Origin of the sequence: Tolypothrix sp. VBCCA 56010, from assembly GCF_050875635.1 — a bacterium.
Taxonomy (GTDB): domain Bacteria; phylum Cyanobacteriota; class Cyanobacteriia; order Cyanobacteriales; family Nostocaceae; genus Hassallia.
Genome location: NZ_JBPAOH010000006.1, coordinates 57672 through 113728, shown reverse-complemented (window position 1 = coordinate 113728; position 56057 = coordinate 57672). Strand labels below are relative to the sequence as shown.

General features: G+C 42.2%; 50 protein-coding genes and 1 tRNA gene (1 of these 51 only partly in view). 27 read left to right on the top strand and 24 right to left on the bottom strand.

What is annotated here, in order from left to right:
- Window positions 1-195: 195 nt before the first annotated feature.
- The 4 genes from AABK37_RS03790 to AABK37_RS03775 all read right to left on the bottom strand — a co-directional run bounded on the left by AABK37_RS03790 (window position 196) and on the right by AABK37_RS03775 (window position 4499).
- A complete protein-coding gene (locus AABK37_RS03790) occupies window positions 196-642 on the bottom strand; it encodes an acyl-CoA thioesterase (RefSeq protein ID WP_432550266.1) in 447 nt (148 codons plus the stop codon).
- A 123-nt stretch (window positions 643-765) separates the two neighbouring features.
- Window positions 766-1833 (bottom strand): T3SS effector HopA1 family protein, encoded by a 1068-nt coding sequence (locus tag AABK37_RS03785; RefSeq protein ID WP_432550265.1) that lies wholly within the window; start codon window positions 1831-1833, stop codon window positions 766-768.
- 63 nt (window positions 1834-1896) lie between these two features.
- Window positions 1897-3132: a phosphotransferase family protein gene (locus AABK37_RS03780; RefSeq protein WP_432550264.1), complete on the bottom strand. Its 1236-nt coding sequence runs from the start codon at window positions 3130-3132 to the stop codon at window positions 1897-1899.
- Window positions 3133-4169: 1037 nt separating this feature from the next.
- A complete protein-coding gene (locus AABK37_RS03775; RefSeq protein WP_432550263.1) occupies window positions 4170-4499 on the bottom strand; it encodes a TMEM14 family protein in 330 nt (109 codons plus the stop codon).
- Window positions 4500-4602: 103 nt separating this feature from the next.
- Here AABK37_RS03775 and AABK37_RS03770 point away from each other — a divergent pair, with 103 nt between their 5' ends.
- The 5 genes from AABK37_RS03770 (at window position 4603) to AABK37_RS03750 (ending at window position 11890) form a co-directional block, all read left to right on the top strand.
- Entirely contained in the window at window positions 4603-5937 is a 1335-nt protein-coding gene (locus AABK37_RS03770) for an ATP-binding protein (RefSeq protein ID WP_432550262.1), read from the top strand.
- Window positions 5938-6054: 117 nt separating this feature from the next.
- Window positions 6055-7323, top strand: coding sequence for a tellurite resistance TerB C-terminal domain-containing protein (locus AABK37_RS03765; RefSeq protein WP_432550261.1), 1269 nt, complete (start codon window positions 6055-6057; stop codon window positions 7321-7323).
- A 350-nt stretch (window positions 7324-7673) separates the two neighbouring features.
- Window positions 7674-8996, top strand: a complete 1323-nt coding sequence (locus AABK37_RS03760; protein ID WP_432550260.1) for an ATP-binding protein — start codon at window positions 7674-7676, stop codon at window positions 8994-8996.
- 23 nt (window positions 8997-9019) lie between these two features.
- A complete protein-coding gene (locus AABK37_RS03755; protein ID WP_432550259.1) occupies window positions 9020-11293 on the top strand; it encodes a DEAD/DEAH box helicase in 2274 nt (757 codons plus the stop codon).
- A 99-nt stretch (window positions 11294-11392) separates the two neighbouring features.
- Window positions 11393-11890, top strand: coding sequence for a pentapeptide repeat-containing protein (locus AABK37_RS03750; protein ID WP_432550258.1), 498 nt, complete (start codon window positions 11393-11395; stop codon window positions 11888-11890).
- A 216-nt stretch (window positions 11891-12106) separates the two neighbouring features.
- Here AABK37_RS03750 and AABK37_RS03745 read toward each other — a convergent pair.
- The 3 genes from AABK37_RS03745 to hisF all read right to left on the bottom strand — a co-directional run bounded on the left by AABK37_RS03745 (window position 12107) and on the right by hisF (window position 13344).
- A tRNA-Ala gene (locus tag AABK37_RS03745) sits at window positions 12107-12179 on the bottom strand.
- Window positions 12180-12279: 100 nt separating this feature from the next.
- Entirely contained in the window at window positions 12280-12471 is a 192-nt protein-coding gene (locus tag AABK37_RS03740; RefSeq protein ID WP_039742583.1) for a hypothetical protein, read from the bottom strand.
- 102 nt (window positions 12472-12573) lie between these two features.
- Entirely contained in the window at window positions 12574-13344 is a 771-nt protein-coding gene (hisF, locus tag AABK37_RS03735) for an imidazole glycerol phosphate synthase subunit HisF (RefSeq protein ID WP_432550257.1), read from the bottom strand.
- A gap of 154 nt (window positions 13345-13498) precedes the next feature.
- Between hisF and ruvB the strand changes: the two genes are divergently transcribed.
- The 7 genes from ruvB to AABK37_RS03700 all read left to right on the top strand — a co-directional run bounded on the left by ruvB (window position 13499) and on the right by AABK37_RS03700 (window position 20540).
- On the top strand, window positions 13499-14587 hold the full coding sequence (ruvB, locus tag AABK37_RS03730) for a Holliday junction branch migration DNA helicase RuvB (RefSeq protein ID WP_432550256.1): 1089 nt from the start codon (window positions 13499-13501) through the stop codon (window positions 14585-14587).
- On the top strand, window positions 14565-14723 hold the full coding sequence (locus AABK37_RS03725) for a hypothetical protein (protein WP_432550255.1): 159 nt from the start codon (window positions 14565-14567) through the stop codon (window positions 14721-14723). The genes ruvB and AABK37_RS03725 overlap by 23 nt, the downstream gene beginning before the upstream one ends.
- A 23-nt stretch (window positions 14724-14746) precedes the next feature.
- On the top strand, window positions 14747-15553 hold the full coding sequence (locus tag AABK37_RS03720; RefSeq protein ID WP_432550254.1) for a tetratricopeptide repeat protein: 807 nt from the start codon (window positions 14747-14749) through the stop codon (window positions 15551-15553).
- 175 nt (window positions 15554-15728) lie between these two features.
- Window positions 15729-17000, top strand: a complete 1272-nt coding sequence (locus tag AABK37_RS03715) for a glycosyltransferase (protein ID WP_432550271.1) — start codon at window positions 15729-15731, stop codon at window positions 16998-17000.
- A 110-nt stretch (window positions 17001-17110) separates the two neighbouring features.
- A complete protein-coding gene (locus AABK37_RS03710; protein ID WP_432550253.1) occupies window positions 17111-18415 on the top strand; it encodes a glycosyltransferase in 1305 nt (434 codons plus the stop codon).
- A gap of 42 nt (window positions 18416-18457) precedes the next feature.
- On the top strand, window positions 18458-19705 hold the full coding sequence (locus tag AABK37_RS03705) for an alpha-1,2-fucosyltransferase (protein ID WP_432550252.1): 1248 nt from the start codon (window positions 18458-18460) through the stop codon (window positions 19703-19705).
- 67 nt (window positions 19706-19772) lie between these two features.
- On the top strand, window positions 19773-20540 hold the full coding sequence (locus AABK37_RS03700; protein ID WP_432550251.1) for an FkbM family methyltransferase: 768 nt from the start codon (window positions 19773-19775) through the stop codon (window positions 20538-20540).
- 175 nt (window positions 20541-20715) lie between these two features.
- On the opposite strand, the gene AABK37_RS03695 is transcribed toward AABK37_RS03700, so the two are convergent.
- From AABK37_RS03695 to AABK37_RS03680, 4 genes are all read right to left on the bottom strand, one after another.
- The gene (locus tag AABK37_RS03695; RefSeq protein ID WP_432550250.1) at window positions 20716-22104 is read right to left on the bottom strand and encodes a cytochrome P450; all 1389 of its coding nucleotides are present in this window, start codon (window positions 22102-22104) and stop codon (window positions 20716-20718) included.
- 67 nt (window positions 22105-22171) lie between these two features.
- Window positions 22172-23629 (bottom strand): alpha-amylase, encoded by a 1458-nt coding sequence (locus tag AABK37_RS03690; protein WP_432550249.1) that lies wholly within the window; start codon window positions 23627-23629, stop codon window positions 22172-22174.
- An 88-nt stretch (window positions 23630-23717) separates the two neighbouring features.
- Complete coding sequence (locus AABK37_RS03685; protein ID WP_432550248.1) at window positions 23718-24506, bottom strand: TIGR01548 family HAD-type hydrolase; 789 nt, start codon at window positions 24504-24506, stop codon at window positions 23718-23720.
- 45 nt (window positions 24507-24551) lie between these two features.
- Window positions 24552-25022 (bottom strand): DUF29 domain-containing protein, encoded by a 471-nt coding sequence (locus tag AABK37_RS03680; RefSeq protein ID WP_432550247.1) that lies wholly within the window; start codon window positions 25020-25022, stop codon window positions 24552-24554.
- 170 nt (window positions 25023-25192) lie between these two features.
- On the opposite strand from AABK37_RS03680, the gene AABK37_RS03675 reads away from it, so the two are divergent.
- Complete coding sequence (locus tag AABK37_RS03675) at window positions 25193-25492, top strand: 30S ribosomal protein PSRP-3 (RefSeq protein ID WP_432550246.1); 300 nt, start codon at window positions 25193-25195, stop codon at window positions 25490-25492.
- 177 nt (window positions 25493-25669) lie between these two features.
- Here the strand turns inward: AABK37_RS03675 and AABK37_RS03670 are convergent, their stop codons facing one another.
- The 4 genes from AABK37_RS03670 to atpD all read right to left on the bottom strand — a co-directional run bounded on the left by AABK37_RS03670 (window position 25670) and on the right by atpD (window position 32062).
- Window positions 25670-27418: a protein kinase domain-containing protein gene (locus AABK37_RS03670; protein WP_432550270.1), complete on the bottom strand. Its 1749-nt coding sequence runs from the start codon at window positions 27416-27418 to the stop codon at window positions 25670-25672.
- Between the two features lie 176 nt (window positions 27419-27594).
- Window positions 27595-29685, bottom strand: a complete 2091-nt coding sequence (locus AABK37_RS03665; protein ID WP_432550245.1) for an SPFH domain-containing protein — start codon at window positions 29683-29685, stop codon at window positions 27595-27597.
- A gap of 328 nt (window positions 29686-30013) precedes the next feature.
- Window positions 30014-30427, bottom strand: coding sequence for an ATP synthase F1 subunit epsilon (gene atpC, locus AABK37_RS03660; RefSeq protein ID WP_432550269.1), 414 nt, complete (start codon window positions 30425-30427; stop codon window positions 30014-30016).
- A 186-nt stretch (window positions 30428-30613) separates the two neighbouring features.
- Complete coding sequence (gene atpD, locus AABK37_RS03655; RefSeq protein ID WP_432550244.1) at window positions 30614-32062, bottom strand: F0F1 ATP synthase subunit beta; 1449 nt, start codon at window positions 32060-32062, stop codon at window positions 30614-30616.
- A gap of 149 nt (window positions 32063-32211) precedes the next feature.
- Between atpD and AABK37_RS03650 the strand changes: the two genes are divergently transcribed.
- Both AABK37_RS03650 and AABK37_RS03645 read left to right on the top strand, forming a co-directional pair.
- Window positions 32212-32478, top strand: a complete 267-nt coding sequence (locus AABK37_RS03650; RefSeq protein ID WP_432550243.1) for a hypothetical protein — start codon at window positions 32212-32214, stop codon at window positions 32476-32478.
- A gap of 259 nt (window positions 32479-32737) precedes the next feature.
- Window positions 32738-33559, top strand: coding sequence for a SirB1 family protein (locus AABK37_RS03645; RefSeq protein WP_432550242.1), 822 nt, complete (start codon window positions 32738-32740; stop codon window positions 33557-33559).
- A 174-nt stretch (window positions 33560-33733) separates the two neighbouring features.
- On the opposite strand, the gene AABK37_RS03640 is transcribed toward AABK37_RS03645, so the two are convergent.
- A complete protein-coding gene (locus tag AABK37_RS03640; RefSeq protein WP_432550241.1) occupies window positions 33734-34189 on the bottom strand; it encodes an SRPBCC family protein in 456 nt (151 codons plus the stop codon).
- Window positions 34190-34536: 347 nt separating this feature from the next.
- Here AABK37_RS03640 and AABK37_RS03635 point away from each other — a divergent pair, with 347 nt between their 5' ends.
- From AABK37_RS03635 to AABK37_RS03625, 3 genes are all read left to right on the top strand, one after another.
- The gene (locus tag AABK37_RS03635) at window positions 34537-36177 is read left to right on the top strand and encodes a mechanosensitive ion channel (RefSeq protein ID WP_432550240.1); all 1641 of its coding nucleotides are present in this window, start codon (window positions 34537-34539) and stop codon (window positions 36175-36177) included.
- A gap of 128 nt (window positions 36178-36305) precedes the next feature.
- On the top strand, window positions 36306-36593 hold the full coding sequence (locus tag AABK37_RS03630; protein WP_432550239.1) for a hypothetical protein: 288 nt from the start codon (window positions 36306-36308) through the stop codon (window positions 36591-36593).
- 289 nt (window positions 36594-36882) lie between these two features.
- Window positions 36883-38376, top strand: a complete 1494-nt coding sequence (locus tag AABK37_RS03625; protein WP_432550238.1) for a multicopper oxidase family protein — start codon at window positions 36883-36885, stop codon at window positions 38374-38376.
- Here the strand turns inward: AABK37_RS03625 and AABK37_RS03620 are convergent.
- Both AABK37_RS03620 and AABK37_RS03615 read right to left on the bottom strand, forming a co-directional pair.
- Window positions 38371-38541 carry a hypothetical protein gene (locus tag AABK37_RS03620; RefSeq protein ID WP_432550237.1) on the bottom strand — a complete coding sequence of 57 codons (171 nt, stop codon included), beginning with the start codon at window positions 38539-38541 and terminating at the stop codon, window positions 38371-38373. The genes AABK37_RS03625 and AABK37_RS03620 overlap by 6 nt on opposite strands.
- Before the next feature lie 11 nt (window positions 38542-38552).
- Entirely contained in the window at window positions 38553-40016 is a 1464-nt protein-coding gene (locus AABK37_RS03615; protein ID WP_432550236.1) for a GTP-binding protein, read from the bottom strand.
- A 466-nt stretch (window positions 40017-40482) separates the two neighbouring features.
- Here AABK37_RS03615 and AABK37_RS03610 point away from each other — a divergent pair, with 466 nt between their 5' ends.
- The gene (locus AABK37_RS03610; RefSeq protein ID WP_432550235.1) at window positions 40483-41955 is read left to right on the top strand and encodes a TldD/PmbA family protein; all 1473 of its coding nucleotides are present in this window, start codon (window positions 40483-40485) and stop codon (window positions 41953-41955) included.
- 105 nt (window positions 41956-42060) lie between these two features.
- On the top strand, window positions 42061-43401 hold the full coding sequence (locus AABK37_RS03605; protein ID WP_432550234.1) for a TldD/PmbA family protein: 1341 nt from the start codon (window positions 42061-42063) through the stop codon (window positions 43399-43401).
- A gap of 88 nt (window positions 43402-43489) precedes the next feature.
- On the opposite strand, the gene AABK37_RS03600 is transcribed toward AABK37_RS03605, so the two are convergent.
- The 3 genes from AABK37_RS03600 to clpS all read right to left on the bottom strand — a co-directional run bounded on the left by AABK37_RS03600 (window position 43490) and on the right by clpS (window position 45442).
- On the bottom strand, window positions 43490-43930 hold the full coding sequence (locus AABK37_RS03600) for a pentapeptide repeat-containing protein (RefSeq protein WP_432550233.1): 441 nt from the start codon (window positions 43928-43930) through the stop codon (window positions 43490-43492).
- Between the two features lie 373 nt (window positions 43931-44303).
- A complete protein-coding gene (locus tag AABK37_RS03595) occupies window positions 44304-45140 on the bottom strand; it encodes a CPBP family intramembrane glutamic endopeptidase (protein WP_432550232.1) in 837 nt (278 codons plus the stop codon).
- A gap of 20 nt (window positions 45141-45160) precedes the next feature.
- Complete coding sequence (gene clpS / locus AABK37_RS03590) at window positions 45161-45442, bottom strand: ATP-dependent Clp protease adapter ClpS (RefSeq protein ID WP_432550231.1); 282 nt, start codon at window positions 45440-45442, stop codon at window positions 45161-45163.
- A gap of 266 nt (window positions 45443-45708) precedes the next feature.
- Here clpS and AABK37_RS03585 point away from each other — a divergent pair, with 266 nt between their 5' ends.
- Window positions 45709-46068 carry a hypothetical protein gene (locus tag AABK37_RS03585; protein ID WP_432550230.1) on the top strand — a complete coding sequence of 120 codons (360 nt, stop codon included), beginning with the start codon at window positions 45709-45711 and terminating at the stop codon, window positions 46066-46068.
- A 276-nt stretch (window positions 46069-46344) separates the two neighbouring features.
- Here the strand turns inward: AABK37_RS03585 and AABK37_RS03580 are convergent, their stop codons facing one another.
- Window positions 46345-46539, bottom strand: a complete 195-nt coding sequence (locus tag AABK37_RS03580; protein WP_432550229.1) for a hypothetical protein — start codon at window positions 46537-46539, stop codon at window positions 46345-46347.
- A gap of 455 nt (window positions 46540-46994) precedes the next feature.
- Here AABK37_RS03580 and AABK37_RS03575 point away from each other — a divergent pair, with 455 nt between their 5' ends.
- The 5 genes from AABK37_RS03575 (at window position 46995) to AABK37_RS03555 (ending at window position 53992) form a co-directional block, all read left to right on the top strand.
- Complete coding sequence (locus AABK37_RS03575; RefSeq protein ID WP_432550228.1) at window positions 46995-47324, top strand: STAS domain-containing protein; 330 nt, start codon at window positions 46995-46997, stop codon at window positions 47322-47324.
- Window positions 47325-47898: 574 nt separating this feature from the next.
- Window positions 47899-50616, top strand: a complete 2718-nt coding sequence (locus tag AABK37_RS03570; RefSeq protein ID WP_432550227.1) for a TIGR03960 family B12-binding radical SAM protein — start codon at window positions 47899-47901, stop codon at window positions 50614-50616.
- Window positions 50617-50700: 84 nt separating this feature from the next.
- Window positions 50701-50826: a hypothetical protein gene (locus tag AABK37_RS03565; protein WP_432550226.1), complete on the top strand. Its 126-nt coding sequence runs from the start codon at window positions 50701-50703 to the stop codon at window positions 50824-50826.
- A gap of 346 nt (window positions 50827-51172) precedes the next feature.
- On the top strand, window positions 51173-53305 hold the full coding sequence (locus AABK37_RS03560; protein ID WP_432550225.1) for an Rne/Rng family ribonuclease: 2133 nt from the start codon (window positions 51173-51175) through the stop codon (window positions 53303-53305).
- Window positions 53306-53320: 15 nt separating this feature from the next.
- Complete coding sequence (locus AABK37_RS03555) at window positions 53321-53992, top strand: ribonuclease HII (RefSeq protein WP_432550224.1); 672 nt, start codon at window positions 53321-53323, stop codon at window positions 53990-53992.
- 138 nt (window positions 53993-54130) lie between these two features.
- Here the strand turns inward: AABK37_RS03555 and AABK37_RS03550 are convergent, their stop codons facing one another.
- Window positions 54131-54718: a DUF1997 domain-containing protein gene (locus tag AABK37_RS03550; RefSeq protein WP_432550223.1), complete on the bottom strand. Its 588-nt coding sequence runs from the start codon at window positions 54716-54718 to the stop codon at window positions 54131-54133.
- A gap of 251 nt (window positions 54719-54969) precedes the next feature.
- Window positions 54970-55599: a Uma2 family endonuclease gene (locus AABK37_RS03545; protein ID WP_432550222.1), complete on the bottom strand. Its 630-nt coding sequence runs from the start codon at window positions 55597-55599 to the stop codon at window positions 54970-54972.
- A gap of 99 nt (window positions 55600-55698) precedes the next feature.
- Here AABK37_RS03545 and pheA point away from each other — a divergent pair, with 99 nt between their 5' ends.
- Window positions 55699-56057, top strand: partial view of a prephenate dehydratase gene (gene pheA, locus AABK37_RS03540; RefSeq protein WP_432550221.1) — the 5' portion only. The gene runs 514 nt beyond the window's last position; 359 of the gene's 873 nt are visible here — the first part of the coding sequence; the start codon lies at window positions 55699-55701; its stop codon lies off the right edge, out of view.

Below are 56057 nucleotides of genomic sequence, written 5' to 3'. Positions count from 1 at the left end.
GAAGTTGCGGTTGCACTACTCGCAACCGCCAATTTGTGATTGGCGATCGCATGAATCAGCAGGTGCATAGCACTTGGATTCCCATAACCCGCAACTTGGGTTATTACACCAGAGGTGATTGCTTCTCTCACCTCTTATGACTTCATTCTTGAAGCTTTATTTAGCGCTGCTTCATAAAGAATTGGTATAACCCCCTCACATAGCCTCTCTAGACCTTCTTCTCTCTGCGCTCTCAGCGTCTCTGCGGTTCGTTTCCAACCATCGCATCAGCTCACCCGATAACTCCCTTTTACTTCTACTACTTACCTCAATACAAACGTGCCTAGTAACTGCCTTAGCAACCATTACATCATCAACTACAACTTCATAAGCAATTTCAAACTTATCAACACCGACTTTTTGCGGAATCAAGCTAATAATTAACTTATCCCCGCAAAACATCGGGCGAAAAAAATCTACATCCGCGTGAACTATCGGAAAAGCCACAGATGTACTACTAAAAAAATCTTTCATATTAATACTTGATGCTTCTAAAGATGCTTCATAAGCTTCATGACAAATAGACAAAACATTGGCAAAGTAAACTACCCCAGCAGCATCAGTATCTGAAAATCGAACGGTGCGGTTATAAGTAAACGGCATATTTTATAATTAGCGAAAAAATAGTAGGCTTATAACCTGCTACCAAAAATGATTTTACTGTAACTAGAACAATTTTTAGGGTGCGTTAACAGAGTGTAACGCACCCTACTATAATTTAATGTTTCAATTTAATGGGTAATAAATATCTTCAGAGTGAGGATTGAGGTAGGGACGCTGCAAATCTATATTTAGTTGTGTAAAGTGTTGAGCGATCGCTTTCATTCTCTCCTCAGTACTATTATCACCTTTTTGCCAAACTGACAACAAAGAAGAAGCGACAATTTGACAACGATTCACGCCAAAATTCTCTTGTGCGGCAAATTTTTGGCTTGGTTCTTCAGCTAAACTCAAGCCAGGGGCTAAAAACTTGGTAAATAAAGGTATTTCTGGCTGAAAATAAGATTTATGCTCTAAATAAACAGCTTGAAGTATTTTCCGCACAGCTGGATAGTCGTTGCGTTGAAAATACAGCACCCCAGAGTCGTAACGTCCATACGCACAAGGGTTGTAGAGAACTTGAAAGTTAAAGAAAATCTCAGCCGCGTTTAATTGTCGGGTGAGACTATCCATGAGAGCGATCGCTCCATCAGGAGTTACATTAAAATAAATTCGCCCCATATCCAAATCAACGTCTGGATTATTGCTAACTGCTAAATAATAATTATTTTGCAGTCGATTTTTCGGCATCCAAATTCCAACCAACTTACCAACTTTGGCAGACTCCATACTTGGTTGCATAGGCGAGTTATACTCAACATGCAATGTCAAACCGTCTTTAATTACTACCAGAGTACCATCAGGTTCTTGCCGCAAAACTTGCCAACCAGCATCAAAATAACCTACACCGTGATTGCTAGCATCTAATCGTTCGTAAAATTCCCAATCAGTACCGAAAATATAATTGTTTTCTAAAGTTTGGTGTGGTAATAAATTAGCTGGTTTGGCATTTAGTGCCAAAATGTTTTGCAAAGAGCCATTGTAATAAATTCCGTAAATAAAATTTCGCAGCAGCAGAGTGAGATACTTACGCTGCAATGCTGGCAGATTTTGTTGAAATCTGTCTGCTACTTTTTTTGGCAAGGCAAACGGTTGATAATTGGGATGAATAATACAAAAGTTAGACTCAATTTGAATATTGCTGGCAATGTCAAACAGAGAATCTAGTAGTTGATTGGTAGGAGTATATAGCATTTTAAAATGTAGTAAGCGCTCTTTGCGCTTAAATAGATGAGCGGTAAACCGCTCACTAGGAATTTAACATCCACGCAAACGAGTTTTTGGGTAATAAAGAGGAACTAAATTCTGCTTGCTTTCTGGTTGAGGCAACTTTTCTAATTTGGTAACGGGTTTGAGTATTTCCGATTCAGAAATACCGAAAACAGTTAGCACAGCAAGCTGTGGCATGGTGAGTAAATTTTTGGCGAATTGAAGCATTGAAATGCTGATATTATCAAAGTATTTATCGTACTTAATCGCTGCCTCAATTTGATGCATCAGTGCCAAACCCGCAAACTGAATAACACGCAAGAGAAAATCATTACGGTACTCTAAAATGTTGGGGAAGGCTTTGAGATAAGCTTGAGTCAGGGCAAGCATTGAAGGTTGAAGAGTCTCTAATGGTGTCACCGCTAATTGCAAAGATTCTTCTAATTCGATGGTGGGATCTACCACCAGGCTGTCTAGCCAAATTTTTAAATAGCTTGCCAGTAAAGTTCCTAAATCAAAGGCTGGATCACCCCAGGCACATGCTTCCCAGTCAATCAGACGGACGATCGCATTATCTAAATGTTCCCACCTGGAATGGATCAAAATGTTGTCTAATTTCAGGTCGTTATGAGTCAAGCAGCAAGGTTGCCAATCGTTTGCTAAGTCTCCAATTGCTGATTCTAAATTGTCGTGACCCTGGTAGTAAGCATAAAATTTCAGCGCAGGAGTGGGAACCATGCCAAAAATCTCAGGTGCAATTGACTCGATTCCTTGTGCTGGATTGTTGAAGTGATAGCGAAACTGTCCTGCGGGAGCAGTTGCCATAAAATCGCGATACTCGCGACGGTTGAAGGTAGCACGATGCAGCGCTCCTAAGGTGTCACCAATCGTACTGGCGATCGCTTCCGGGAAAATATCGTTTTGTTGATAATAATTCCCTAGTTCCTGATATTCACTTAAGTAGTTACGGATCAGGATCGAGTTTTCTTCATCGAAGTGCAGTACTGATGAGGCGATCGCTCCGATGTTACCAATGACTGGAAATTGCTCAAGCAATTGGTCAAACAGCCACTCATTGAAAAATTGCTCTTTTCCATCCCAAAGGTCAATGCTACGTTTTTGTTTAACTAGCAGTTTGCGATTATCTGCCAGAGTAACCAGTAAATTTAAGTTTTTCTTACTTTCAGGTAACTCAGAATTAGAGGATGCGCCATCTTCTGAGCTACACAGACCTGAGGAACGCAGATACTGGATAACGTTATGAGAAGACAGTGAAACTACCATGTATTATTTCCTAATTCGTAAAATGAAAGAGCGTAAATCACTTAGATCCAGATTGGCTTAACTTTTATAGCTCGTGCTAGACAGCAATAACACTGGGAATATTAATTACGATGATTACAATCTACTAATATCCGATCCTCAAAAGAAAAACCTGCCAAAATGGCAATTCTGTCTTTACTATTCCTTTAAAGTAAATTCTTTACCTAACTAAGCATTTTTACTTGAATTGATATTTAATTTTGTGGTTAAGCTTTTTGTTGTTCACTTTCCGGCTTTCTGGGCGCTTAAGAAAAATTCACGCATTAATTTTTCACTTCGCAATAAAAGCAAGTGCGAAATCAACTGTTTCTGAGATGATTTCGCAATATTATTAGTATCTTCAGATTTTCGCCGCGCAATCATTCAACAAAATCGCTCTAACTTAGATAGGGCGGGTCATTCATGCCGTTTGCGTGCGTATATGCGATCGCTTCGTTTTCCTCTTTTTTTGAAAATGATTTTTTTCAGCCATATTTTTTCATCATCCCCAAATAACGATTGAGCTACGGTTTTTAACTAATTCCCAAAAAAACAAACATTTGCTCATGAACTGAATCACAAGCAAACAAAACTGAGTCATGGTAAATATTGATTGATATTATGCTGCCATTTATATTCATTTACAATAAGATATTTCCGTCACATAAATCAAGTGATAAGTTTTAATTGTGTTATGCAGAGCATAGCCAATATAAATCTAATCAATTTAAATTTACAATCGGCAATCTTGAAGTACTTACGTATCTAGCTACAGGGAAAGGGGAGGCAGTGTGGGGAGCGGGGTTCACCTGCGTGGAGGAGGCAGTGCGGGGAGCGGGGGTTCCCCCCATGAGCAACTGCCGTCACCCGCCTATGATTGGGAAAAGGAAAATAAAGAATTATTGAAATATGCACCCTTCATTTTCTTTACCCTTTACCCTGATTCGGTAATATAAATGTACTAATAAAGGTATACTAACTAAAAAGAATCATGGAGGTGAAAAAATAGTAGGGATCAACTACTGGCTTATTATTGATGCCATAAGTTGATTCACTATCACCGCCAACGTCAGCACACCGAAAAACAGCATCAATCCCGCCGGCATAAACTTGCGTGTTTTAGCCAGTCGCAATGCAAAAACAACTACTAAAACAGCAGTGACTAAAGCTGCTAAAATCAAACCCCAGATTATACCTTGAAATTGGAGGTAAGCGGCAAAAAGTAATAATACACCACTAATGCAGCCACTGAGGAGCGAAACATTGCTAGTAGAAAAAATGTAACCAATGATGCCACCGGCAATCGCTAAAAAGCCGTAGCCAAGAGAAGCAATAATACCTAAATTCATTGTTAAAACCTATGTAGATTTTCATGCGTGCTGCAAACCTCGGCAGACAATTTACCATAGCTGTTTAGCTACCGAAACCTGTTAACTGATGGATAATTAAGCAATGTCCACGGCAAGTAATTCGTTCCAGACAAAAGTTCAGTTCCTCCAGCGTCAAGCAGCATCTTTATTAATCTACCAATCCGTCCTCCAAGGCGAAGTCAGTAGAGCATTTATGGAATTGTTGCAAAGTATACGATATGCCGAAGCGGATGCACGCAGTTGTCTTCAAGCTTACGGCAACTACTTTAAGTGCTTGGCTGCTAGAAATCAAAACTGGGAGGACTATTTAATTACGCAAATTCTCAGAGATGAGAATCCATTTTCTCAGCTTGCAGGGCAGCGAGAATTTGAAAATTTGCCTTCAGCTTTAATTGCAGCGACTCAGCATGATTTACAAGCGTTGCAAAGTCTTTATGAATGTAGTAGCGCGTTTTTGAGCGAATGGGTACAAGCTGTGGCAGGTCTAGCTGTTTCACCAGTAGTGTGGTATGACGAGGAACTTACTCTTTTGGAAGAAACGAACGAATCACTGCTAATAGAGAAACTGCACCACATCGAAGATTGGGCTGATGCAGTAGAAGATGTAGCTGCTTATTATCGGCAATTTGGTACGGGTTTATTTGCAGAATATAGTGCATTGCGCTATTGCGACGGACAATTTATTGGCATCAAATATGCCGATCCGGTAAAGTTAAGCGAATTAGTGGGTTATGAGTCTCAGCGAGACGCTTTATTAAAAAATACAGAATTTTTGCTAGCAGGAGAGGTAGCGCTGCACGTATTACTTTACGGTAGTCGCGGTTCGGGGAAATCCTCTTTGGTGAAAGCTTTGTTGAATGAGTACAGCAAGCATCACCTGCGCTTGCTGGAAGTAGCAAAATCAGATTTGAAACACCTACCACAAATTGTGGAACAGTTGCGCTCTGTGCCACATAAATTTATTATTTTTGTCGATGACCTTTCTTTTGAGGAAGATGACGACGCTTTTAAAGCGCTGAAAGTAGTATTAGAGGGGAATTTAACTGCGCGATCGCAAAACGTAGTCGTGTATGCTACTTCTAATCGTCGGCACTTAATTCGCGAGTTTTTTGCTGATAGACCTGCACCTAAAGATAATGATGAAATTCATGCTTGGGATACGATGCAGGAGAAGCTTTCGTTTAGCGATCGCTTTGGTCTAACCTTAACCTTCGAGCCTGCCGATCAGAAAACTTATTTAAACATTGTCCGACATTTAGCCACACAAGCAGCAATTAACATTGACTCAGAAGATTTAGAATATCAAGCTTTGCAATGGGCAACTCGTCACAACGGTCGATCTGGAAGAACAGCACGACAGTTTGTTGATTTTTTGAAAGCAGATTTGGCACTTTCGGCTTCAAAAAACCAAACATAAGTAGCTTACATAAACAGCGTACAGTAGGAGGCATTAAAATTTATTCTTCCCCTTTCTCCTTTCCCCTTCCCCAGAAATACCTATTCTGAAAAATTGACTAAACTAAAAACAAGCAATATGCAATCAGCAATGGGAAATAATCGATTTTTGCTTTTAGGTATAGTTGCCTTTAGTGTGAGTTTTGGTCTAAGCCTCGTCCCAACTTGGGATTTTAGTAAAGCCTTTCTCACAGGTGCAATTACAGTAATAGCTAGTTACGCAGCAGCATTATTTGTCGATAACATCCGCAGAAATCATGAAATGCTCGTTTTAGGTTCTCTCTACAAGCGAATAAAAGAGCTTGAGGGCTTGAAATCTCGTCTTGTCAGAGAAATCAACCAAATTGAAGAGCATCGCGCCTTATTATATACAGAGTCAAATCAACTGCAAAATCAAGTATCAGAACGCCGCAACCAAAGAGATAGTTTAAATCGAGAATTAAGCAGTTTTATCGGACATAAAAAGCAGTTAGAAGCCGAAATAAACTTACTACAAACAGAGCTTACTAAGCTGGACAAAACTAAAGCCGAGCTAAATAATTCATTTTCGGCTCTCACAGCAGAAAAACGTCGTCTAGAATTAAATTCCAACGTATCGCGAGCGGAAATAACTAAATTACAAACTGAAATTAGCGAGCTCCAACAACAAAAGCAAGAAACTGAAAGCAATTTAACTTTGCTAGACAGACTCAAACCTCAACTAGAAGAAAGACTCTACGAATTGCGAGTTGAACTGCAAGATTTAGAAAATCAGGTAACTCAGCACAATGAATTAATTTTAAATAAAAAATCCGAAAGAGAAAATACAGAAGCCAGCCTAAATTTATTACAAACCCAAATAACAGAACAAAAAAAGGAATTAAATCACTTACAAGAGCAAATTTCATTATTGCAACAAGAACGCGATTTATTACAAAATCAAGTATGGGAATTACTCCAACAATCCGAAACATACAATCAGCAATTATTTCCAGAAAACGAGCATGAAGAAGATGTAGATTTATTTCCTTTTTCTGACTTAATAGATTTAGAAACAATATCTGAAAATACATCTGATTTACCCCAAGAATGGGCTAAATTATTAGAACAGCTACCAGCTTATGAAATACAAGTATTAAAAGCCATAGTAGAGCAAGAAAATCCCAAAGCTGCTATTAAACACATTGCCGAAACAAATATTACTATGCCAAATTTGTTAATTGATTCTATAAATGAACACGCTAATGATACAATTGAAGAATTAATAATAAATCCAAACTTGGAAACTCCAGAAATTTATCAAGAGCATATAACAAACGTCAAAAAATTGATTGCAATGTATGAATTAACGACTAGACAACCCTCATAAAATTAATTTATTAAATAAGTCGGCTTCGTAGGGTGTGTTGTCGCGCAGCGCAACGCACCATATTAAATTCAACGTATGTTGTCGCGCAGCGCAACGCACCATATTAAATTCAACGTATGTTGTCGCGCAACGCACCCTAGATTAAAATTTCTTAACATAGGTTGAAATATTAGCGCCGGCTTACTTATTGCCATCGTACAATTACATATTACCTACTGGCAGCGTGCCTGTGAGTTTATAGCGGTTTAAAATTGGGTGCAATACATCAAAAAATTAATGAACTACACATAAACAAATATATGTACTTGAATCGGCTGAGAACCGCTAAAAAATAAAATGAGGTGAAGTAGATGGCAAAACTTAAAATCTCCAAAAAAATATCTACTGCTTTAATCAACTCTTTGAGTGCGGGAGTAGTACCAAGATTTGGACTGGAACATATAGCAGTAGGTCGAGAAAAAGAATTAAAAAGCCTATTACAAAATCTCGACGATATTGGAGAAGGTGTAGCCGCATTTCGCTTTATAATTGGTAACTACGGTTCCGGTAAAAGCTTCATCCTACAAATGATTCGCAACCGTGCTATGGAGCAAAATTTTGTAGTAGCTGATGCTGATTTATCTTCCGAACGTAGACTTGCAGGAACAAACAACGAAGGTTTGGCAACTTATCGAGAATTAATGAGCCGTCTGGCGACAAAAACTCGTCCGGATGGTGGTGCTTTAGTCTCAATTTTAGAAGGTTGGATTAATAAAATTCAACAAGAAGTAGCTAAAGATAGCGGAATACGTCCTAATGATGAAGGTTTTGATGATAAAGTTGAAACGAAAATTAGAGAAGTAGTTCAGTATATTGAGGACTTAGTTCACGGCTTTGATTTTGGTAGCGTTATTGTTGCTTATTGGCGCGGTTACAGGCTTGATGATGATGATTTGAAAAATGCTGCATTGCGGTGGTTGCGAGGCGAATTTAACACCAAAACTGAAGCAAAAGCTGCTTTGGGAGTGCGCGTAATTATTGATGATGATAGTTGGTATGACTATATTAAGTTAATCGCTAAATTTGTGGCGGAAATTGGCTATAAAGGACTTTTAGTTTTGCTTGATGAAGTTGTGCATATATACCAAATATCCACTACAGTTACTCGCGAAAAGAACTATAACAGACTTTTAGCAATGTTTAACGATACCATGCAATGCAAAGCAGAACATCTTGGTATTGTGATCGGTGGAACTACAAAATTTTTAGAAGACCCAAATCGCGGACTTTTTGCCGACCCAGCTTGGCGAAGACGCACTAAAGAAAGCCGTTTTGTTCAAGCTGGTGTTCAAGAATATTTGGGACCGGTGATGCGGCTAAATCCGTTGACTGAAGATGAAATATTAACGCTTTTGCAAGGTTTGGTTGAGATTCACGCTCTGAATTTTGGTTATAATAAGGCTTTAACAAATAGCGATTTGAAGGACTTTATAAACGAAATTGTCAATCGTTTGGGTGCAGAAGCATTATTGACTCCGGGCGAAATTGTCCGGGATTTTATTAGTGTGTTGAATATCCTGTACCAAAATCCCGAAATTTCTTTTAGTAAATTGATTCATGGTTCGGATTTTCAGTTAACTGCTGTGGGTAAAAATACAGATGTTGATGACGATGCAGCAGAATTTAGTTTGTAAGCTGTAGAAAATTAAATAAATATATGAGCGAAGTTTTACATACTTTTTCCAGACTTGCGCCTTTTATCCAAGAATATATTTATCATCACAACTGGAGTGAATTGCGACCAGTTCAAATTGCTGCTTGCAAAGTCATTTTTGACACTGATGCTCATTTGCTAGTTGCAGCCGGCACAGCTTCGGGCAAAACAGAAGCTGCGTTTCTGCCGATTTTAACTTTATTATATGAAAATCCGCCGGAAACTATCGGCGCATTATATATTGGTCCGATTAAGGCTTTAATTAATGACCAATTTGCACGTCTTAATGATTTGCTAAAAGAAGCGGATATTCCCGTTTGTCACTGGCATGGGGATGTTTCGCAAAGTCGGAAAAAACAGCTTTTAAAGAATCCTAAGGGTATTTTGCAAATTACGCCGGAATCTTTAGAAAGCTTATTAATTAATAGAAATAATGATTTGATGCGTTTGTTCGGTGATTTACGGTTTGTGATAATCGATGAAGTTCACGCTTTTATGGGTTCTGAACGCGGTTGTCAAATTCTTTGTCAGTTATCACGTTTGCAAAGTTTGACGCAAACGCAACCCCGAAGAGTTGGTTTGTCGGCTACTCTTGGTGATTATTCGATGGCTGAAGAATGGTTAGGTTCTGGAAGTGATAAGTTGGTGATTACTCCGGAAATTGAGGGGGGGAAAAGGCAAATTAAGCTTGCTTTGGAACATTTTTATGTTGGTGATGGGGTTTTAGGAGAAACGAACCGCAAAGACGTAAAGGACGCGAAGGGAAGAGGGGAGAGAGATGGAGGTGGGTATGAGGAATATGTTTTTAATGTTAGTAAGTCTCGTAAGTGTTTGATTTTTGCTAATAATAAAAGGCAAACTGAATCTATTATTGCTTCTTTGCGAGAATTTGCTGCGAGTGAGGGATTGCCGGATATTTATCATGTGCATCATGGTAGTATTTCTGCTAGTTTGCGGCAAGCGGCTGAAAATGCGATGCGTGAGGTCGATAAGTCGGCTGTGATTGCGGCAACTTTGACTTTGGAGGTGGGGGTTGATATTGGTCATTTGGAGAGGGTTATTCAGTTAGAATCGCCTTTTTCTGTAGCTAGTTTTTTACAGCGTTTGGGACGCAGTGGTAGAAGAGGTGCTGCTGCTGATATGCGGTTTGTTTGTACTGAGGAAAAAGTATCGGCGTCAGCTTCTTTGGAGGAACAAATTCCTTGGCAACTTTTACAGTGTATTGGGATTATTCAACTTTATTTGGAGGAACGTTGGATTGAGCCGATTAAGCCTGTTAAATATCCTTTGAGTTTGCTTTATCATCAGACAATGAGTATTTTAGCAGCTGCGGGTGAAGTTTCGCCTGCGGCGCTTGCTAAACAGGTTTTAAGTTTACCAAGTTTTGCTGCGATCGCACTCGAAGATTTTCGGCTGTTGCTTCGCTATTTAATTGATATTAACCATGTTCAGCTAACTGAAGAAAATAAGTTAATTCTCGGTTTGGCTGGGGAAAAGGTAGTACGTAAATTTCAATTTTATGCTGTTTTTCCTGACAATGAGGAATATGTTGTTAAGCAGGCAACTACGGAAATTGGTAGTATTATTATGCCTCCCCCAATCGGTAATCAATTCGCTTTGGCTGGAAAAGCTTGGGAAGTTTTAGAAGTTGATTTTAGAAAAAAAATTATTTTGGTTAAGCAAGTAGAAGGTAAAGCTAGTATTTTTTGGCGCGGTGGTAGCGGAAATATCCACACAAGAATTTTGCAACGAATGCGGCAGGTTTTGCTAGAAGATGTTGAATATAGCTATTTGCAAAAAAATGCGCTGAAACGTTTGCAGAAAGTTCGAGAAGTAGCGCGAAATTCTGGCTTAGATAAGCAAAATATTCTGCTTTTAGAAAATAATAAATGTTGCATTTTTCCTTGGATGGGTACGGTTGCTTACCGCACTTTAGAAAGATTGGTTAATTCTTGGTGTCGGGAATCTTTAGAAATTAAAAGTATTGGTGGTGTTAATCCTTATTTTTTGACGATTAAATTAGGTAAAGATAAATTTAGATATCTTTACGATGAAATTGTATCGTTGTGTGAACAAAGAATTACTGCTGAGGATTTATTAGCTGATGCGGAAGCGCCAGAAATTCAAAAGTACGATCGCTTTATTCCTCACTCAATTTTAAGAAAAGCTATGATTAGCGATTATCTAGATATGGAGGAACTTAAACAGCAAGTGAAGAAATGGCAATTTCCTCCTCTTGCTTGCAACCCAAGCGCTGCCCATTTGTATCAACCTTAAACTAAAACGCTATGACAGGCGATCGCCTCACCACTTTTCATTCCTCAGTAAGGTTTAATAGTTAATTGTAGAAGTGTTGAGATTTATTAAGAGCGCATTATGAAGTTTTCGCGACTGCTAGTTAGCTTTGTCTTAGCTATGGTTTTGTTTGTGTTTCCCTTGTCTGCACAAGCAGCAAGTTCTTCTAGTATCACCCGTTCTGTTGGTGATGCAGAATTCAAGGGCAAGGATTTTTCTGGTCAAAGTTTAATCGGGGTTGAGTATACCAATGTCAATCTAGAAAAAGCAAATTTTAGTAACGCTGATTTACGCGGTGGCGTTTTTAATGGTTCGGTATTGCAAGGGGCAAATTTGCATGGTGCAGATTTTAGTGAAGGAATAGCTTATCTAGTAGACTTCAAAGGTGCTGATTTAAGTGATGCGATTTTGACAGATGCAATGATGTTGCGTTCTACTTTTAGTGACGTTGACATTACCGGTGCTGACTTCACCAATACTATTCTTGATGGTATTCAAGTGAAAAAACTCTGCGCTCAAGCAAGTGGTGTAAATTCTAAGACTGGTGTAAAAACTCGCGAGTCTTTAGGATGTAGGTAGCAGTCAGATTCCTGACTTATTCAACAAGTCGGGAATCTTGTTTTTTGCACTTATTCCTAATTAACAAAAAACAACATCAGTAAAAGCGATCGCTTACATCATTGATGCATATTATAGAGACGTTCCGTCGGAACGTCTCTATAATATATGTGATTTTTGTAGAATTTCCTTACCCTCTCTGTTAATAAAAACCAGAGACATAGGGTGTGAGGTTCATGGAGGTAAGCGGGTTCGAACCGCTGACCTCTGCAATGCCATTGCAGCGCTCTACCAACTGAGCTATACCCCCTTGTCATGCGTTTCCGATTTTATCTTAACAATTGCGGCTTTGTCAAGATTATTGTAAATATGTCAACCTCACAAAACACACAAAGGCAAGAAAGACTATCTTAAGATACTTGCAACAGATAGCTCATACAGTGTCCCATAAGGAAATAAACTACTAACATTGCCCCAGCAGCTAAAGCAACCAATGTACCCGCCAACATTAAAGAAAATTCTTTATGCTGAAAAGCTTTTTCCATTAGGTGCAGTGACCATGCCACCAGCGCCACATCAAATACTAAAATAGGAATCAACATTTTTTTTAATATTTATTAATACTTGTTTATTAATCTTAACACTGTTTTGAGGTACTGTGTCTAACCCTAGATAGATGTGGTTATGAGAAAAACAAATGATGACTATACTATTCTCACTGGTAGAGAGCGATCGCGCAAATAATTTTTAATTTCCGCTACACTTAATTGTCCGTAATGTAAAAGTGATGCCAGTAGTGCGGCTTCTGCTTTACCTTTTGTGAGAGCATCGTAAATATGTTCGCATGTTCCCGCGCCACCAGATGCAATTACTGGAATTTGGACGGTTTGGGCGATCGCGCTTGTTAAATCTAGGTCATATCCGGCTTGAGTACCATCAGCATCCATACTTGTTACCAGCAACTCACCTGCTCCTCGTTTTTCGACTTCTTGTGCCCAAAGTAGAGCATCCTTACCCGTATTTTCCCTTCCTCCTCGTACATAGACATCCCAGCCAGGATTATCAGGGTCTTTTCGGCTTCTAGCATCAATAGCAACCACAATGCATTGATTACCGAAGCGATCGCTTGCCCGATTAATTAAATCTGGGTCGCGTACCGCCGCAGAATTAATACTAACTTTGTCTGCCCCCGCTCGTAACAAAGCTTTAACATTTTCTAAGGTTTGAATTCCTCCACCCACAGTCAGAGGAATAAACACCTGTTCAGCCGTGCGATACACTACATCAAGAATAATGCCTCTGTCTTCATGAGTCGCCGTAATATCGAGAAACACTAACTCATCTGCACCAGCAGAGTTGTAAACCTTTGCCAATTCTACGGGATCGCCTGCATCCTTCAGATTGACAAAGTTAACTCCTTTTACAACCCGTCCCGCCTTGACATCAAGGCACGGTAAGATTCTTTTAGATAACATAGCAAGTTTGCCAATTTTTCCTTAATTGTTCGGAAATTAAATTTTAAAGCTTATGAGTTGATTTCAGAACCCGTATTTTATCACCCGTATTTATACTCATATTACAGGTGGGTGGCGCTCAGAAGTCGTGCAGTAAAAGTTGATAGCAGCAATTATGGCGATTATTTCCTCTAAAAAACAGCCTCAAGAACCCAACAAACAACCAAAATCTCACGAGACGCATACTGCAAAACCAGACATTTTGCAACCCGAAGCTGCTGTTGATGAAGGTAAGCAAGAAGAAAGCATTCGTCCACACCGATTTGCTGATTACATTGGGCAAAAAGACTTAAAAGATGTGCTAGAAATTGCCATTAAAGCAGCGCAATCTAGAAGTGAAGTGTTAGATCACTTACTTCTATACGGTCCGCCAGGATTGGGTAAAACCACAATGGCAATGATTTTAGCATCAGAGATGGGGGTAAATTATAAAATCACGAGTGCGCCTGCGCTAGAACGTCCCAGAGATATTGTTGGGCTATTAGTGAATCTTAAACCTGGCGATGTTCTGTTTATTGACGAAATTCATCGCCTTTCGCGGATGACTGAGGAAATTCTCTATCCAGCGATGGAAGATTATCGCTTAGATATTACCGTTGGGAAGGGTTCCAGCGCGAAAACTCGCAGTATACCACTTTCTAAATTTACATTGGTGGGAGCAACAACTCGTGTCGGTGCTTTAACTTCACCATTGCGCGATCGCTTCGGCTTGGTGCAAAAACTGCGATTTTACGAAGTCGAGGAAATGACCCAGATTATACAACGCACCGCTCAATTACTCCAAACCCCTATGACTATAGATGGTGCCACAGAAATTGCCCGTCGTTCGCGAGGAACACCGAGAATTGGAAATAGGCTACTAAGGCGAGTGCGTGATTATGCGGAAGTAAAAAAATCTGGTGAGATAACCGAAACCGTAGCCGCCGAAGCATTGCAACTATTCCAAGTAGATCCCTGCGGTTTGGATTGGACAGACCGGAAAATGTTGAGTGTGATAATTGAACAATTTAATGGTGGTCCTGTAGGTTTAGAAACGATTGCCGCAGCAACAGGTGAAGATACGCAAACAATAGAAGAAGTGTACGAACCGTATTTGATGCAAATTGGCTATTTAAGCCGCACTCCCCGTGGTAGAACTGCTACAAAAGCAGCATACAAGCATTTGGGCTTCACACCACCGAATGAGCAGATGTCTTTGCTGTAGGGACAAGGAGGACAAGGAGGACAAGGAGGACAAGGGGGAGTTTGTCTTTTTGTCTTCCTTGTCTCCCCCATCTCCCTTGTCTCCCTTGTCTCCCCCCTCTCCCCCTCCCCCACTCCTCCCCTCCCCGTTGTCATGATAAATTGTGGATTTTAACCGCAGATGATTAAATTAATTGCTATTTTGTTAAGTTTGTTGCTTGTGTTTGGACTGGGTAAACCAGTCATGGCAGAATCTCAACAGCCCCAATTTACGGAAGAACAGTTACAAAAAGGCGATGAGTTAGCGAAGAAGGCTTTTGCTGCTACTGATAAAGGTGATTTTGTTACTGCTGAAAAGTACTGGACAGAAATTATCGAGCAATTTCCTCAGAATCCGGCAATATGGAGTAACCGAGGAAATTCGAGAGTAAGTCAGAATAAGTTGGTTGAAGCGATCGCCGATTATAACAAAGCGATAGAACTTGCACCAAATGCCACCGATCCTTATTTGAATCGCGGTACAGCGTTGGAAGGCTTGGGAAGATGGGATGATGCTTTAGCTGACTACAATCATTTGTTAGAGCTTGACCCGAAGGATGCGATGGCGTATAATAATCGCGGAAATGCGAAAGCCGGTAAAGGAGAATGGGAAGAGGCGATCGCTGATTATCAAAAGTCAACTGAAATCGCTCCAAATTTTGCCTTTGCTCGTGCTAATTACGCTCTCGCTCTCTACCAAATCGGTCAAACAGATAAAGCGATCCGCGAGATGAAAAACATCATCCGCAAATATCCGAAATTTGCTGATATGCGTGCAGCGCTTACCGCAGCTTACTGGGTAAAGGGACAACAAGGTGAAGCCGAAAGTAACTGGGTAGCAGCTGAAGGACTTGATAGACGCTACAAAGATATTAATTGGGTGAAAAATATCCGCAGATGGCCCCCCAGTATGATATCAGCTTTAGATAAATTTTTGAAATTACAGTAGAAGCTGATTTTTATCGGCTTATTTTCAAAGTTACTGGCGGCTAGTTTCGATTTTCAAGATAGATAACGACGAAGTAAGACTGCATAAGTCACAATCTGTCACACCCATTAGAAATGAGGTAGTGATAATTGAACTAATCACTTTATCAAAAGATTACGGGAAAGCTCAGGTAACTATGACTCATTTTGGGTTAATCTGTCCTGCATCAACTGGTCACCTCAACACAATGCTCCCCTTGGGGTACGAACTTCAAAAGCGCGGTCATCGTGTGACTTTCATCGGAGCGCTTGATGCTAAACCTAAGATACTAGCAGCAGGATTGGAATTCTGGGCGATAGGCGAAGCTGAATTTCCGAGTGGGGCGATCGCACAATCTTTGACAAATCTTGGTAAACTGAGCGGAATAGCAGCAATGAAGTATACCATCAGTCTGTTTAAGGAGTCAGCGGTTGTTATGCTTCGAGATGCACCAAAAGCCATCAAAGCAGCAGGTGTGGAAGCAGTGTTAATAGACCAAGTTTCACCAGGGGGAGCAGCTGTTGCAGAATTTCTCGATATTCCCTTCATTACTGTATGCAGTGCTGTAGTTCTTAACAGAGAAGAGAGTATTCCACCTCATTTCACTAACTGGCGCTATCATCCTGCTTGGTGGGCGCGTTTTCGCAATCAAGCCGGTTACAAGTTGCTCACAACCATTGCCAAACCAATCACACAGGTGATAGCAGAGTATCGCCAAGAGTGGAACTTACCCATACCCTCTGGTTCCAGTGATGGCTTCTCTCAACTTGCTCAAATCAGTCAACAGCCTGCTGAACTAGAATTTCCAAGACAGCACTTACCCAAGTGGTTTCATTTTACAGGACCTTATCATAGTCCAGTTGGTCGGGACTCTGTTGCTTTTCCATATGAAAAGTTGACGGGACAACCCTTGATTTATGCCTCACTGGGAACAGTACAAAATCGACTACAGTATGTTTTCCGTGATATTGCCCAAGCATGTGAGGGATTGGATGTTCAATTGGTGATGTCTTTGGGAGGTTCACTTGAACCAGAAGCACTGCCAAAATTACCTGGTGAGCCTTTAGTTGTCAAATATGCACCCCAGTTGGAATTGCTGAAAAAAACCACCCTGGTGATTACTCATGCAGGAATGAATACCACTCTAGAATGCTTAACTAACGGTGTGCCAATGGTTGCCATTCCCATTGCCAACGATCAACCGGGGATAGCAGCGCGTATCGCTTGGGCTGGGGCGGGTGAAGTTGTCCCCGTCAACAAATTGAGTGTTTCTAAACTGCGAGAGGCTATAAAGCGGGTATTAACGCAAGAATCTTACAAGCAGAATGCTCTAAGGTTGCAAGAATCTATTCGTCAAGCTGGGGGAGCGAGTCGTGCTGTTGATATAGTCGAACAGGCGGTATCTACAGGACAGCCCGTCTTGGCTTAAACGCAGCAACAAAAGTTGTTTATGCCTTGGTTAACTTAAATTCCTAATTGTCAATTGTTCTTAGGCATTAGTCATAAGCAAAAAACGACAGAATTATGAAAAAACATGTCATGTTTGTTTCACTTCCTCTACTTGGTCATGTCAATCAAATGATTGCACTAGCTCAAGAGTTAGTATGCAGAGGATACCAAGTCAGTTTTGTTATTGCCGAAGAAGCTAGGGAATGGATCGCTAACACCAACGCTCATTTTATTCCCTGGGAGCCAAGACTGGAAAAAACTGATGAAGGAATTGATGACAACAAAGAGAATATTTGGCAAAAGAGTTCTCAGGAACCCAGCATCTGGCGTGGTGAAAAAATCATGTTAAATGGGCTTGTTGATTCGTATGTTTCTATGTACAAAACGCTGAAACCTATTTTTCAGCAGTATAGCCCGGATCTTCTAGTCATTGATCGCGCTGTTATTCCAGCGATGGACTTAGCCCAGCAGATGAATCTGCCTTACATAATTCAAACTCGATTTTTGGGTAACTTTGTCCCAGCTAGTTCTAAATATCCTCGCTTCGGAACATCTTATTCTGTACATATGAATCTGTGGCAGCGCTGTCTGAATTTCTTCAGACCCTATTGGCTGCTGTTGCACTTTTTGCCTGTTATGAGAAAGCTTAATCAGGTTCGCAGCCAGTGTTCCAACCAAAAAAAATTGAACGATCCTTTTAGCCAACATCCCATGATTGTAGGGACAGCTTTTGGCATTGAAATTCCACGCCCACTACCTCCCTTTGTACACCTAGTCGGACCAATTTTCCCAAAAACAATTAAGCCTCTGAGCGCTTCTTTAAGTAAATGGTTGGAAGAAGGAAAAGAAAGTGAGGGAGTCGTGTATATTGCTTTTGGCACTCTTGCTACTGTTGAAACCTGGCAGGCTGAAGCATTGATAAAAGGACTTGCCGATAATAAATTTCGGGTACTGTGGTCTTTACCCAAGAACCAACAGCACATTCTGCCTGCACTACCATCCTCTTTCCGCATTGAAGATTTTGTTCCGCAACAAGCAGTTCTCTCTCATCCAACCATTCGTGCCTTTGTTAGTCATTGTGGTATGAACAGCATTAACGAAGCTCTGTATTGGGGAAAGCCAATTCTAGCGTTACCCTTCTTTGGAGATCAGCACTATTTTGCCGCACGCGTTGTGGACTTAGGTGCTGCTTTAAAGCTGGACAAACAACATTTTGACAGTGGTGAGGTTCGCCGAAAAATCAATTACCTACTGAGTAACATAAGCTACTCTGAAGCTGCACATCGGATGTCAGTCTTACTTAAAAGCACTGGAGGGTTAGATAAAGCTGCGGATATTGTGGAAACTACGCTCGTTGAAAAAATCAGCCATGAGGTATCTAGCTCTGTAGGGTAAATTTTGTGTTTGGCAGTAGTTCATGATAATTCAGGGTAAGCAATGGAAAAATCGAAATATACTACCAATAGCGAGACAAATAGGGTGTTCAGCGTGTTTGATACTTTTAAAAAAGACGCTGAAGACATCAACACCTCCTCAGTAAACGAGGCAAAATCCAGCCAGCCAGTTCTGACAATATCCTCTCTCGGTCAGTTAGGACGATTCGGCAACCAGATTTTTCAGTATGCTTTCTTGCGGATATGCGCTCAGAAGAGTGGAGCAACAGTGGAGTGTCCCCCCTGGATTGGTCAGACTCTCTTTGGACATGACGATGCACCAATCTCCAAACATTTACCTCCCGCGATTGAGCGTTGGGAATTTGGAAAAAATATGTTTGATCTGATTCCAGAATTCATCCCTTACATTGAAAAATTGGCAGGTGCAAAAAGTTCTCGTGTGGGATTAGAAGCTCTAGATAAAGAACTCGTCAACGTTGATATGTGGGGTTTCTTCCAAGTACACACACGATTTTTGAGACCACACAAAGAATTCTTTCGCTCACTATTTCAACCTGTGAGTGATCTGAAATCACCGTTGGAGGATGGGCTAAATCTTCTGCACTCTAAAGGCAAAACGATAATTGGGATTCACATTCGACGAGGCGATTTTATTAGAGAGCCTCTTGCCAGGTACACGCTTGTAGTTCCCTCAAAATGGTGGTGCAACTGGCTAGACAGCATATGGAGTGAATTAGAAAATCCAGTTCTGTTTTTGTGCAGTGACGATATTGACAGCATTATTCACGATTTTGATAAATTTTCCCCTGTGACATCACAAGACTTGAACGTGAAGCTCCCAGAAAGGATGAAAAATTTAAACATAGAATTTTACATCGACTTCTTTATGTTAAGTAACTGTGATGTGGTCGGTATTAGCAACAGCAGTTTCAGCTTCACAGCTTGCCTGCTGAATGAGCACGCAAAGATGTTTGTCCGTCCACACAGAGATTTCTCCACAAAGTTCACGGTTTTTGACCCTTGGAACAGTGAACCGCTCTTGCATTTAGGAGCTGAACGTTCCAAGTTTCTCAAGAGCTTTAGTGATGCTTTGTATGTTACATTTGTCACCCAAGGTCTTTGGGTTATGCTCAGATGTGCATGTATTTATATTCCTAAAAGCTTTATCAAAATTTGGGCGAGTCGGGCATACCTGGGCTACCAAATTGATGGCATTGTTGGTGTTGTTAAAAGCTTATTGTATACATTAGGCTGGCGTTCTGTATGGAAAACTCCTGATTCTGCCAATTGAAGTAATTTCAAAACAATCAAAGTAGAAAGTTTTTTAGGACAAAAATAATCATATCAATCAAGAAAAAATGGTAAACAAGTATCGTTTAGAAAGAATAGCCAGATTATTATTGTTTCCATCTGTCTTTTTACTAACTATCTTAAAAATTATCAAGATACAGGTTGGCCCAATGATAGGGCGACAAACTAGAAAACAATTGATGCTTGATATGAAATATCTTTGTAATAAGCATTCTGTGATTCCACGTGGTGTGATTCATATTGGTGCACATGAAGGTCGAGAAATAAATTTGTATAGAGAAATGGGTATCAAAAACATTTTTTTTATTGAGGCTAACCCTGTTGTATTCGATAAAATGAAAGAAAATATCAAAGATAATAGTAATATTCTATCAGCCAATTGTGCTATCACTAACTCAGATGGAAAAACAACTTTATATGTGACTTCAAATGATTTAAGTAGTTCAATTTTGCCATTGAAATATCACAAACAAATTTACCCATCTATTGTAGAGACTCATCAAGTCATAGTTCCGTCGAAAACACTTGATAGCCTACTCCAAGAAGAGCAACTAGAACCATCGGATTTCAATATTATAAACATTGACATTCAAGGCGCTGAACTTATAGCTTTTCAGGGAGCAATAAACACCTTGAAGTATATTGAAGCTATCAACACAGAAGTCAATTATAGAGAACTATATGAGGGATGTGCAATAATTTACCAAATTGACGAATTTCTAGAAATGCATGGCTTTAAGCGTGTCGCAACAACAACACCATTTCATCCATCCTGGGGAGATGCCTTTTATGTGAAGAAAAAAGCTGTGTCTTAGTTAAAAAGTCAGTCCTTGGGAATGAGAGAATTATTTTGTATGAAAGCCCAAACTGAATTCTAAGCGCTGATGTATTCTTGATCGCTCTGAGTGAGGAATTGGACAAGCAGAGCAGGAACCCCTTTAAAAGGGTTCCAACATTTTCTAGTAGAAATCCTCTTTATACTCTTCAATATCAACTCAAGCTAGTCTCCAAAACACGCTCATTTTGAGGACGCTTACCCTTTACTACCATCTTCACACCTCCTGCTGGCACAAATAAAAGACCATGACGCACTGCTTGCACAGGTTTGCTATCAGCCAGTTCCATTTGCCAATCAGACAGAATTGTCGCTAAAACCAGTTTCATCTCAAACAAGGCAAACGCCATCCCAATACAGCGACGATTACCACCACCAAAGGGTAAGTATTCATAGGGGGTAAATTGACGTTCTAAAAAACGCTCTGGCTTAAACTGCTTTGGTTGAGGATACAAATCTTCTCGATGATGAGTTAAATAAATAGAGGGAACCAGTAGAGTACCAGGCTCAAATGTGTATCCCCCGATTTGTAATGGTGATTTTACCAGTCGATTTAAAGCTGACATCGCGACTGGGTAAATCCGCAGTGTTTCCGAGCAGACAGCATTTAAATAGGGTAAGCGCAAAATAACGTTAGGATCGGGCTGTTCACCTAAATTATCCAGTTCTTGCAAAAGTTTTTCACGCACCTGCGGCAGATGATGAATCCAGTACAGCGCCCATGATAAAGTATTTGCAGTAGTTTCGTGACCTGCTACCAACAAAGTCATCAACTCATCACGTAATTCTACCTCTGTCATTGGCTCTCCTGCTTCATCACGAGCAGCCATCATCAAAGATAGAATATCAGTTTGAGATGAATCAAGTTTTTCTTTGCGTTCCCGAATTTCCGCGTAGATAAGTTCGTTAATTGAGGAGCGTAGACGCAGGTACTTTGCCCAAGGACTCCACGCTCCTAAATCTTGCCGCAATGCTGGAAAAATCAACAGCAGTGTTCTAAGGATAGGTACTTTGGGATTGAGGATTTCAATCAGAAGTTCCTTAAGTTTCTCATAGCGCGGTCCATCTTCTAAACCAAATACAGCTTTTAAAATCACTTGAAAAGAGATTGCTTGCATGGACGGTCGCACTGCAAAAGTTTCCCCAACCTGCCATTGACTAGTTACTTGTTCGGTAATATCACTAATTAACTGACCATAAGCCTGCATCCGTTCTCCATGCAACGGCGGTGTCAACAGCTTTCTTTGCCGTTGGTGGGGCTTTCCATCTAGCGCTATCAGTGAGTATTGTCCTAATAAAGGGGATTTTATACCTGCTGGCTCACCGGAGTCTAATAATTTTGGATCAGTAGTAAAAATCTGCTGAATCACTTGGGGGTTGCTAATGAATACTTGAGGAGCAGAATTTTGTCTAAAATTCAGGGTGAAGATATCACCATAGCGTTTAGTACACTCTTCCATATATTCTAAAGGACGAGTCAGCCACTGAAATGTCTGTATCCAAGGGTGAGTCTGAGGACCATCAGGCAGTTTAAATGTAGGCATTTTTCACTTCCTCGTAAGTTCGTAGTGAGGACTTCAGTCCTCATATAATGAAGGACTAAAGTCCTTACTACTTTTGCAACCAAACTGACACAGAACCACCCGGACAAGAGAAATTTCCCCATCCGTCACTGTTAGTATAAACAATTTCTTGGATATGTCCGGTGGAATCGTAGAAAGCTGCATTTGCTCGAAACATATTCATCCACTTGCTGCCAGATTCACCGTTGGTCAACACTACAGCCATTGCCCCCGGATGTTCGCTATTACCCAAGCGCGTCCAACCGATAGTATTCGGATGGTCAAAGTAATCGTGTTGGTCGCCAAAACCGTATTCATTACGCGCTTTCAAAAACTTATCAATCAAGAAACGGTGAGAATAAAGAGTTGCATCACGTCCCTTATCATGATATTGCGCTCCGTAATAGTCTGCATAAAAAACGCAAGGATAACCTTCGCGACGTAGCAAAATTAATGCATACGCTAAAGGTTTAAACCAAGGTTCAACTGGGGATTCTAACGATTGACACGGTTGGGTATCGTGATTTTCGACAAAAGTGACAGCTTTGCTTGGTTGTTCTTTAACTAAAGTTCTGTCAAAAAGCGATCGCATATCGAAACTATTACCTTGGCGGCTTGCTTGATGAAACTTAAAATGCAGTGGCGCATCAAATAACGATAACCGCCCATCGCTAGCAGCAATATAGCCGTGTAGCGCATCGATATCCTGTGACCAGTACTCCCCCACACTAAATAATTCTCGCCCGCCAAAATGCACTCGTAGGTGGTTCAACCAATCGCGGAAAAAGCTGGAACGAATATGTTTGACAGCATCAATCCGGAAGCCATCTACACCTGTGGTATCAACAAACCAACGTCCCCAATACATCAATTCACCGCGCACGAACTCGTTACCCATATCCAAGTCGTTCGCCATCAAATAGTCATAGTTACCGTGTTCGTGACTAACTTCTGTCTCAAAGTTATTGTTCTTGATACGGTAGAGTTTATCACCTCGTTGGGTGGCTGCATTGTAGGATAATGTATCAAAGCACCACCAATGCCACTTCATGCTGGAGTATTTATCTCCACGATTAGAAAAATTGAACTTGGTATAAGCTTCAATTTCATACCAATCGCTGACTGGACGGTTGCGATCATTCCAATCCATTTCCTCTGCCCAGATGCGTTCTGTTTCATCTCCACCATCTTTATGGTTGAAAACGACATCGGCGTAGATTTGAATACCCGCATTTTGAGCGGTTTTAATTGCTGTCAGATATTGATCGCGTGTTCCGTATTTTGTGCGGACACTGCCTTTTTGATCGAACTCACCCAAATCAAATAAATCGTAGACTCCGTAGCCGACATCTCTACCGCCACCACTACCCTTGTAAGCTGGGGGTAGCCATAAAGCTGTGAAGCCTGCACTCTTTAACTCGTGAGCCGTTTTGTTCAGTTGATTCCATAGGCTACCATCATCGGGGATGTACCAATGGAAATATTGCATTATTACGCCGTTGGTCATGCGATCGCCTTAATTCAGAATCTTTCGTGTTAGCCTAAGTCTTTTTTGTCACGCATCCAAACATCTCCAGAATTTATTTAGGTTTGCGTTACCGCAACAATTCCTGAATCTGCACTGATGTTAATTCTTGCACATTGCTCAAAACTATCGCCGCTCCCGCTTCTCGCAATGTCTCGGCATAAGCTTCACGACGCGCTACCGTCTCCTGCACATGCGGCGGTAAAATACCTACACCAATCCAAGTGCGGTCAGGTTCAACACTTCGCGCCTTCTCCACCGTGTACATATCTGCTACCGTATCTCCCACATATATCACTGGCTGTAATTTGTCAATAGCCAACAGACGAATAGTAGCGAAAAGTCCGGTAGGGTCTGGTTTACTTGGTGCATCTTCCATCGCCACTAGTATAGGCGACTTTAAACCCAAGCGTTTTTGCAAAATATAATTAGCGGAAGCGCGAGTTGCACCGCTAAAAAATCCCCAGCCAATCCCAGCTGATGTTAGTTGCTCTAAATAGCTAGACTCTAACAATAACGGCTCATCGCAGATATATCCCGTCCAATTGTCCGGGTTGGGTCCTCGGTAACGCGATTGAAAAAAGGCGACAATCGTGTTGTAGTTCAGTTGCAATTGCTCGCGGGGTATAGCTTGAGTTTGAAAATAGCGGTAAATTAACTCTTGGGATGCTTCCCAATCGTTATTCCAAACGCCTTCAGACTTGAGCTGGTCGATATCTAATGATGTCGGGCGATACGCATTTGCCGTAAAATGCTCTACAGTATCGGCGATCGCTCGTCTGTAAGAACCGCCAACATCGCGGATCACACCGTCAATATCAAAGACTACGATGGCTTTTGCAGAAGTTTCTTGAGTCATGGGCGCTTATAGCAAAAGAGTTTTACCTCATAATAAAGCGTGATATCATGACTCAGGTAAAAAATCAGGGTTGAGGACTTCTTCTGGTGTAAAGGGAGATTGTTCGCTTAAGATAATCAAATCCAATTCAGTTTCATCGGCAGCCAACAGCCTCGCATCGTCATAACACTGGGCGAAAACCTCAGATAAAAAAGGTTTGAGGCTAGGACTCTCTTCTAGAGCTTGTCTAAGGCGTTTGCGATGTTCCCGAATCGTGGCTCGCCAACTACCACAGCGCTTATCAGCTTGATACTTATATTTTAATAGATGCATCAGCACCACTGACAAATTGCTTCTGAGTGCTTTGTTTTCACTCCTGCCGATTGTTTCAATTTCTTCAATCAAATTTTCTAAGTCCAGTTCTGTGAGCCGACCTTGCTTGAGCAATTCTATAGTTGCTTGAATCCACAAGTAAAAGTCTTGCTCGTATAACTCTGAACAAGATGTCGTTTGAGATTGAGGCAGTTGGGCAGTCATAAACATCTCTGAAAGCGCCGACTACACTTTATAGTAGCCTTTCTAGAAAAATGGATTTCTCCTTCTTGAATTGCTTATAATACCCGATTGCCCATTTAGTGAGGTATTGCGTTAAAATAAGCGATCGCATGAGTTAATTCCTTAAAACACACAAATTAGCGGAGGTATGATTGACCAAGTTTATTTTGAAGATTTTGTGGTTGGATGAAAACGTCGCCTTGGCGGTCGATCAAGTTGTCGGCAAAGGCACAAGTCCCTTGACTAAGTACTTTTTCTGGCCCAGAAATGATGCCTGGGAAGAGTTAAAAAAAGAGCTTGAGTCAAAACACTGGATTAGTGATGTCGATCGCGTTGAGTTGCTCAACAAAGGAACAGAAGTAATCAACTACTGGCAAGAAGAAGGCAGAAACCGTCCAATGGCTGAGGCTCAACTGAAATTTCCGGAAGTTACCTTCACAGGTAGCGCTTAGTGCGTGTTTTCAATTCCTATTATCTTTCAGGCTGGAAGCCTGGAGCTATACGAACAAAGCCTGCCTACGCAGGCTAAGAACGCTATTTTTCCGTAGTCCGCGTAGGCGGACTTGGTTCGTATAGCTGCACCCTTTAGGGTGTTAGGCAGTTTGAAAACAGCGCCTAGTATCGCATAATTAAGTTGATTGCGATACAAGCTGCCAAAGTTTGATTGTCTTGTCCCTGCTGCCACTAGCAATCAGTGCAACAGGGCTGACAGCAACGGTAAACACTGAGTCTACATGACCAGATAAAGTAGCAATTTCTGCTGTTGTGTTTACCCCAGAAAGCTTAATCGTCTTGTCCCAACTTCCACTAATCAATGTTTCCCCATCGGCACTGAAAGCTAGTGTCACCACCGACCAGGAATGACTGGAAAGTGTACGAATTAACTTACCAGTGTTCACCTCCCACAATTTAATAGTGTTATCATCGCTACCCGTCGCCAAAATTTGACCATCCGGACTGAAAGCGACTGTTAAAACCGCTCTTGCATGACCTATAAGTGTTTGATAAGGGCGGTTTTTCAATTCATTTTGCAATTCAGCAGACAACTTCCACAAGCGAATAGTTCTGTCAAAACTAGCACTTGCCAAAAGCTTTGATTGCGGACTAAACGCAACTGCACCGATCTGTAATTTATGTCCAGTCAAAGTGCAAATTTCTTCGCCAGAATAAACATCCCAGATTTTGACTGTTTTATCCCAGCTACCACTAGCTAGCAGCTTTCCATCTGGGCTAAAGGCAACTGATTTAACAGCGTGGGAATGTCCTCTTAACGTGAAAATCTCTTGGAAGTTGCGAACATCCCAAATTTTGATAGTTTTATCATCGCTACCTGTCGCCAAAAGCTTTCCATCGTAATTGAAAGCAACTGATGTTACTGCTTGGGAATGTCCCCCAAGATTGGCGATCGCTTCAAATGTATTTAAATCCCAGAATATAATGCTTTTGTCATCATTGCCACTAGCCAAAATATTACCATCAGGGCTAATCGCAATTGAATTTACATTACTTAATACATCATATCCAGTCAAAGTGTGCAAACATTGCCACGGAGGATTTTGGATTTTGGATTTTGGATTGGAGATTTTGGATTGGAGATTTTCGAGTGGGGATTTAATACCCATTGCTTCCATAACTTCGTCAGCATTTTGAAAGCGACGGTTAACAGCGTTGGACAGCAACTTGTCAAGGATTTTCGCCAAGCGATCGCTTACTTTGGTGGTAAGATAATCTCGCCAAGCCCAGCAATTATTAGCGACATCAAATAAATCAAACGGCGGAATATGCGTAAGCAAGTAAATGCAAGTTACACCTAAGCTATAAAGGTCACTTGCAAACACGCATTTACCCTTAATTTGCTCAGGAGCCGCATACTCTGGACTGCCGATATTGCCATGCTCTGTAAAAAAGTCGATTTTCGGCACAAATTTAGCTGTAGCAAAATTGACTAAAACCAAATCCCCCGCTTTTGTGCGGATGATATTTTCGGGTTTAATATTGCCGTGAATGATATGGCGATCGCTAATAAACTTGAGAACAGGCAACAAATTTTCTAAAAGTTGCCAAATCTGACTTTCACTAAAAACACCCTCATCCTCAAGCACCTCAGCTAAATTGCTACCCTCAATAAACTCCTGTACCAAATAAAAATACCCTTCCTGCTGAAAATATGCTATAATTGCGGGAATTTGCGGATGCTTACCAATTTCTTCTAAAAGTTGCCTTCTTCGCTCAAAACCGACAATTTGCAGCGAGAATTCTTCAACCACACAACGAACTACAGGAAATCGACTTTCATCCACGGCAAGAAAAACCTTGTAAAATTCCCCTTGACTTATCAACTTAAGTAAACGGTAACGTTCTTGTAAAAAACTCAAAATACCCTTCAAAGAAATTTAAACACGATAAATTCAAACTTCAGCATTACGCAAAAACCCTCTACAACTCCTACTCGTTGTGTACTCTGCGTCCTCTGCGGTTCGTTTTTTCCTAATTTTGCGTTATAAAATCCCTAATTAATTTTAGAGACGTTCCACCGGAACGTCTCTACAATAAACTACTGATTTGATTTATTTGCGGAAAAATCAACAACCAACGGCGAATTACCGTTGTGTGATTTTACCTCCAAAGGCGACTTCACATCACCCGGCTTTGCAGTTTGTTGATTCCATAAAATCATCGACAATAGCCCATCTACCAAGCCGTTACTGGTGCCATTGCTACCACCGACGAGAACATCTGGGATAAGACGAACATTGCGATCGCCTATAATTTGCATTAATTGCATCGCCGTATATCCTTGCGTTCCCAAAGCTTCCACACCAGCGCTGTAAGTTTCCGCTTTCGCATTACCAACAGCCCGAATACCTTCAGCTTCACCCACAGCTTGCAAGCGAGTTGCTTCCGCTTGACCGGTAGCTTGTTTAATCTGCGCGTTTGCCTTCAATTCAGCAATTTTAACACTCTGCTCGGACTTCACCATTTCTTGCTGAATCTCCGCCAACGCCGTTTCCCGAACTAATTGTTGGCGCTGGGTTTGAGCGAATTCTTGCACTTGATAAGTCTTGCGTTGTTCCTCCGCAATTTTACGGTCTGTCTGTGTTTGCATTAAAGCTGCTGGCGGGAGAATATCACCAATCAAAGTATCAATCGCCTGCACATCATAACAGCGTAACGCAGCCTTAATATACTCAGCCGCTTCCGCCTGCCGTTCGCTGCGTGCCGTCAAAAAGTCAAGTACACTGTAATCTTGCGCCGAGTTGCGGAAGTAATTACCGATAGTCGGTTCCAACACATGATCTACCAGATTTTGCATCGAGCCGACGCGGGAAATCACTTTTGGCGCATCCAAAGCACCCACATGAATAATTTGCGCTACTTCCAAATCGAAAGCAAACCCATCTTGAGAACGCACCGTCAAAGAAGCTAATTTGGCATCATAACTGTGACGTTCGGTGCGACCAGACCAATTTAAAACTATATTAGTCGTTGGCACCAATTCAATCTTCATGATGCGGCTATTAATTGGATGCTTACCCGGATACAACGGTTCCACCCAGACACCTTTGTGTCCCACATTTACCAAATTACCGTGAGTAAATGCTGCTCCACTGACATCTTGATGTGCCTTACCCACATAGGAAATTACCACACCTACATAGCCGATAGGAATTTCCGTCATCGCTACTTGCTCAACTTGGACAAACCAAGGATTGAGATTCCAAGAACCAGAAAGCAGAATTTGCTCTTGCAAACCGCGTCTTCCACCAGCATCGACAAATTTCTGAGTATTTTGGAAATTGTCGTGTCCGTCAATTACAGGTCCAGCCATTTCACCGGCGGGAATAGGAATACCATCTAAAGTGGTGACGATGCCAACTTTATCTGCGGCAAGACTGTACACCCGCAACTGTTCAGCACTCATGCCATGTGCGTTAGCATTTGCCGCCGTAATTATTTTAAATAAAGCGGTGTTGATGCGGTAAGTACCAGCGGTGAGAAAACCCATTTGCCGACCTCTTTCTCCCCCTTGGGTCAAGAATTTCCGCGCATCTTGGTAATCGTCGCAATTGACGATTTTGCCTAAAATGCGTTCTGGGGGGATGGGTGCGCCATCTGCGGCAACGATGAGAGCGATTTCACCTTGGGGGACAACTACTACCGGTTCTTTTTTGACTGAGTACTGCCAAGGTAAATAGCCCCAGTGCCACCCAGGAGCAAGGGTATCGGCTTGCAAGCCTGCTTCGCCATTTAGGGCTATTAGCCGTCCTGCGGGGAGTTTGCGTCCAGAAATGTCAAATTTTTTGATGACAATGCCAACTTCACGTTCGCCAATTACCACCAGTCCGCCAAAGAAGAGGGGGACAAATACGACTAAACCGCCGACAATAACGATGGGAATCAGTCCCCACGGATTAAGCTGCATTGCCTGATATTTGCTGCTATCAATTTTAAGTTGGGCAATCGGCTTGACTTGACTTACCTGGACTGATGGGTCGGTAGTTTCTTGTGTGGTGGAAATTTTTGTGGGAGCGGCGCTTGCTGCTTGAATTGTAGTAGCGATCGCCAAAGAAGCAAAGAGCGATGTTGCAAAACGAAATATTTTATTTGGCTGACGGCTATCAAAGGAATTTTTACGGCTTTGCATAAAACTTGCCCCTCTGGGCAACAATTATCTAAACTATTACTTCACCAAGAGTTCCCCACATTTCTTAAACTTGTTGCACTTGTATACAAAAATTTATTACTACCGAGATTTTCGTAATTTTCGTGAAATGCTATCATAATAAAAATGTAAATTTAATCTCGTAGTAGGCACTTAAGTGGCTGAATTAAGCGATGAATCGCTTACTACTTTTTCATAAAAAAATCTCGCTTTATGAGAATAAAAACTCCTCATAGAAAGTTGCTAGGAGGAGTTCTTATTTGTTGGGAAGAATATTATTCCCTAACTTAAGTTTGGGCAGATTGGATGTTTATACCATACCGCCGGCAGCTTGAAAGCGTGCGCGAGCGCGTTTGTAAGCTTGTGTTGCTTGGATTTGGGCTTGGCGGTCTTCTGCTTGCACTTGATTCACGCGGGTTTCTGCTTGATTGAAAGCAGCACGGGCTTCTTCAAGGTTAATTGAGTCGCCTTTTTCCGCACCGTTAACCAGAATTGTAATTTCGTTTTCTTCGACTTCGGCAAAACCACCCATGAGAGCGATCGCTGTCCAATTCTGATTTTTATTTGCACGTACTCGCATCACACCTGTATCCAAAGCGGTCAAGAGTGGCGCATGTCCTGTGAGAATACCTAGCTGACCAGTAGTACTGGGCAACACCACTTCTTCAGCTGCGGCATCCCACACTGTTTTATCTGGAGAAATTACACGAACAGTTAGGGTCATATCTGGTAAATGATGATTGGTAATTGGGCAATGGGCAATGGGCAATGGGCATTGGGCAAGGGGAATAAGAGATTCTTTCGATGCCCCATGATGCCACATGCGTGACTGTCGCTTCTAGCCTTTCCAACGCACTGCCTCCCCCATGCCCCATGCCCCATGCCCCATGCCCCATTACCTATTAACTAATTAGCTTTTGAGCTTTTCAGCTTTGGCGATCGCTTCGTTAATGTCGCCTACCAAGTAGAACGCTTGTTCGGGCAGCTCGTCCAATTTGCCATCAAGAATCATTTGGAAGCCTTTGATGGTGTCTTCCAATTTTACGTATTTACCAGGAGAACCGGTGAATACTTCTGCTACAAAGAAGGGCTGAGATAGAAAACGCTCAACTTTGCGGGCACGAGATACGATCAGGCGATCGTCTTCTGACAATTCATCCAAACCAAGAATGGCGATGATGTCTTGCAGTTCTTTGTAACGTTGCAGAGTTGCTTGTACAGCACGAGCGGTGTTGTAGTGTTCGTCACCCACAATGTTGGGTTGCAACATGGTGGAAGTGGAACCTAACGGATCTACAGCCGGATAAATTCCTTTTGCTGCCAAACCGCGAGACAGCACTGTTGTACCATCCAAGTGAGCAAAGGTGGTTGCAGGTGCGGGGTCAGTCAAGTCATCCGCAGGTACGTACACGGCTTGAATCGAAGTAATAGATCCTTCGTTGGTAGAGGTAATCCGCTCTTGCAGTGCCCCTACGTCGGTTCCCAATGTAGGCTGGTATCCTACAGCAGACGGCATCCGACCTAGTAGCGCCGATACTTCAGAACCTGCTTGTACGAACCGGAAGATGTTGTCAACAAACAGCAGCACGTCTTGCTTATTCACATCTCGGAAGTACTCAGCCATTGTCAAACCAGACAAACCAACCCGCATTCTTGCTCCGGGTGGCTCGTTCATCTGACCGTAAACTAGAGCAATTTTAGACTCGTTGAGGTTGTCTTTATTGATTACCCCAGATTCAATCATTTCGTTGTAGAGGTCATTACCCTCACGAGTCCGTTCACCTACACCAGCGAATACGGACACACCACCGTGTTGAGTCGCGATGTTGTTGATCAATTCCATCATGATCACGGTCTTACCGACCCCTGCACCACCGAACAGACCAATTTTACCGCCACGTCGATAGGGTGTTAGCAAGTCAACAACTTTAATTCCTGTCTCGAACACGGAAGGCTTGGTTTCCAGTTCGGTGAGTAGGGGAGCAGCGCGGTGAATCGGTAATTTGTCCTCAGTATTGACTGGTCCCCTGTTGTCTACGGGTTCGCCAAGAACGTTAAAAATCCGTCCTAAGGTAACTTTACCAACGGGCACGCTGATGGGAGCGCCAGTATCAACGGCTTCCATGCCACGGACTAAGCCATCGGTGGTGCTCATGGAAACGGCTCTCACCTGGTTATCGCCCAGCAACTGCTGCACTTCGCAAGTCAGCGAAATTTCCTGTCCGCCTTCGTTCGTGCCTTTGACGAGCAAAGCGTTGTAGATTTGCGGCATTTTCCCGGTGGGGAATTTAACGTCTACAACCGGACCAATAATTTGAGTAATGTAGCCTATGTTAGTTTTTTCTGCGGTGGTGACCATGCTGGGTGCTAATAAATGAAGCTATATTTGGTGATAGGGTCGTCGGCGACTTAAGATTAACGTTTCATCTTCCAGGTTATCACCGAACGACTCCTATCTTCGCCATAAATTGATTCTTAAGACTGATGTCCTCAAGTAGGCAGCAGACTATGATCCTAAAGGCTTTGGGTCAGACTAGAGAGCAAAAAAGTGTTTTGATTTGGCATAGAGCAAACCGCGATCGCTCGCTCTTCGTGGCTGATATTCGCACGCTTGCTTTGTATGCGCTCAACATAGCTGTGAGAAATTATCCTATCCTACGCCGAAAAGAAAAAAGCTGCCGCCAAAGCGCGATCGCGCACTTAGGCAGCAGTTCTATACCATTTCACTCTGAATATCTAATACACGCGATGCCAATGACATTTCGCAAAACCTGATTAATCTAAATTAGGACTTACGCACTTCCTTCGTCTTACCAATTGATTTCACGTAGGGGCAATTCATGAATTGCCCCTACAAGACTTGAATTCGCGTGCGTTCATTCCGATAAATGTAATAAATTATTTAGAAAGATATACAAGTCAACTTTACTACATTGGGTATTTACCTTCGATGAAAGCTGTGTGAATAGATGTCCAAATCTTCTGATTGTCTTTAAGATAAGGGTAAGCAACACATCGACACAGCATAAGATATATGAATTTCTCGTCAGCGCGACAAAATTTTTACCAGGAGATTCAACAGCCTGACGGAAATATCGATTTGGCAAAGGCGGCATTATATATTGCCCAAGAAGAATATCCCGACCTGGATGTTGAACACTACCTCAACGTCCTCGATACAATGGCAGCGGAAGCTAAAAAACGCTTGCCAATCGGACGTTATCCTTTGCGGGTAATTCAAAGTATTAATCAGTATCTTTACGATGATTTGGGATTTGCAGGCAATAAAAAAGACTATTACGACCCCCGCAACAGCTTTTTGAATGATGCGATCGATCGCCGATTGGGAATTCCGATTAGTTTGGCGCTAGTTTACCTAGAAGTTGCCCGAAGAGTTGATTTCCCGATGGTGGGGGTAGGAATGCCATTACATTTCTTAATCCGTCCAGATATTCCCGATATGGAGATTTTTGTTGATGCGTTTAATAACGGTGAAGTGATGTTCGTCGAAGATTGCCAAGAAAGGCTTTCGCAAATATATCAACAAAGCGTGACGCTACAACCGGAATTTTTAGCCGCAGTGAATCATCGGCAATTTTTGGTGAGGATGCTGACGAATCTGAAATATATTTATCTGAAACAGCAGGATATAGAAAAAGCTTTAGCAGCAGTTGAGAGAATTTTGCTGTTGTTGCCTGATACGATTTTAGAATTGCGCGATCGCGGTTTGCTCTACTATCAACTCGGTCTTTACACCCAAGCTACTCAAGACTTGCAAAGTTATTTAACAAGAGTTCCCGATGCTGAAGATGCGTCGGTGATTCGACGGTTGCTGGCTGAGATGGCGAGAGGATGAGGGAGAGTGGGGGAGTGGGGGAGTGGGGAGAGTTCTTGAGATGGGGGATAGGGGGAAAGAAGAATTATTCTCCAAGTCTTTTTGTCTCCAAGTCTTTTTGTCCCCTTGTCTTTCCATCCCCCACTCCCCCACTCCCCCACTCCCCCCATTCCCTCATCTCCCCACTTTCTACTCTTACCGAAAGCCTTGCTGTACTTCTTGCGCGACTCTTTTAAGTCGTTGCAGTTGTTCTTGCATGTCTTTTTTTGTCCAGGGTTCGGCGAAAGTTTTGAAGCCCCAGCTAATTATCGGGTTGGGAATCTCAAATTCAAAGCGGTTAACTAGACGCGTTCCTTGTTCGACTGGTTGACATTCCCAGCGATCGCGTCCGGTGAAAAAACCGTCAAACTCCCACACTACCAAACCCGGTTGTCTTTCGACAACTGTGCTATTTAATGTCGGTTTTATTATCGGTATTTGAATCACAAACTTGCTTTTACTACCATTATCGCTACTCCAAGTTTCCCCCACAGGTTCGCAACGCAGGGCAGGATTAAGCCAACGGTGCATGAGAGTTAAATCAGTAATACATCTCTCAACCACCGTCGCTGTAGCATTAATTTGAATTGATTGTTCAAAAACAGAAGACATTTTACATCTTTGAAGCTATTGCTGCACTTACAATAACGCTATATTTAGCGCTGCCAACACACTAAATCAATCCTAAAGCCAACTCAGCTTTAGAAATAAAAATATATACAACGACGCCAAAATCAGTGATATTTTACTGTTTTGGCACTAGTAATTTCACAAAACGAGTTGTCAACCAAGCAGATAAAAAAAATACTCTTGATGTCAACTCTATATATGATTTTACTGGTAGATTTATAGGCAAAACACTGGTAACTTAACTGGCATGTATATTTGTGCTATACAATACACGCCAGAAGAATCTGACGTGTTTTGGAAATAACAGTTTACCTTAATTTGGGAAAACTATGAATACAACTTGGCAAGGAATAACCCAGGTGATGGAACTTGGTTTGTTGATGAGGGTGCAAGATTTTTTGGCACAGTCGCCAACCCTATCACCAGATCAATCAAATGCAGTCAATTATGTGCAAGGAAGTGTCCAGCAGGTAGTTCTATTTCTACCTAGGTTGCTGGGGGCAGCAGTAATTTTACTGCTTGGCTGGCTGATTGCGGCAGGAGCTGCGGCATTAGTACGCGGCATTCTCAATCGCACTAAAATAGATAACCGTATTGCCGCTGGTTTGACTGGTAGCGATACAGTCCAAGTGGAGAAATTTGTCGCCGGCTTGGTCTTTTGGTCTATCCTGCTGTTAACCATAGTTGCTGTATTAGATACTTTAGAGTTGAGAGTCGCTTCTCAACCGCTTAATTCTTTTCTCGAACAAATTGGTGAGTTCTTACCCAGGTTAGTAGCTGCGGGAGTCATCCTTTTAATAGCTTGGTTAGTCGCTAGCCTCGTTAAGCTGATAACCATACGCGGACTCAGCGCTTTGCGGCTAGATGAGCGTTTGAATCCACCGGAAACACAAGATGCCGTCCCAAATCTCAATCAATTGTCTCTGAGTGAGACGATTGGCAACGCTTTATATTGGTTCATCTTTTTGCTGTTTCTCATTCCAATTTTGGATACTTTGGGGTTACAGCAGGCTTTACAACCAGTACAAAGTCTGGTAACGCAGATTATCTCAATTCTGCCGAATATTTTAGCGGCGGTGTTGATTGGTGTTGTCGGCTGGTTTGTGGCTAATATAGTGCGACGGATTGTCAGCAACTTACTGGCAGCAACTGGAATTGATGATTTGGGGAGACGCTTTGGACTTTCGTCTACTGCCGGAGCGCAATCTTTATCGTCGATTATCGGCACGATTGTCTATGTGTTGATTTTGATTCCGGTTGCGATCGCCTCCCTGAATGCTTTGCGAATTGACGCGATTTCCTTACCGGCGATCGCCATGTTGCAGCAAATTCTGAATGCCTTACCTGCGATCTTCACCGCGATCGCCATTTTGATTATTGCTTATTTCGTCGGGCGATTTGTGGGCGAACTTGTTACCAACATCCTCACAAGTATCGGCTTTAACAACATCTTCTCTGTCTTAGGTCTGCCAACTCCCGTCAGACGCACCACATATCCAGCAGACACAGAAGCACTTCCCCCAGCCCGAACTCCATCGGAAATTGTTGGTATCGTTGTTTTAGTTGGCATCATGCTATTTGCCACAGTCGCGGCAGTGAATATTTTGAATATTCCCGCACTCACGCTACTGGTAAGTGGCATAGTCGTCATATTCGGGCGCATTTTGGCGGGATTGATTGTATTTGCCATCGGTTTGTTCTTAGCAAATCTGGCTTTTAGCATCATTGCCAGTTCGGGAAATGCCCAAGCACGGATTTTGGCTCAAGTAGCGCGGATTGCGATTATTGCTTTGGTTTCGGCAATGGCACTGCAACAGATTGGTGTTGCTAGTGATATTGTCAACTTAGCCTTTGGACTTTTACTCGGTGCGATCGCTGTTGCTACTGCCTTATCTTTCGGTCTCGGTGGTCGCGAAATTGCCCGCGATCAAGTTCAACAATGGTTAAACTCTTTTAAAAGTAAAGGGTAAATACTAGGGACTGGGGACTAGGGACTGGGGACTAAGGCACGAAAGTTATTCCCTAACCCCTAACCCCTAACCCTAAATCTCGGAACTTCTATCTCAAAAGTTGAACTTTAGAGCTTTGAACTTAGTGTTTGAGTTTAGAACTTGACATTTGGAGTTCAAAGCACGAACTTTCGAGTTCTGAACACGAAGTTCCGAGTTCGGAACACGAAGTTTCAAGTTCGGAACACGAACTTTCGAGTTCTGAACACGACATTCCGAGTTCGGAACACGAAGTTCCGAGTTCTGAACACGACATTCCGAGTTCCGAACACGACATTCCGAGTTCCGAACACGAAGTTCCGAGTTCTGAACACGAAGTTCCGAGTTCCGAACACGAAGTTCCGAGTTTTAAGAGCGATCTTCGTAGCTTACCGTAGGTATCGCTTTTCTTTTACCGATAAAACAATTCTGTTTGCTCAGAAAAACGAATATAAAAGTCAACACTAGACCTATGAGCACTCATTCTTTTTGCCACTGTCGTGAGAAAGCTTTTTTCCTACCCCTTTCCCTACTTTCCAAAAAGTCTAGTTAACACTTAGTATTATTAGTTGAATAAACTTTAGCATTTTTTGATATATCTTTTGATATTATTTTTTGAGATAAAAATTTTTTGACTGCTTTCAAACAAGCAAAGTTTAGATAGTGTTTGAGACAGGGGACACTACCATGAATAAAATCAGCAGACGTGAAGCCTTGATGTTTGCAGCTTTCGCGGGTGGTTCTATATTGCTACCCGTAATCTTTCCGCATCGAGGATATGCTCAGAGAACCGATGAGAAAGTCGAGCCGTTTACACTTGCCTTTCGCACCCCACCAGTGTTAAATCCTGTACGTAGCGATTCCACAACTGATTATTACCAGATAACAATACAGAAAGCTATTGTAGAAATATTACCAGGGCGAACGACAGAAATTTGGGGCTATAACGGTACATTTCCGGGTCCGACAATTAAACAACGTAAAAATCGCTCCTCAGTTGTACGCTTTATCAACGATGTTAATACACCTACCGTGGTTCATCTGCATGGGATGGCATCGCTACCGCAGTACGATGGCTACGCAGAAGATTTAATTCCTCAAGGATACTACAAGGACTATATCTATCCCAACATCAACGCCGCCACTATGTGGTATCACGACCACGCAGTTCATCAAACTTCACGAAACGTGTACATGGGGCTGGTGGGAATGTATATTGTCGAAGATGAAAATGAACTTAATCTGCCACTTCCCAAGGATGATTATGATATTCCCTTAATCATTCATGATAAAAAATTCGCGGCTGATGGTTCGTTAATTTTTGATGACCAAGCCGAACACAGTTTGATGGGGGATGTGATTACAGTTAACGGTGTACCTTATCCCCGGATGGAGGTAGCAAACCGCAAGTACCGCTTCCGGGTGTTAAACGCATCAATTTCCCGCTCTTACAAACTTGCTCTGAGTACGGGTGACGACTTGATTGCGATCGGTACTGATGCGGGGTTAAAGCCTGCACCAGTAAATACCAAAGAGATGCGTATCGGGATGGCAGAGCGCTACGATTTGATAATCGATTTTTCTAAATATCCGATAGGAACCCAGGTAGTATTGCAAAATTTGGGACTTCCCAACAATGATAATACTGGGGATACCAATAAGATTATGCGCTTTGATGTGGTACGTGAAGAGAGCGATAACAGTTTCATTCCTAGCACGTTACGCAATATTGAATTTTTCCCAGAATCTTCAGCAGTGCGATCGCGTGACTTTACATTTGAGCAAAGTAATCGATTGTGGGTAATCAACGGCAATGTTTGGGACATAAACCGAGTTGATGCCAATCCCCAATTAGAACAAATCGAGATTTGGACACTGCATAACAACTCCGGTCTTTGGTTTCATCCGGTTCACCTTCACCTAATTGATGCTCAAATTCTTGACCGTAACGGTCAGCCACCTTTCGCTTATGAACGTGGTATGAAAGATGTCTTCTACGTTGGTGAAAACGAAACGGTAAGAATAATTGGCAAGTTTAGACCAAACATAGGCAAGTACATGTACCACTGCCATAACATGGTTCACGAAGACCACGACATGATGAGTCAGTTTGAAGTCGCGCAAAATGGGATAGATCCGCTGTCAGCACCAGCAAAACCACTTCCAGCACCAGCGTTATGAAAAAGAGGGGGAGAGGGGGAGAGGGGGGGATGGGGGGATGGGGGAGAGGGGGGAGACAAGGAAGACGAAAAGACAAACTCCCCCTGTCCCCCTGTCCCCCTGTCCCCTTGTCTCCTTGTCTCCTTGTCCCCTACTAGAGTGCGGTCTATTTGTATCAACTTTCAAGTGAAACGGTATTACCCTTTCCCCCTCTTGATCTTCTCTTGCAACTCATCCTTGATGCGGTTGAGAATCGAAGTCTCATCAAGACTTGCCAAAATCTTCCCAATTACCGCTTTCGGTCCATCAGAACCCCAAGTTGCCCCATTAGCCAAATAAGCTTTGGTGACTTGTCCGATTCCGTAAGAAGCAACACCAGTTACACCCGCTTGAGTTATCGCAACTGTTACGTAAGGAGCGAAAGAAGCGCCACCTGTAACGGGTGCAGAGATACCAAGTAAAGTTTTTAACCCGCTTAAACCGAGAGTTGCTAACAGTTCGCTCGCACCGATACCGCCCATACTCAGGGCGATTTTTTGTAATAATTGTACGGCTCCAGTTTCCGTCATGGGGATGCCGTAGAGTTTGGATAAGCCGAGAATTAAAGCAATATCAATAACTACACCGCTCAGTATATCCACCACTGTAACGGGATTGAGAGCGATCGCTAAAGCTTTAGTCATGACAGCTTTCCAAATCAACTGATTCGCAGCGCGATCGCGAATCATCAACTTGCGCTGCACCAACTGCTCATTCACATTATCCGCGTAAATCATCGTGTTCAAAGCCACCAAAGCTTTGCCCTCGCGGTGTAAAATCTCTAATATTTTCAGCTTTAGTTCTTCAACTTGGGCATTACCTGCACGCAATTGTATTCCCCTAGTACCATCGGCACGTTGAACCGCAGTCTTTACTAAAGGTGATGCTGCTGCCATGACAATTTCTAGGGGTGAGAGTAATTCCCGCACCCTTTCATCGCGGACTTTGTGGTAAACTGCCATGCGATCGGCTTCTGGATACTGGTCAACCTTGTTAAACACCAAAATTATTGGTTTACCAGCTTCGCGCAACTGAGAAAGAGCCTCATGTTCTAATTTCGTCATGTCCCCAGAAATAACAAACAGAATTAAATCTGCTTGTTTTGCAACTTGTTCAGCTAAAGCAGTGCGAGTTTCCCCATCTACTTCATCTAAACCCGGAGTATCAATCAATTCCACCTGAGATTGACCGATTCCAGGTAAAGTTACACGTAAAGCGCGATTTGAAGAAGCGATCGCTTCGGAACTAATACTCCAATTAACTCGCTGTGCAGCACGAGTCACACCATGCAAAGGACCCGTTTCAAACACCGATTGTCCAACCAAAGCATTCAATAACGAAGACTTCCCACGTCCCACCATTCCAAAAGCCGCAATTTGCACCACCATGCGGTCTAACTTGCCCAACATAACTTCTAAATCGCCAATTTCCTCTTCCAGTCCGCGTTTTTCTTGGGGAGTCAAATCAAGTTTAGTTACCAAACTTCTTAATGCCGTTTGTGCCTGCTTATAATTAAGTTCCGCCTGAATATCTTCAAAACTGAAAATAGCCTTATCAAGTTCTTCCTCCCAACTAGAAGAATCACTTTCATGAGGATCGGGCAAAGGCAACGTCGAATTCATATTAATTTCAGATTTTTTCTTTAAAATTTTAAATAGATACCCTTATTAATCCTAGTGATTTTCTAACGTAGTAAGCGCAAAGACGCTTAATTCAGATTCGTTGTGACACTTGCGTAATTACTAACAACATTTAGTAAATAAACGTAGGGTGCGTTACGGACGATAGTCCTAACGCACCAACTTAAATACTAAATTCAAGTGCGTTACTTCGTTAACACACCCTACGTAAAGTTAGGCAGTAGTAAATTCGGGTGCGTTACTTCGTTAACACACCCTACCTAAAGGGCAACGGACTAAACCCCACACAAATTGACCAATAATATCCTTCCACTTGTTCGGCGGTAGTACCATCCCTACCTACACCTACTTACTTACCTCACACAGACATTTTCTTAAATTTGCTAGAGTACACACACCAGGATATTTCAGTTAAACCTCTGATAATGCCAGCATTTTAAGGCAACCCATGCTAACAAACACCCTACTTCTCTCCAATCAACTCCCCACCTTACAATACACCTCCACACCAGAGCGATTCGATGAAACCTGGGAAGCACCCCTGGCAATCCTCCTGGGACTAGGACGCGCTGCCGGCGCGGACTTCATCGAATTCTTCTTAGAACGTCGTAACTATATTAGTTGCCTTGCAGAAGACGATTCTATCACCAGCATTTCACCCAGTCTTGCTACTGGTGCAGGAGTGAGAGTATTTCGTGGCAAAGCCGACTGCTACGTAAGCACCAACAACCTTTCATTTATCGGTTTGAAAGCCGCATTAGAAAAAGGACTTTCCATCTTAGGATTGCAACTACCAGCAGCTAACGCTTTCATCCCCGAAATCAACCTCGAACTACTCAGAGACTACGCCACCAAAAGAGGCAAAGACAAATGGCTACCTTTATGTAGTTCCATCCGCGAAATGGGAGAAGTCCTCCTTGATAGTACCGCCTACTTGCAACGAAAAGCCAACCACATTCAATCTCGCCGCGCCACTTACTTCCGCGATTGGCAAGAAGTTTTAGTCGCTGCTAGTGATGGCACATTTGCCCGTGACATTCGCCTCACTCAATCTGTCGGCTTTAACCTTTTGTGTGCTGATGGTGCAAATCGTACCTCCATTGCCGAACGTGCTGGTAATACTAGCGATGCCAACTTCTTGAGAACCTGGGATTATCAACAATCCGCCGAGCAGATAGCCGAATCAGCAGGTAAAATGCTTTACGCCGATTACGTAGAATCTGGCACATACCCCATTATCATGGCCAATCACTTTGGCGGGGTAATTTTCCACGAAGCTTGCGGACACCTTTTAGAAACCACGCAAATTGAACGCAACACCACACCCTTTGCTGACAAAAAAGGCGAAAAAATTGCCCACGAAAGTCTTACAGCATGGGATGAAGGACGTTCAGAAAACGCCTTCGGCACAATTGACATGGACGACGAAGGAATGCCCGCTCAAAGAACGCTATTAATTGAAAAAGGCGTTTTAAAGAACTTCTTAGCAGACAGAACAGGTTCATCGCGCACCGGACACCCCAGAACCGGCAGCGGACGCCGCCAAAATTACACCTATGCTGCCGCTAGTCGGATGCGAAATACTTATATCGCGACTGGTGAATACAGCACAGAAGATTTATTTGCCTCAATTGACAAAGGCATTTACTGTAAAAAAATGGGTGGTGGTAGCGTCGGTGCCACAGGACAATTTAACTTTGGTGTAGACGAAGCTTATTTAATAGAAAATGGCAAAATTACCAAGCCATTAAAAGGAGCCATCCTCATCGGCGAAGCAAAGGAAATTATGAATAAAATTTCCATGTGTTCCCAAGATTTATCATTAGCCGCAGGTTTTTGTGGCTCGGTCAGTGGCAGCATTTACACCACAGTCGGACAACCCCACATCAAAGTAGATTCTATCACCGTAGGCGGACGCTAACCTCTCTAACTCGTAGTAAGCACTTTAGTGCTTTATTAAGCGCTAAAGCGCTCACTACAAAATATTCAAAATAAATCAAATGGAATTTTGAAGTAGAAATCGACTATGCCGAATATCAACGAAATTGCAACATCTGCCAAGGAAACTGCTAACAAACTTGGCATTAATAAATTTGACATTTACGGCTCAACTGTAGATGAAACCAGCGTACAAGTAGATCAAGGTGAGCCAAAACAAGTTAAAGCTTCAAATCGCTCTGGTGTCACCGTTCGAGTGTGGAACGAAGACAACACAATGGGTGTCACCAGCACCACAGATGTAGATCCAAAAGGACTGGAATTAGCTTTAAAAACCGCTTACGAAGCTAGTTTCTTCGGTGTTAGGGAAAACGTCCCCGATTTTAGTCCAGAAGCGACTGTCAACATCGAGAATAATAAGAGCGAGAAAGCAAATCAAGCACCAGTTTCCCAACTAATAGAAAGCCTAGTCAAAGCTGAAAAAGAACTTTTATCAGTTCATTCGGCTATTAAAGGAGTACCTTATAACGGTTTAGCGCAAAGAGATATTGACAGGTTCTATCTCAACAGCAACGGTGCAATTAGAACCGAATCTCACTCTTTAGCATCGATATATCTTTACAGCAAAACCGAAGAAGAAGGTAAAAAACCGCGTAGTGCTGGTGCTTTTAGAATCAACCATAATTTAGATAACCTAGACATCAATGGTTGCATCAAAGAAACAGCAGATAAAACAATTAGCCATTTGAACTATGAAAAAGTCACAACTGGTAAATATCGAGTAGTTTTCTCACCAGAAGCTTTCTTGAGTTTGCTAAGTGCTTTTTCTAACTTGTTCAACGCTCAAAGTATCCTTGACAAACAAAGTTTATCTACCCCTGATTCTCTCGGAAATCAAATAGCCTCCCCTCTACTTTCTGTATGCGATGATGCGCTGCATCCAGCTAATATCGGTGCGGAAGCTTTTGATGGCGAAGGAACTCCTACACGTCGAGTTTCGCTAATCGAAAATGGTGTTTTAACAGGCTTTCTCCACAGTGCTGGTACTGCGAAAAGAATGAACGCCAATCTTACAGGTAACGCAAGCATTGGTGCAAAAGTTAGCGTCAGTCCTAACTTTTATCATGTATTTGCAAGTACAAATTCTGAGGAAGAATACAGCTTAGAAACTGCGGAAAATGTAATTCTCATTGATGACCTACAAGCTTTACACGCGGGAGTAAAAGCTTTACAAGGCTCCTTTTCACTACCATTTGATGGTTGGTTAGTCAATAAGGGCGTGAAAACCAGTATCGAATCAGCAACAGTTGCAGGCGATTTCCTACAAGTTCTCAAGTCAATTATTTATGTTGACAAAGAACCAGAATTAACACCCGGAGGTGTTTGTCCGAGAATTTGGATTGATGAACTGTCGATTACCGGTGAGTAACAGTTAGGAGTTAGGAGTGATGAGTTAAGAGTTGAATTGAATTCTTAACTCATCACTCTTAAGTTGTCGCTAATCACCCAAATTAGCATTATTCACCGCCACCTACGCCGATATTGGTATTAAATACATCAGTACCATTCAAATTAGCGCCTATTAAAGTAGCGCCTTCTAACTCGGCACTATACAATTTAGCATTGCTGAGATTAGCATTGCTGAGATCGGCATTATTTAAGGTTGTACTATTTACAAATGCTTGTTTTAAATTAGCACCCTTCAAATTCGCGCCAGTTAAATCAGCACCTTCTAAATTAGCATTTTGTAAATTAGCACCCTTCAAATTAGCACTCCGCAAATCTGCACCAATCAAGTGAGCACCTTTAAGGTTTGCACCGCTTAAATCACACTTGAGACATTCTCCGGTTTTTAACAAACGCTGAACATGAGCGGGGTTTGCTGCTTTTGCGGGAACGGAAGCACCCAGAGATATTGCGCTTAATAAAGCTACCGCAGCTAAAGATTGAATTCTCATAGTTAATTCCCTCCCAAATTTTTAGAAGCTATTTAATAAGTATTTGGCACAAATCCTAAACACATACTTTGATTTGCAACCGCTTACTTAACTTCTACAAGGTCAGTATTACCGATTCCCGAATTCAACGCCTCATGCGATCGGAGGAATTAAAAGCTTCAATTATATCTAATATCCTTTTTTTAGCTACGCTAAAGGGAGTAAATTGCTATGCAAGTTGCTCAGGCAATCAGTGAAGATTCAAAGTGGTAAAAAGCCTTTGTGATAAGCATCCTGGCTGTTTGCTGAAAGGTTTTTGCTACACGTAAGATTTAATGTAAATCAGAATCTGTCTTTGGGTAGAGAAGGACATGTAAATTTGTAGCTGTGTTTATTATCTTATGAGAGCGATCGCTCTCGATTTCCTCTGCATCCACAAAGCCAGCACACTCAACAACACCAACCCCATCAACCCAGCTAAGGGATTTTGATTCACACCTGTAACCCAATCCGGAACCGCACCAGAATATTTAGTTAATTGCCCAACATTGATAATGTAATAACCCCAAATTAAACCAGCGTGAAGTCCTATCGATAAGCCCAAACGCCCTCTGCGCCAGCGTTTTGCCCACACCAAAAATAACGCCAGCAGCAGTAAACCGAAAAATTGCGGCGATGTGCGAATAATTTCTGACAGTGGTTTAATAAAGTGGGTGACAGCAAAAATAACCGCAGTTGCCCAAACTACCACACGCAGATTGTAATCGCGCTGCAACTCATCAAACAGCCATCCGCGAAATATTAACTCCTCGGCAAATCCATAAACCAAGGCAACAATCAACCCCTCTACAATAACTCTCAGTAAAAAAATACTCGGTTTTTGCCATACCAGCCAACCCAGCAATCCTTCTAGCCCAAACAAAATCAAAATATTAATTAGCCCAATTGCCAAGCCACGCAGCAAATCGATCGCATTTTGCGGTGTTCTTTCTAAACCATAATGTCTCAGTATCTGAGGTTGCTTGTAAAGTTTTTTGCCCCAAAGCCGCAGTAGCAAGATAAACTCTACATACAGCAATGGCATTGTCAAAATAGTTACTAAATTGTCATCTTGCACTAATAAGCGAATTGGTGCAGCTAAAGGCAACCACAGCAACAACAATGCCAAAATAAATATACCCAGCCGAACAGGGGCAGGGTATTGAGACACGCGAAGATAATTAACTTTCAAAAACCTTTGCCTGTTGATTGTTATTCGTCAGGTTCAATTGTGCTAGTCAAACCGTGATTTTTCAAGGTTTCACAATAGAATTCAGCGTGTTCCTGAGCGCAAGTTATAACTAAAGCTAGCCCATTCGTATGAGCTTCCATCATAATACTAACAGCCTGGGGCTGGGTGAGGTTCGGCACTGTGGTCATTAGCACCTGCACCACATGCTCCATCGGGTTGAAGTCATCGTTATGGAGCAAAACGCGATACCGAGGCGCAAGCTTACGGGTTGTTGAACGCTTCTCAATGGTTTCGACTGACACGGCTATTTGCTCTTTTCTGGTTTATCTACTACAGATTGTCTGCAAGCGCGATCGCTTAACAGTTATTTACCTATTCTATCTTATACAAACGCAAATAAATGCTCATGAAAAACTTTTGCTGCTTAGGTTTGATAATTGCATCTACTTTTCGTCAACCCTGATAATTCACATGGTTCGCAGCATCTTCCCAGGATACCACACTTTCTGTGCTCTTAAAATGAAGAAAGCAGCAATAGAATCGTTGCCGCAACCTTTCTCGCCTAATTATGGACATTAACCAATTTCAGCCAGGACAAATTGTGTCTTTAGAACATGACGCAAAACGCCTGTATGCAGAAGTCATTCAAGTTGTCGTTTCCCGTCAGTTGTGCTGGGTGCGTCCTTTGATGTTAGTTGCTTTCATTGAAGAACCGCCGATAATAACTGACCTGCGAGATGCTTCTGACCTGCTTTGGTCGATAAATTTATTTCAACCCGCCTTAGACACAGAAGTTATTACGTTGTTAAGTCAAATTTTTGCCAAAGAACCAAAACACGAGCTTGATTGTGATGCTAAACAGCAACTCAATCAATTTTTGCACTTTTTTTGGCAAGCGCACAAAGAAAAACCAGAAAATAAAGACTAAAGGAATTTTTTATCGCGTTGTATAATTCTCTGCTTTGGGCGTGCGCCTAGAAGCGAGTAATAGGAATGCATGGCAATTAACTACTGAAATCATGAAAATATCGTTATGCCAAAAAACCAAAGGTCTACTTAGTAGAAAAATCCCAGTAGTGGTATTGCCACTATTCCTGCACTGCTTCTACTACAAAAGTATTTATAAATTTGGTAATTTCGTTACAAAATGCAAATTAACTTAATGTCTTCAACAATTATTTAAACTTCTCAATCAAAATTACGATTAAAGGCTAGAAACCAACTTAATTCTACCTGCATCCATCTCTGCCATTAAGAGTTCTAAAGCTTCATAATCAACATCAGAAATGTAACCCATTTGAGTCAATTCTGAATTGATTTCGTTTTCAATTTCTGGAGTTAATTTTTTAATAAAAAGCGCTCTTTCTACTAATTGACGAATAGCGTACTGAGTTCTCATATACAATAAAGCAATTACAATTGTTACCAATTATCCAAGGTATTGTCTGGTATAGAGAGTGATCCAGATCTATATATACCTGTGATCTAAATCACAATATTATCGGTTAGATAATTTGCCATTAATCAGGCATCTGCCAATGGGAAGAGAGACACACAGAGATACTTGAATCTTGCTTCAATCAGCTTGACTCATTGGTTGACAAAGGTATATAGACATAACCACAGATGAGTCATCTACCCTAGGGTTGTATATATTGATTGTTTTTTAAGTAAAGGAAAAATTTTGTATATTTAAATACTGTTTTTTAGACAGTTATGAAAATCTTTAAATATATAGGCTCTGGTAATAAAGATTCTGCAAAGAGACGTAATACGAATGGTCGATGTAAGAGAAAAGAGATTATGGTCAAATACATCTATCTTTACAGTTGAATAATTTTAATAGGATCTAAAATGCAAGCCGTACTAGAATCTGCAAAAATTGCTGTTTTTCGTCCCCAAAGCTGTTTAAATGCCGCAAACGCCTTAGAATTTGAGCGAGACTTGACAGCAGCCTTGACGCAAAATGATATTTCTATCTTGGTTGTAGATTTGGCAGCAGTAGAATCTTTAGACAGCGCCGGTTTGATGGCTTTAGTTTCCGCGCTGAAGCTAGCTCAAAGTTTAGGACGGCGTTTTAGCCTTTGCGCTGTATCACCGGCAATAAAAATTATATTTGAATTAACGCAACTTGATGAAGTTTTTGAAATAATTGAAGGTACGGCACAGTTGCCAGCAGTCTGACAACATATAGCAATCATATATGATTTGATGCCTAGAAACCCGGTAACTCCTGCGAAACCGGGTTTCTAAAGTTTTAATTTATTTCAAGCGATGTTGACAAACCTAATCAATGCTAAGGTTGGAGGTGAGAGCTAGACTTAATCGTAAAATTATTGACCAAAATTATCACGCCAAATCGTCATTCAGCTGAAGTACGATCGGTGGTATAATCGCCTTAATGCCGAAAATCAAGGCTTAATTATTCGGTTTGTAAACCGCAGTTCTGTCAAAACTGACCAGCCTGTTACAAGGTCGAACGGGAAGTCCACGTTTCGTTAAATTGGTTGAAAATAGTGGGTGACTCATGGCTAAAAGCTTCAACCAGTGCTTCGACGTGGCTCAACAACCATATTTAATCTTGATTAGGGTGGGCTACACCCGAATTTACGCCTGTGGACAAGAAGGAGCCGACTCCCTTGGGTGAAACAGGAAGCAGACCCTTCAGGAGCAATCTTGATTGAATGGTAAGGCTTAGATAAGTTTAACCAAGTTTTGTGTAGCATCATAAGAATTTAAGTAGCTAGAAGATAGCACAGTGGCTGTTCCAGTTGAAAATTTAATTACATCGGATATTTTAAAGCCAGCTCGTTATCTCGGTAACGAACTGGGTGCAGTACATAAACCTTGGGATACGGCGACAACACGTTGGGTATTAACTTATCCAGAAGTATATGAAGTCGGCGCATCTAACTTAGGGCATATCATTCTCTATAACATTTTGAATGCCCAGCCGCGCTCGTTATGCGATCGCGCTTACCTACCAGCACCAGACCTGGCAGCTAAACTACGGGCAACGCATACACCGCTGTTTGCAGTAGAATCAAAGCGATCGCTAACTGAATTCGACATTCTTGGTTTTAGCCTCAGTTATGAACTGGGTGCAACCAATATCCTAGAAATGTTGGATTTGGCTGGGATTCCCCTCACATGGCTTGAAAGATTAGAGGGAAATTATCCTTTAATTTTCGCCGGGGGACAAACGGCAACATCGAATCCGGAACCTTACGCCGATTTCTTCGATTTTATTGCCCTGGGCGATGGCGAGGAATTACTACCAGAAATTAACTTGGTGTTGGCAGAAGGTAAAGCATCTGGCTTAAGCCGACAAGAGTTATTGCTAGACTTGGCGCAGATACCTGGCGTATACGTACCCCAATTTTACAATATGGCAGAGGATGGCTCAGTTCATCCTTCGCGCCCAGATGTGCCAAAACGAATTTTGCGAAGAGTAGCGACTCCCATACCCGCATATTCTACCGGGCTGGTTCCTTATATGGAAACAGTACACGATCGCCTAACAATTGAAATTCGGCGCGGTTGTACTCGCGGTTGTCGCTTTTGTCAACCCGGAATGCTTACCCGACCAGCACGGGATGTAGAACCAGAAAAAGTGGTAGAAGCAATAACCAAGGGAATGCGGGAAACTGGTTATAATGAGTTTTCTCTTTTATCCTTGAGTTGTTCCGATTATTTGTCCCTGCCAGCAGTAGGGATGGAAATCAAAAACCGTTTAAAAAATGAGAATATTTCTTTAACTCTACCAAGTCAACGAGTAGACAGATTTGATGAAAATATCGCCAACATCTTAGGTGGTACCCGCCAAGGTGGTCTAACCTTTGCCCCAGAAGCGGGAACCCAGCGAATGCGGGATATTGTAAATAAAGGTTTGACAAATGAAGAATTGCTGCGCGGTGTAAAAACAGCGAGCGAGCAAGGTTGGGATAAAATCAAGTTATACTTTATGATTGGCTTACCGGGTGAAACCGATGCCGATGTTATAGGCATAGCGGAAACAGTAAGCTGGCTAAAGCGAGAATGTTGGGCTAAGGGGAGAAAAACTTTAAATTTTAACTTGACAATTTCTAACTTTACCCCTAAGCCGCATACGCCGTTTCAATGGCATTCAGTTTCTACTGCTGAATTTAAGCGCAAGCAAAATTTACTACGCCAAGAATTTCGCCGAATGAAAGCAGTAAAGGTGAACTTCACCGATGTGCGAATTTCGGCAATGGAGGACTTTATTGGACGAGGCGATCGCACTTTATCCAAAGTAGTGCGTCGTGCTTGGGAATTGGGTGCAGGAATGGATTCCTGGTATGACAATGTAGAGCAAGCTTATCAAGCTTGGGGAATTGCGATCGCCCAAGTCGGTCTAAATTGGAAATACCGCCAAATCGAAAATGGCGAATGGAATTTGTTTGGGGACTCCTTGGAGGACAAGGAGGACAAGGGGGACTCCTTGGAGGACAAGGAGGACAAGGGAGAATCTGCTTCCTCATCTCCCTCATCTCCCCCCTCTCCCTTGTCTCCCTTGTCCCCCCCCTCCCCCCCTCTCCCCCTCCCCCACTCCCTCGACACCCCCCTACCTTGGGACCACATCGACACGGGAATTGACAAAAAGTGGCTGAAGGAAGATTTGCAACGCGCTTTGTCAGCAGCAACCGTCCCTGACTGTTCTTTTGATGGTTGTTCTCATTGTGGTGTTTGCGGCACCGATTTCGGACATAATATTGTAATAGCTCCACTGCAAATCCCGGAATTTGCTGGGGAGTTTGTTCCCAACACCACTAAGGCACAACGGCTGCGGGTTCGGTTTGGCAAGCAGGGTGATATGGCTTTAGTAAGTCACTTGGATTTACTTCGTTTGTTTGATAGAGCCTTGCGACGTGCGGGATTGCCGATTTCTTTTACTGGTGGTTTTCATCCGATGCCACGCATTTCTTTAGCAAATGCCTTGGCATTGGGAGCTAGCAGTAGTGGTGAAATTGTCGATTTTGAGTTAAATCAAGTAGTTGAAGTAGAGGCTTTCCGCCAACAGTTAGCTGATGCTTTACCCACAGACATACCAATATATAATGTGGAAGAACTAGATTTAAAAGCAAGTGCTGCTACCCAACTTTTGGAGGCTGCGGAGTATTTGATTACCGTGGCTGCATTGGAAGAGATGCCATCGGCCAAATGGCAAGAATCAATTGATACAATCAAAACAACAGATGAGATTTGGTACGAGCAAAAAACTAAGTCAGGCAAGACTCATGTGATAAATCTGCGCGATCGCCTATTCGATATAGAATTATTAGAAACTAAAACGCAACTCGCAGAATCTACAGGTATCCTGCGTTATGTGGGTAGCTGTCGGAATGATGGTACGCTGTTGCGTCCTGAACAAATCCTGTTTATGCTAGAACAAGTGGCGAATGTAGAATTTCAATTGCTGCACATCCACCGAAATCGACTAATTCTGGGAGTATAATCCCTATGAGGGCAACTTGCTAGTAGTTGTCCTCAAACAGTAGATCGTGGGAATTGATTTTTAGCAAGGTTGCGTTAGAATTAGATGAAGAGAATTTCTGGCGCTGCATTGAGCGATCTGGTTCACTACCCTGATAATCCGGGGGCGAAACCGAAGATAAAAGAAGTGCAACTTCTAGGATTTTATCCTAGACTTGCTGAGGCAGATTAAAGAACACACTCTTTTATAGCTATTCGCGGTCGAATCAGCAATCAATAACAGCCTTTGTCAGCAATGACTCTATGCTTTTTCAAACAATTGCTGAATGCCTAATCCCCAGGTGGTAATGGCGATGCATCAAAAATCAACCACGGACGGTTGATTTAATTGCTTACAACAATATGCATTCGTTCTGGAATAATCAGGCGTGTAAACGCAACTCCCTAGTCAATCGCTCTTTAACTTTGAGCCGAAATTCGCAATATTTATTATCAGCAGCGCATTTTTGGGCTGGCAGAGGCGAGAGGTATAACCCGACTCCAGAACTATTTGTGCTGCCAATTTTCGAGGAAATTGAATGCCAAAACAAATTATAATCGCGGAACAGCATCAGATTGCTGCGGTATTTTCCGAAGATCAAATACAAGAACTAGTAGTAGCCACCGGTCATCACCAAATAGGTGATATTTATTTAGGGGTCGTAGAAAATGTATTACCTGGGATAGATGCGGCTTTTGTTAATATAGGAGATCCAGAGCGAAACGGCTTTATTCATGTAACAGATTTAGGACCATTAAAGCTGAAGCGTACCGCAGCGGCAATTACAGAACTACTGACACCGCAGCAAAAAGTGTTAGTGCAAGTAATGAAAGAGCCAACAGGTACTAAAGGACCGAGGCTCACAGGTAATATCACCATGCCCGGACGGTATGTAGTGCTGATGCCTTATGGACGAGGCGTAAATTTATCCCGTCGGATTAAAAGTGAAAGCGAGCGCAACCGCTTGCGGGCACTGGCGATTTTGATTAAACCTGCCGGAATGGGTTTGTTAGTTCGCACCGAAGCCGAAGGCAAGCCAGAAGAAGCGATTATCGAAGATTTAGAAGTGCTGCAAAAGCAGTGGGAAGCAATTCAACAAGAAGCTCAATCTACCCGCGCACCAGCACTACTGAATCGAGACGATGATTTTATTCAGCGCGTGCTGCGAGATATGTATGGCGCGGATGTCAATCGGATTGTGGTAGATTCGAGTACTGGTTTGAAGCGAGTAAAGCAGTACTTGCAAAATTGGAGTGGTGGGCAGACACCACAAGGATTGTTGATTGACCATCACCGCGATCGCTCTGGAATATTAGAATACTTCCGGATTAATGCCGCAATTCGCGAAGCACTCAAACCAAGAGTAGATTTGCCTTCTGGAGGTTACATCATCATCGAGCCAACCGAAGCATTAACGGTGATAGATGTCAACTCAGGTTCATTTACGCGATCGGCAACAGCTAGAGAAACCGTTTTGTGGACGAACTGCGAAGCCGCAACCGAAATTGCTCGCCAGCTACGTCTGCGAAATGTTGCTGGGGTGATAGTCGTCGATTTTATCGATATGGAATCGCGCCGCGATCAATTGCAAGTCTTAGAACATTTTAACAAAGCTCTCAAAGCAGACAAAGCTCGTCCTCAAATTGCTCAACTAACCGAACTAGGCTTAGTAGAACTTACCCGCAAACGTCAAGGGCAAAACATCTACGAATTGTTTGGTCAAACTTGTCCTACCTGTGGCGGTTTAGGGCATATAATACATCTGCCGGGAGAAACTGAAAACAGATTACCAACACCAGCAGAATTACCAGAGCGTTTTGTATCTATGCCGCATAGAGAACCGCGTTTACCAGCAACCAGCATAACAGAACGACGGGAAAGCTATGAAGGATTTAATGAAGGATTAGATACTGACTCGGAATTGAATCCGATGAATCTAAATCATCCCAGCTATCAAGAGATAGGAGATAACAAGCGTGGTGGTGGTGTTCGCAGGCGTCGTCGAATTAGTATAAATGGAGGCAACGGCAAAGAAGAGCCACGAGTTATCGCCAATCCGCTGTCTTTTGTCAACGACCCAGACTTAGAAATTGATAGCGAACCGGAACCACCAGGAACTCCAGAAATATCCTTACCCAGTATTAACAAAGCTCCTTGGACTGATAGAACAGAGCGGATAAAAATTACTAAGGCAGAGCCAGTTAAACCAGTGGTAGAACCACCGGAAATTGTTTCTGTAGAAATGACACCACAAGAGCAGGATGTTTTCGCTTTAATGGGAATTTCTCCTTTGGTGCGCTTGAATCGGGAAGTCAAAAATCCCAAGTCTGTGATTATTAACGTCACTCCACCAGGACAAACTCCAACTACACCGCCTGAATTTACCTCAGAAGTCAGCACTCCCGAAAGAGTAAGTACTTCCGAATCAACTGCTCCGGAAAGAGTAAATATTCCCGAAAGAGTAAATATTGGACTAACTCCAATTAAGAAGGTTGAGCCAAAAGTAGAACCACAACCACAACCAGAACCACAACCACAACCGGAATTGTTTACTGAGAATGTAACTCAACCATCGGGTTTTGCCGCGATTGTCGATGAAACTGAAGCTAACAGCCCCCCTGTTGACAAACGTCGTCGTCGCCGTCGGGGTTCTATGGATCTTGATGCCTAAAAGTTAAGTTTTGTAATGGTACAGAAAAAGCAAGCTGTCGTTTCTTTAGGATCAAAAACATCTCCCGGAGAATCGATTTGGCTGGAATTGTCTGGCTATTCAGATATTCAACAAGGGTTGATTGCAGGTGTAGATGAAGTGGGGCGGGGTGCGCTATTTGGTCCTGTAGTTGCGGCAGCAGTTATCCTACCAGAAAGCGCAATACCCGTTCTGATGGCGGCTAAAATTAAAGATAGTAAAAAGCTGTCTAGTTCTCGAAGAATTCAGTTAGCGCAGCAAATTTGTGCATTGGCGATAGACTGGAAAATCGGTTTTGCTTCAACTGCCGAAATTGACTCTATAAACATTTTGCAGGCAACACTTTTAGCAATGAAGCGTTCCGTGCTGAAGCTGAAGGTACAGCCTGCACTTTGCTTAATTGATGGCAATCAATTGGTGAAAGGCTTGTTAATGCCGCAACAAACAATAGTCAAAGGTGACGAGCGATCGCTTACCATTGCCTCTGCTAGTATTGTTGCGAAAGTGTGGCGTGACGATTTGGTGATGCGTCTGGCATCAAAATACCCTATGTATGACCTAGAACAAAACAAAGGTTATGGTAGCCAGCGACATCTAACCGCGCTGCAACACTACGGTGCTTCCCCGCTGCATCGTCGCTCATTTCGTCCTTGCCAAATTCAGCTTTGAGTAAAGAGTTAATTGTTGGTTGTTAGTTGACCAAATAATTATTAATTCATAATTCATAATTCATAATTACTTCGTGTCAAAGCCCCCACCGATTGTAATTATGAATTATGTTGACGATCAAAAGTCAACTAGCAACAATTACTCTGTACCGAGGATAGGTAATTTAGTACTGTTATCATCAACTTCTATTTCCTTAGTTTGCGATATTACCCAACGACGATAATCTGCCAATAGTTGATGTAACAATCTTTGCTTAACTGTCATCAAAACACTTTTTAGCAAACCATTGCCGGTAGTTTCTAAAATCGATGTTGGCATGAAGGAAAATGGCGGTGGTAACTCAACCTGCACCTCTAAATCAGCTTTTCCTTTTAAGAGAGTGTCAGCCGATCGCTCGTGGGGAGATAAATACCCTTTTAAATTTAGAGCAAAACGTTGGTTAATATATTCAACACCAAGAATTTCACAACCCACCGATCGCAAACAAATAGTTCCATTTGATTCTGCCCAAACTCTCATGTCTACAGTTGGCTGAATACTGAGTGTCATAAAAGTCAGCGGACGCATTTTTAAGCGAAATACTTCTTCCGAAAGTTGCTGAATGCGAGTGGGGTCAACTAAAGCATTAACTAGGCGTTGCGGTTGACGCAAGTAATGCTGAATGGGAATCGGCTGCTCTGGAACAGCGATTTCAACCGATAAAGAGGCAGTAAACCTGGTAGCCATGAGCAAACGAAATTGCGTATAGTAAAATAATTTTAAATTTTTTTGCCAATAAATTACTAATTATAAAGTTACTTGATGAACTTTTAACTCCTTAATACTGTTAACTTTACGTGCAATTGCGTAGCAAAATGTTATTTTAGTATATCCTTCAGTGTTGTCTCTCAACATCTAACCTCAGTTATAGTTATCGATTTTTTCGCCAAATACTGAGCTTTATTCATACAAAGAATTTAAATTTTATTTTCAACCACCTACGAAGCCAAATCGAAAATCTGCTGTGCGGTCAAGTTGAATTGGGGGAAGGTCGGGGAAACAATTAAAGTGTTTCCTGTAAATGAAGTCATCTGATATTCTCCATCAACCAAGTTACAAACAAAAATTGTCGGTTGCTTGGGGTTGCCGATAAACTTTCTTGCCCCCAGTGCTGCATAATCGATAATCCAATATTCCTGGATGCCCATTTCTTCATAATCCCGAAGTTTATCGTAGTAATCGTCACGCCAATTAGTTGAAACAACCTCGACGATTAATTTGACCGAATCAGGATTTTGGATAATCGATTCGCTTTCCCACCGGGGTTCTGCCCCAAGAACTTCTTTGTTCAAAACGATGATATCCGGCTCATAACCTGATTTTTCCCGTTTGGGTTTGGCGATCGCTTCTCTGGGAATAGTCCAGATGCCGCCAGAGCCACTCTGCCTGATAATTATCAATAGTTGCTCGATAAGGGAACCTGTTAGATTTGAATGTTTTCCCTTTGGCTTGGGCATTTCGATAATTACTCCGTCGTGCAGTTCGTACCGGTTGAATGAATTTTCGGGATACCAACTTATAAATTCATCGAAGCTGTATAGTTTGGGTTCGACTTGGGCTTGAGTCATAAATCATTTTTGGATTATTTTCAGCTTTTTGCGATCCGATAGTTTCAGCCGCTCTTGTTATCTGTTATGAATATAAACGGTAATTAAAGGCTAAAAACGATGAATCAATCGATTGCACATTTAGGACCTCCTGGCACTTACGCAGAACAAGCGGCTGTTTTTTATCTCAACTGGCTGGCGAAAAACAAGGGAATTGAAGCTAACTTGTGTCCTTATCCCAGCATTGCCCAGTCACTCCAAGCTGTTGCTCAAAGTAATGCACAGTTGGCTGTTGTGCCTGTGGAAAATTCTATAGAAGGAAGCGTGACAATGACGCTGGATTGGCTATGGCAACTGGAAACTTTGCGAATTCAGATGGCGTTGGTAATGCCGATCGCTCATGCGTTAATTTCCGGCGCTAGTAGCTTAGATAACATTAAAACAGTTTCTTCTCATCCGCAAGCTTTAGCGCAATGTCA

What these genes read in the sequence shown, in the direction of transcription:
- AABK37_RS03790 (WP_432550266.1), bottom strand. Translation starts at nt 642, where the DNA reads ATGCCGTTTACTTATAACCGCACCGTTCGATTTTCAGATACTGATGCT.
- AABK37_RS03785 (WP_432550265.1), bottom strand. Translation starts at nt 1,833, where the DNA reads ATGCTATATACTCCTACCAATCAACTACTAGATTCTCTGTTTGACATT.
- AABK37_RS03780 (WP_432550264.1), bottom strand. Translation starts at nt 3,132, where the DNA reads ATGGTAGTTTCACTGTCTTCTCATAACGTTATCCAGTATCTGCGTTCC.
- AABK37_RS03775 (WP_432550263.1), bottom strand. Translation starts at nt 4,499, where the DNA reads ATGAATTTAGGTATTATTGCTTCTCTTGGCTACGGCTTTTTAGCGATT.
- AABK37_RS03770 (WP_432550262.1), top strand. Translation starts at nt 4,603, where the DNA reads ATGTCCACGGCAAGTAATTCGTTCCAGACAAAAGTTCAGTTCCTCCAG.
- AABK37_RS03765 (WP_432550261.1), top strand. Translation starts at nt 6,055, where the DNA reads ATGCAATCAGCAATGGGAAATAATCGATTTTTGCTTTTAGGTATAGTT.
- AABK37_RS03760 (WP_432550260.1), top strand. Translation starts at nt 7,674, where the DNA reads ATGGCAAAACTTAAAATCTCCAAAAAAATATCTACTGCTTTAATCAAC.
- AABK37_RS03755 (WP_432550259.1), top strand. Translation starts at nt 9,020, where the DNA reads ATGAGCGAAGTTTTACATACTTTTTCCAGACTTGCGCCTTTTATCCAA.
- AABK37_RS03750 (WP_432550258.1), top strand. Translation starts at nt 11,393, where the DNA reads ATGAAGTTTTCGCGACTGCTAGTTAGCTTTGTCTTAGCTATGGTTTTG.
- AABK37_RS03740 (WP_039742583.1), bottom strand. Translation starts at nt 12,471, where the DNA reads ATGTTGATTCCTATTTTAGTATTTGATGTGGCGCTGGTGGCATGGTCA.
- hisF (WP_432550257.1), bottom strand. Translation starts at nt 13,344, where the DNA reads ATGTTATCTAAAAGAATCTTACCGTGCCTTGATGTCAAGGCGGGACGG.
- ruvB (WP_432550256.1), top strand. Translation starts at nt 13,499, where the DNA reads ATGGCGATTATTTCCTCTAAAAAACAGCCTCAAGAACCCAACAAACAA.
- AABK37_RS03725 (WP_432550255.1), top strand. Translation starts at nt 14,565, where the DNA reads ATGAGCAGATGTCTTTGCTGTAGGGACAAGGAGGACAAGGAGGACAAG.
- AABK37_RS03720 (WP_432550254.1), top strand. Translation starts at nt 14,747, where the DNA reads ATGATTAAATTAATTGCTATTTTGTTAAGTTTGTTGCTTGTGTTTGGA.
- AABK37_RS03715 (WP_432550271.1), top strand. Translation starts at nt 15,729, where the DNA reads ATGACTCATTTTGGGTTAATCTGTCCTGCATCAACTGGTCACCTCAAC.
- AABK37_RS03710 (WP_432550253.1), top strand. Translation starts at nt 17,111, where the DNA reads ATGTTTGTTTCACTTCCTCTACTTGGTCATGTCAATCAAATGATTGCA.
- AABK37_RS03705 (WP_432550252.1), top strand. Translation starts at nt 18,458, where the DNA reads ATGGAAAAATCGAAATATACTACCAATAGCGAGACAAATAGGGTGTTC.
- AABK37_RS03700 (WP_432550251.1), top strand. Translation starts at nt 19,773, where the DNA reads ATGGTAAACAAGTATCGTTTAGAAAGAATAGCCAGATTATTATTGTTT.
- AABK37_RS03695 (WP_432550250.1), bottom strand. Translation starts at nt 22,104, where the DNA reads ATGCCTACATTTAAACTGCCTGATGGTCCTCAGACTCACCCTTGGATA.
- AABK37_RS03690 (WP_432550249.1), bottom strand. Translation starts at nt 23,629, where the DNA reads ATGACCAACGGCGTAATAATGCAATATTTCCATTGGTACATCCCCGAT.
- AABK37_RS03685 (WP_432550248.1), bottom strand. Translation starts at nt 24,506, where the DNA reads ATGACTCAAGAAACTTCTGCAAAAGCCATCGTAGTCTTTGATATTGAC.
- AABK37_RS03680 (WP_432550247.1), bottom strand. Translation starts at nt 25,022, where the DNA reads ATGACTGCCCAACTGCCTCAATCTCAAACGACATCTTGTTCAGAGTTA.
- AABK37_RS03665 (WP_432550245.1), bottom strand. Translation starts at nt 29,685, where the DNA reads ATGCAAAGCCGTAAAAATTCCTTTGATAGCCGTCAGCCAAATAAAATA.
- atpC (WP_432550269.1), bottom strand. Translation starts at nt 30,427, where the DNA reads ATGACCCTAACTGTTCGTGTAATTTCTCCAGATAAAACAGTGTGGGAT.
- atpD (WP_432550244.1), bottom strand. Translation starts at nt 32,062, where the DNA reads ATGGTCACCACCGCAGAAAAAACTAACATAGGCTACATTACTCAAATT.
- AABK37_RS03650 (WP_432550243.1), top strand. Translation starts at nt 32,212, where the DNA reads ATGATCCTAAAGGCTTTGGGTCAGACTAGAGAGCAAAAAAGTGTTTTG.
- AABK37_RS03645 (WP_432550242.1), top strand. Translation starts at nt 32,738, where the DNA reads ATGAATTTCTCGTCAGCGCGACAAAATTTTTACCAGGAGATTCAACAG.
- AABK37_RS03640 (WP_432550241.1), bottom strand. Translation starts at nt 34,189, where the DNA reads ATGTCTTCTGTTTTTGAACAATCAATTCAAATTAATGCTACAGCGACG.
- AABK37_RS03635 (WP_432550240.1), top strand. Translation starts at nt 34,537, where the DNA reads ATGAATACAACTTGGCAAGGAATAACCCAGGTGATGGAACTTGGTTTG.
- AABK37_RS03625 (WP_432550238.1), top strand. Translation starts at nt 36,883, where the DNA reads ATGAATAAAATCAGCAGACGTGAAGCCTTGATGTTTGCAGCTTTCGCG.
- AABK37_RS03615 (WP_432550236.1), bottom strand. Translation starts at nt 40,016, where the DNA reads ATGAATTCGACGTTGCCTTTGCCCGATCCTCATGAAAGTGATTCTTCT.
- AABK37_RS03610 (WP_432550235.1), top strand. Translation starts at nt 40,483, where the DNA reads ATGCTAACAAACACCCTACTTCTCTCCAATCAACTCCCCACCTTACAA.
- AABK37_RS03605 (WP_432550234.1), top strand. Translation starts at nt 42,061, where the DNA reads ATGCCGAATATCAACGAAATTGCAACATCTGCCAAGGAAACTGCTAAC.
- AABK37_RS03600 (WP_432550233.1), bottom strand. Translation starts at nt 43,930, where the DNA reads ATGAGAATTCAATCTTTAGCTGCGGTAGCTTTATTAAGCGCAATATCT.
- AABK37_RS03585 (WP_432550230.1), top strand. Translation starts at nt 45,709, where the DNA reads ATGGACATTAACCAATTTCAGCCAGGACAAATTGTGTCTTTAGAACAT.
- AABK37_RS03580 (WP_432550229.1), bottom strand. Translation starts at nt 46,539, where the DNA reads ATGAGAACTCAGTACGCTATTCGTCAATTAGTAGAAAGAGCGCTTTTT.
- AABK37_RS03575 (WP_432550228.1), top strand. Translation starts at nt 46,995, where the DNA reads ATGCAAGCCGTACTAGAATCTGCAAAAATTGCTGTTTTTCGTCCCCAA.
- AABK37_RS03565 (WP_432550226.1), top strand. Translation starts at nt 50,701, where the DNA reads ATGAAGAGAATTTCTGGCGCTGCATTGAGCGATCTGGTTCACTACCCT.
- AABK37_RS03560 (WP_432550225.1), top strand. Translation starts at nt 51,173, where the DNA reads ATGCCAAAACAAATTATAATCGCGGAACAGCATCAGATTGCTGCGGTA.
- AABK37_RS03555 (WP_432550224.1), top strand. Translation starts at nt 53,321, where the DNA reads ATGGTACAGAAAAAGCAAGCTGTCGTTTCTTTAGGATCAAAAACATCT.
- AABK37_RS03550 (WP_432550223.1), bottom strand. Translation starts at nt 54,718, where the DNA reads ATGGCTACCAGGTTTACTGCCTCTTTATCGGTTGAAATCGCTGTTCCA.
- AABK37_RS03545 (WP_432550222.1), bottom strand. Translation starts at nt 55,599, where the DNA reads ATGACTCAAGCCCAAGTCGAACCCAAACTATACAGCTTCGATGAATTT.